Below are 57671 nucleotides of genomic sequence, written 5' to 3' on the forward strand. Positions count from 1 at the left end.
TAATGACGTAAAGTATCTTCTACTTCCATAGAAGTTTTTTCTAGAGAATTCAATGCCTGGTTTCTTGCATGCTGTCCACAGGACAGTGCAGCCAAACAAATAATAAATACGATCAGTTTATTCATCTTTATTTTAAAAATCTTATCTCGTCAATTGCAATTGATCGATTCTTATTTACAAATCTAATATTATATAAGAAATTACCATTTGTTTTTGGCAATAAAATCTCTTGCGTTTGCACATATGGTGTTTTAGTTTTTTTAGTAGAAAGTGCAACTTCTTTAATTAGCTTATTATTTTCATTATAAATCTGAATTAACGAAGGCAAATAAATTCGATGTTTTGTATCTCCTAAAAAACCTATTTCTAATTTTGTAATTTCTTTATTTACACACTTATGATTGTCTATGGTTAGTAAAAGCTCTTTTCCGCTATATATCAACCAGTTGTCATTATAATTATTAAAACCAAAAGACCCATCATTTAAAACACCAATATTGCTATAATCTTCATCTAACTTAGAAAATGTTCTAATATTATTTTTATAATAAGAATTATTTAAATAGATACGATTTAACAGTTGGTGCCACTGAGAGATATAATGTAAAAACTCGTCTTTCTTTTCGTTTATATTAAATAGGCCTGTTTTATTAACTAGTTCCTTAAGTTCATTTAGCTTGCTATTTATAAAAGGGTTTATTTTCATCGAGTTATTAGTCAACTCGATAAATCCATCTTTTTTCATGCTGTTAATACGCATCAACTCTAGCTCAAGATACAATAATCCTATTTTAACTTTGTTAATTCTAAAAGAATCGAACTTATTTATTTCTTTTAATAGTGACTTAATTTCAGCTAGCTCAAGATATCTATTTTTTGCTTGTTCTAAACCACTATATATATTTTGTTTTTTATTTAATCTAACTCCTCTATCTTCTATTGTGGTTAAATATTTAAACAAAATAGATTTTAACTCTGGATAATATCGCTCTACACCTTCTTTTATTAGCTTCTCTACAGAAGCATCTGGATTGTTTAACAAATTCGCCAACACATGGTATTTAACCTCCTCTAAAACAGAGTAGTCATAACCACTCCCATGTAAAAACAAACCGGTTACTCCATTTTCTGTATACGACTTAATATTTTGCTGGGTACTCTTGTAAATAGGATAAAAATCCATGTAATTGTCAAAATTAACGACATAATCCCATATGTAAATATTGCCTATTTTAGAATTCCAATCAGAAATTTGACTTAAAAACTTTCTACCTTTTGGTGTAGATTTTAAAGGCAATGCTTCTTGACAGTCTATAGTACTTAATAAAACTCCAACATTGTGTGGCAATTTAAAACTAGGTGGATTTTTAGTGGTAACATAGCCCAAAGACCAAAACGATAATTTAGGATACGTTTTAGCCAACTTTGTTAATAGTGAATAAACAGCAGGTGTGGCACTTTTCTTAGTATTCCCTTTGGCTTTACATAATGGACATTGACATACAATTGTATTGTCAAACGGTGCTATCATAAAACGTTTTAACGATGAATCGTTTATAATAGATTGTTTTATGTTTTTATGAATTAAGCTCTCTAACTCTGTACTAGAAAAACACAACTGTTCGTAATTTCTCTTTCCATTGTGCAGCGCAAAAGCCAAATCTGATGGCTTTTCCTTCTTTACCCATTTATGAATATTATGTCCCCATAATCCCCATTCTAATTCTAAGTAATTGGTATGATAAAAACTTCTGTTTGTCTCTTTAAAATTCTGAGAAAAATAAACCTCTTTGTATTCTAAAGACGATGTAATAATGGGCTTCTTTAGCATTTTCCTTTTGATAAGAATATCACCTGCTAAGGTTACAGAAAAATACTCATTCATTATATAATTTACAGCATCTACAAAACCTTTTTCATTACTAGCACTTATTTCTAAGTCATTTCCGTTTAAAACAACATTATATCTGCTTATAGATTCTGTTACTTTAAAAAGCACATTTACTCCTTTGCTTTGTTTTTTAGATGAAAAAGAAATTCTTAGACCAGATCTATTATAAATCTCTTTCTGAAAAAGACTCAAAGGCCTTGTTAAAACATTACTATATTTTGCTAAATAAATAACGGGTTTACTTATTCCTTTTTGGTAAAAGTAAATGTCCTTTTCTTGCGAAAAAGTTGCTAGGGTAAACAACATTAAAAATGCAAGAACAAACTTTTTCATATAATTTGGGGCTTAAAATTTAGTTTGTATGGTAAAATATAAATGGTATTGATCTACTCTTTTTAAGATACTCAGATTTCCAGTTCGTGTATTCGTATCATCAAACTCAGGCTCTGTGGTGATGACTTGAAAATTATACCAGTTTCCTTGAATTCCGTATCTGTATTTATGATTTTTATTCCACCAGTAACCTGCTCCTACCATAGAATTCGTATAGGTTAGCAAGGTATTTATTTGGAAATTGTCCTGAAATTCATCCTGCGGTGCATTCCCTACAGAGGCCATTGCCGTAAAGTAGTCACCATTTTCATTTATATTGTATTTTCCTTGAGCGAAGAAACTGTTATAAAATCTAAACTTACTTCCATCCACAAAAATGTTAAATTGTTCATCTGTGTTAAAAATAAATTGTTCCCCATAAAAGATATTAACTCTTGCAGTTACAAGGAAATCACCTAACTCTTTAGAAGCACCTCCTTGAATATTAAAGAAATCTCTTCCGTTTTGTAATCTGGTATATCCTAAACCTAAATTAGCCTCCCATGCATTGTCTAAAGACTTATAAGCATTTGCAACAATCTTTACTCTTGGGAAAAACTTAGAACCATAATACCCATCCAATTGAGCGTACAATTCTTTATCGAATTTATGTACCCAAGTACCTCTTAATTGAAGTCCAACTCCTGTAGCTCTAGAGGCATAGTACAACGCTCCACCATACTCGTTGTTTTCTAATCTTTTTAAATAATAGATACTAGCCAAGGCAGACGCAAAACTCTCCTCACCAGAATACACTCTTAAGTAAGAAACTCCTATATGATCTTTTAATGGCTTATAACTTAAGTAATTTAAATGATCTGTTAAGTCTACCTCTTTTGGTGCTAGACTCATTTTTTGATAATAGTAGGCATTGGAGTAATCCTGCATCATCTCAAACGCGACTCCTTTTTTATATAAAAAGAAACGTCTTTCTGGATTGGGTTCTATTTCCAATGCTTTGTTAATGTATATCATAGCATTGGACGTATCTTTTGCCTTTAAGGAAAGATTTACCAATCTTTGATATGCTGCTATATTTAAAGAATCGGATACCAATACTGAATTGTACAACGTATTTGCTCTAATTGTATCTCCTTTCTCTTCTGATAACACACCTAATTTAAATCTTTCTTCGGCTAAAATCCCAGAAAGTTTAATATCATCAGGATCTTCATCACTTAACTCTTCTAACAAAGCTGTAGCTCTATCATGTTCTTTTAATCCAGAAAGTGCCGCTATTTTTTTAATCTTAAAATCAATAACATCTGGATGATTGTATACAGCACTATCTGCATACGTTAACATTCTGTCATATTCCTTTAACGCATCAGCTGCATTTATTGCATAGGTATAAGACAATGTCGTTTTTCTATTAACTTCTAAACTTCTATCTGCAATTGGAAATGCCTTTTTAAACTGTTCCTCTAACAAAAGCTCTTGTAAATACAATTCTGAGTAGTATACAAATTGTTTCTGATACTTTTCTTCATCAGGAAACTCTTCCATTAAACTCTCTACAATTTCCATTGCTCCTCTATAATCTTTAGTATCGATTAATAACTGAGCCTTTTTTACCAAGTTAATTTTTTCACCTGGCTTACTTTCTACCATAGCATTAATCTGCGTTAATGCCTCTTCTGTATTATTTTGTAGTGCATATATTGCAAAAATATTACTGTTAGCAATTGCCGAATAATCTGGGTATTTTTTAAGAATAAAATAATTATCTAATGCCGCTTGGTATTGTTCCTGTAGCGTAAACTCCTTTGCTTCTTCTAATAAAACTAAAGCATATTCTTGATTTATATCGTAATCTCCAGGGTGTTTTTCTTTCAATTCGAACACAGATTTTCTATACCTTGGCGTGTCTTTTAATCTTTTGTAAACATACATTTGTTTTACCAAAAGCTCTTTGTTGTTAGGACTTCTTAACAACCCTTCAGAAATTAACAATAAAGCCTCGTTATAATGTCCTTTGTCTATAGACTTGTTTAACAGATATGTATATGAATCTTTGTTACCATCTAAACCATAAGACTTTCTATGCAATGAATATGGATCTGTATTCTCATAATACAAGGCCGCTTGGTGTGTTAAGTACTGTTCTGTTTCTCTTAAGAAAGGACTAGGAACTTCATTTCTTTTAGACTTTAGATAACTAATAGCAGCATCGTATCTCTCTAACTGCTCTAAACATCCAATTTTTTTACGGATCAAATCCAAATCGTTTGGATAATATATTAATGCACGTTCTGCGTAGCCTAACCCCTTCTCTATATTACCTGCAGAGTTTTCTAAGTTTATCAACCTTATTAAGGTCTCTTTATCGTCGGGACTTTCCTTTAAGACCTCTAAGTAGGTTTGTCTTGCTTTGTTAATATCTCCAGACTTGGCTCTTCTAAGTCCTTCTTGACTCATAATGTAATTATAATTCGCATCAACTACAGAATCGTTTGGAAATATTTGTCTTAATCGTGTAACAGCTCTCTTAACTTCTACATAATTTTCCATTTCGTTGTATATGGCTATCTTTCTTAGCCATAAACCTCTCCAATATGGTGTTTTCTCTAAAAGTTCGTTTACATAACAAATAGCACTAGAATATCTTTTTGTTTCATATTCTACTCTTACTAAGTAATGTCTTGCTGCAACATTATTATCGTCTTGTATTATTACTTTTTGAAGATAATAACGAGCACTATCCATCATCTTTAGATTCATATAACTTTTTCCTAAAAGTTGTTTTAAATCTATATCATATGGTGTTTTTCTTAATCCTTGAATACAAAGATCTGCTGCCCCTCTATAATTACCTGCTTTATCTGCTTTTAATCCTTCTTCTAAGTAAACATTCTCAACCAAAATTTCTTGTGAGAATAATTGGTTTACCCCTGTTAGTAAAAAGAAAATTATATTTAATCGTAAAATTAATTTCATAGTAAATAACTCTAATTAACCGCTTGCTCCTTTTCTTGTCATTGCTCCCCACTTTAATTCTTTTCCTACATAAAAGTTAAAATATCCTTTTAATGCAAACCATACAATTAAGGGGTGATAAATCAATGGTTCTATAAATCCCATCAGTATTAAACGTAACACTTCACTTATTTTCTTGTAATGTTTAAATATGATATGATCTTGAATAACAACTAAAGTGGTTATAAATATTGCAAACGTATATGAGTATAAAAAAATTATAAAAAACATATCCCAATTTACCTTGTTAACTAATACAAGATAGATAAAGAATAAAATTCCTACTCCTTCAATAATTGGAGCTAAGAACTCATAAATAAAAGTATATGGAAAGGCTACTAATCCTAATCGTTTAAATCTTCGGTTAAAAAGCACCTCACTATATACCCTAAAAATCTGAGCCAAACCAGAACTCCATCTTGTTCTTTGACGGTTTAATACCTGCACGTTATCAGGACCTTCGGTCCAACAACAAGAAATAGGAATATACTCCAATTTGTACTTCATGTTGTTGTTAATCATATAACGGGCCAACTTGGTTGCCATATCCATGTCCTCTGCATGTGAATCTCCCGCATATCCTCCTGCCTTAATCGCAATCTCTTTATCAAATAAACCTAATCCTCCAGATATATTTGGAACAGAGTTAATATAAGACCATCCCATTTTACCTAATAAATAAGCTCTAATATATTCTAGCTCTTGAAAACAAGGAATTAATCTCTTTGGTGGTTTTACACGTACTACCCTTCCGTCTTTTACTTCACATCCATTTAACATCCTTAGTGTAGATCCAACTCCCACTACCCTCTTTTTAGAGTTTAAGAAGGGCTTAATCATTTTTAAGAGTGTCTTTCTATTCAATACACAATCTACGTCTGTACTTAAATAATATGGAAAAACGGCTGCATTAATACCCGCATTAGAAGCATCGGCTTTGGTACCTCCATTTACTTTATCTACTACAGTTAAAATAGAATACTTAGGGTTGGTAGATTTTAACACCCTTTTAAAGGGTTTTGTTTTTAATTTCTCTACATACAAGAAATCCACTTCTACCAATTCAAATTCATCAATTAACTTTTCTAAAGTTTTATCCTTACTACCATCGTTCACAATAATCACCTCAAACAAAGGATACTCTAAGGTTAAAAGCGACTTTACATTTACAATAATAGTAACCTCTTCGTTATAGGCTGGGGCTACAATAGAAATTCCCGGAGTTAAAGGGGACTTCATTAATACCTCATCATCCTTATCTGAATTGTAACTTTTATATTTTATCAAATTAATCGACGAAAAAGCTGCTAAAAGCAAGTAACTGAAAATCATCGACGATGCATAATAAAATACAAACGTCTCATAAAAATCTGCAATATTTTCTAACATAATTTCTTACTACCTCTTATTTAAATAAAATTAAATCATTCTCTGCATGTTTAAACAAGAGGTTCTTGTATATAACCCCTACATCCATTAACATCTTATTATCTTTACTCTCTTTTTCTTCTTTTCGTAGCAATTCTGCCATTTCTTCTTTCATCTCAGAGAACATTTGCTTCCCTTCGTCTCCATAATCATACATTACCAATGCAATGTTTTTCTGCGCATCTAAATCTTTAGATTCATAAAAACTCGTTTTTAAAAAGTCTAAAGAGTTCCCTGTAGATAAGAAACCAACGGCCTTGATAATTGCTTCCTGACAGATATCAGGTTCGTTAAAATACAATCGCTTTAACTCATCCTCATAACCTTCGTCTCCTAGCTTTCCTAGAGCCAATATTGCTTCGGCTCTTAATTCGTGATTTTCATCCTGAACCTTAGTTCTAATTACCTCTGTCGCTTTTCTTTGATTAAAATAAGCTGCTGCTTTTAACAAGAAAATAACCAACGAATCGTTTGTAGAATAACCAATCCACTTACCAAAATTTGGAAGACCAACAGTATTGGATTGTTCTATTAAAAGGTTCATTAATTTTACCTGACTCCACTTTGTCATATCTCCTTTCAACTCGTCAAAGAAACGATATGGATCATTCTGACTTAAGTTTAAATAAGACAATCTAGCTTCTGTCTGTATCTCTTCGTTATTACTATATGTGTAAGTAAGAATGGTAGCATCTGAATTCCTAATACCTAAATCAGAAAAATATTCAATAGCTTTTTTCTTAGTACCAGATGAAGTAAATGAAAACTTAGAGTTTAGATACTTCTCTATTTTTAACGCACTAAATATCAAAGGAAGTCTTTTTGTATCTTCTATAGAATTTGCTTTTATACGGATAAGAGTATCAATTGCCAAATCCATTTCGTAAGAATTACTTACTTGCTTCTTCTTTCCAAAGCCTTTTCGTCTTCCTCTTTTATCCCCCTTCTTTATTGTTTTTTCAAACTCTTTTCTTATAGCTTCTTCATCCTCTCCCAAATAATCTTCAAACAATATTTTCTCAAAAAGTTCGTGTATTTTAGGTGCTACTTTGTTCTCTAATTTTTCTCTAATTGCATATACTCTTCTTAGTAGAGTTAAATACACTAAAAAAAACAGCGACATAAAAAGGCTCATGAAAATAAAAGCAATGGAGATCTGTATCACTAATGGATATGCTTTTATCTTAAACTGTAAGGAATATAACCAGTTTATAAATTCCATTCTTTACTAATTAAATACAACGTTAACACATTTACTTTTTTATACAAAAATGGGGTAAGTTGTTTTTTTGTATTCGATCTCACAGCAATTCCGAATTACAAAGATACCAGTAAATAACTAAAATAGATAGTATATTAGTTACAAATAAACACGCTAAAAGACTTTGTTAAAAAATACCATTTTAACACAAAATCATACAAAAAAAAACACATTTAACACCAAGTTAGCGAAAATACAACAAATAACTAAAAAAAAGAGCTAAAATCGATATTTAAAAAACATAAATAAATGTTAAAAAATAAAACTTTGCGAAAAATTTCACTAGTTTTTAAAGCAATGGTATAAAAACGTAATTTTGCAATCAATAATATTCTACGAATGAAAAGAACTGCTTTATATCAAAATCATATAGACTTAAATGCCAAAATAGTTCCTTTTGCAGGCTATGAAATGCCTGTACAATACGAAGGAGTTAAAATAGAACACCAAACAGTTAGAGAGTCTGTTGGTGTTTTCGATGTTTCTCACATGGGTGAATTTTTACTAGAAGGCCCTAAAGCTGTTGATTTAATTCAAAAAATCAGCTCTAATGATGTTCAGAAACTAGCTATTGGAGATGCACAGTATGCTTGTATGCCTAACAAAGCAAATGGTATTGTTGATGATTTAATTATTTACAAAATAAAAGATGAAACTTTTTTATTGGTTGTAAATGCTAGTAATATAGAAAAAGATTGGCAGTGGATTTCAGACCACAACACAGACAATGTTACAATGAGAAATCTATCTGACGACTATTCGCTGTTAGCCATACAAGGCCCTAAAACAAATCTTGCAATACAAAACCTTACGTCTGTTGATTTATCGGCTATTAAAAACTACAAATTTGTTGTAGGTGACTTTGCAGGAATTGAACACGTTATTATATCTGCTACTGGATATACTGGTGCAGGTGGATTTGAAATCTACTGTAAAAATTCTGAAGTGGAACAAATATGGTCTCAGGTTTTAGAGGCTGGTAAAGAATATGGAATTAAGCCTATTGGTTTGGCTGCAAGAGATACCCTTCGTTTAGAAATGGGATACTGTTTGTACGGAAACGATATTAACGACACCACCTCTCCTATTGAAGCTGGACTGGGATGGATTACAAAATTCAACAAAGACTTTGTTAATAAAGAAAATCTTGAACAACAAAAGAAAGAAGGTGTAGCTAAAAAATTAGTTGGTTTTGTGTTAACCGATAAAGGAGTTGCAAGAAAAGACTATCCTATTTTAGATGCTAACGGAAATACCATAGGAATTGTAACATCTGGAACCATGTCTCCTAGTTTAAACATAGCCATTGGTTTAGGTTATGTTGCTACAGAACACAGTACTTTTGAATCTGAACTTTATATTCAGGTAAGAAAAAAAGAGCTAAAAGCTAAAGTTGTTAAACTTCCTTTTTACAAAGGATAAATTGAGTTAAAAAGGATGGAAACTGTTTTTATATTTATTGGGATATTATCCGGAGGGCTAATAGGTTTTATTGTTGGTAAAAAAATTACCTCATTACAAGCTCAACAAGACTCGTCTACTCAAAATGAAGCTGTAAATATTGCTAATAAAGAGGTAGAGTATCAAAAACAAAAATTAGCAGATACTATAGACACCTATGAAAAACAACTTGCAGAAAGTAAGCAAACTCAAAAAGAAATTACCCAAAAAGCTCAGCTTGAAATAGAAAAGTTACGTTCTCAAAAGGAAGAACAGATTCAGGAACTATTTAAAGAAAAAGAAGTACTTGCTGTTACTTTAGAGAGAGCCAATGCTAAGGTAGAAGAACTCACAAACGATTTATCAGAAAACAAAGCTGAAATAGAAAAGTTGCAAGAAAAATTCACAAAAGAATTTGAAAATCTTGCCAATAAAATTCTGGAAGAAAAATCTAAAACTTTTTCTACTCAAAACCAGAAAAACATTTCTGACATTTTAAAACCTTTGCAAGAAAAAATCCAATCTTTTGAAAAAAAGGTAGAAGACACCAATAAAGAAGGAATTGAAAGAAACTCTAGACTAAGACAACAAATAGAGAGTTTAAAAGATTTAAATCAGCAAATGAGTAAAGATGCTGAAAACCTAACAAAAGCGCTTAAAGGAGATAGTAAAACTCAAGGAAATTGGGGAGAAATGATCTTAGAACGAGTTTTAGAAAAATCTGGTTTAGAAAAAGGAAGAGAATACGAATTAGAAAAGAGTTTTGATACCGATATGGAATCTAAATCTCGTTTAAGACCCGATGTTATTATCAACTTACCAGACAATCGTAAAATGATTGTGGATTCTAAAGTAAGTTTAACTGCTTATGAAAAAATTATTGCTGCAGAAAATGATAATGATAAGGAACTATATACAAAAGAACACTTATTATCCTTACACAGACATATAGAACAATTAAGTGCTAAAAAATATTCTGAACTATATCAAATTGAATCTCCAGACTTTGTATTGATGTTTATTCCTATTGAACCAGCTTTTGCACTTGCACTGGAAAAAGATACTGAGATATACAATAAAGCATTCACCAAAAATATTGTAATTGTTACACCAAGTACACTACTAGCTACATTACGTACCATAGAAAGTATGTGGAAAAACGAGAAACAACAACGTAATGCTTTAGAAATTGCAACGCAAGCTACTCGTTTATACGAACAATTTGTTTCCTTAACAGAAGAACTTATTAAATTAGGTAAACAATTAAAAACTGTAGAGGGTACTTACGACACTACCATGAAAAAGTTAACAGGAAGAGGTAACTTAATTGTAAAAGTAGAGAATTTAAAAAAGCTAGGTATTAAAACGAATAGCAAAGAATTTAATCAAAAACTACTAGAAAGAGCACAAGAAGACCATTAAGTCAGGGGGAATAAAGTCATAACAAACTGATTACAAAGCCCCTATTTGCAATGTAAAAAAAAGTTATTTTTTTCTTTTGCCATAACGCGAATATGACTTATATTTGCATCCGCAATGGCGAGGTAGCTCAGTTGGTTAGAGCGTCGGATTCATAACCCGGAGGTCACGAGTTCAACTCTCGTTCTCGCTACTAGTTCTTTTAAGATATAAATTACCAAATAAAATAATGCGAGAGTAGCTCAGTTGGTAGAGCGTCAGCCTTCCAAGCTGAATGTCGCCGGTTCGAACCCGGTCTCTCGCTCTAAGTTTTATTTAATAGATACAATCTATCAATGCGAGAGTAGCTCAGTTGGTAGAGCGTCAGCCTTCCAAGCTGAATGTCGCCGGTTCGAACCCGGTCTCTCGCTCTAATTTTTTTTGAATTAGACGATAAATTGTAACTATAGTATCTACCATGCGAGAGTAGCTCAGTTGGTAGAGCGTCAGCCTTCCAAGCTGAATGTCGCCGGTTCGAACCCGGTCTCTCGCTCTAAGACACCATTTATTTGGTGTTTTTTTTTTAGATGACTATTTCGCGGTGTAGCCTCTCGATAAACTCGAGACAAACTACACTTCGAGCACAGTACGGGGTGTAGCGTAGCCCGGTCATCGCGCCTCGTTTGGGACGAGGAGGTCGCAGGTTCGAATCCTGCCACCCCGACAAAACCTTGACTATTTTTAGTCAAGGTTTTTTATTTTCTTTTGTTCATCAGCTTTTTTCCAGTTTTATCATTCTTAAAATTACCCAACCACTTCCCTCTATTAGTTTTGGCTTAAATCTTAATCCATATACTAATGAACAAAACATTTTTTAACTTATTTTTTCTCTTAACTATAATAAGTTACGGTCAAAAAAAGTACACCCTAAGCGGCTTTGTAAAAGATAAAGCTACAGGAGAATCTCTATTAGGAGTTAATATTCTAGCCGAAAAACAAGGAACAGTTACCAACGATTATGGATTCTTCTCTATCACTTTACCTGCTGGTAATTATTCCATAACCATAGAGTACATGGGCTATAAAAAAATAACTAAAAAAGTAGCTCTTTTTAAACAACAACATTTAAAACTAGAACTTGAAGAAAACATTGCTCAATTAGATAAAGTAATTCTTAGTACAGGTAGCAAACAAACAGCATCTGTAACTTCTACAGAAATGAGCGTTGTTAAACTCTCCTCTAAAACCATAAAAAAACTTCCCAGTATTTTGGGAGAACCCGATTTAATAAAAACAATACAATTGCTTCCTGGTGTATCTAGTGTAAACGAAGCTTCTTCGGGGTTTAATGTAAGAGGTGGTTCGGCAGATCAGAATTTAATTCTATTAGACGATGCAACTCTTTACAACGCTTCTCACCTATTTGGGTTTTTCTCAATTTTTAATACAGATGCTGTTAAAGATTTAAAACTATACAAAGGTGGTATTCCCGCTATATACGGAGGAAGGCTCTCTTCTGTTTTAGATGTAAAACAAAAGGAAGGTAACACAAAGAAGTTTGGTGGAGAACTTGGTATTGGTTTAATATCTAGTAAAGCAATGATTGAAGGTCCTATAGCTAAAAAAAATGGAGAGAAAGCAAAAGGAAGTTTTATGCTAGCAGGAAGAAGGTCCTATGCAGATTTATTTACTTCACTCTCAAAAGATTTTAAAAACACTTCTATGTATTTTTACGATCTTAATCTAAAAGCCAACTACAATATAAACTCTAAAAACAAATTATTTTTATCGGGTTATTTTGGACAAGATAAATTTGAATTAGACAAATTACTAGGAACTGTTTGGGGGAACAGCTCAGGTACACTTAGATGGACAAGTTTGTTAAATGAAAAACTGTTCTTTCAAAATTCTTTCATCTTTAGTAACTATAATTACAATTTAGACAATTTAAGATCTGGGTCGGACTTTAGATGGAGTTCTAATATTATTAATTACAATATTAAACCTCGCTTAACATGGTTTATTAATGCTAAGAACACTTTAAAAACAGGGGTAGATTTTACTTATTACAACTTTCAACCCGGAGAAATTTCTCCTATTAATAATTCTGAAATAGAAACAGAAAAGTTTCAAGAAAAATATGGTAGAGAAACAGGGTTATACGTAGATTTTAAACAAAAAATATCTAAACAACTAAGTCTACAATACGGGCTAAGAATGTCAAATTTTCAAAGAATTGGAAAAGAAACTGTTCAACAATATGCAACTGGAAAACCATTAACCTATAATCCTGAATACGGTACATACTCAGAAAACGAAGTAATTAATCAAAAAGAATACGGTAAAGGAAAAACAATTAAAGATTTTTATGGATTTGAACCAAGGTTGTCTCTAAGGTATTTAATAAACAAACAACAATCTTTAAAGTTTAGTTACAATAGAATGTACCAGTACTTACATTTAATATCCAATACAACCTCTGCAACTCCCTTAGATATTTGGGCTCCTAGTGGTAACTATTTAAAACCTCAATATGCAGATCAAATTGCTTTAGGTTATTTTAAATCTATAGCCTCTGGTGCTTATGACTTTAATGTGGAAACATACTATAAAAGCATGAATGATATAACTGACTTTATTGATGGAGCAGATTTATTATTTACAGAAAATATTGAAACACAAATAGCGCAAGGTAAAGGAAGGGCCTATGGTTTGGAATTACAAATCAACAAGAACAGAGGAAGACTAACAGGGTGGTTAAGTTACACGTTAGCTAGAACAGAAAGAAAGGTATTGGGAATAAACAACAACAACTACTACGCAGCAAACAACGATCAATTGCACGAATTAAACCTAGTTGGTATGTTTAAATTAAACAACAGATGGGACTTTGGAGGAAACTTTGTATTTGGTTCTGGTAAACCTGTAACGTACCCTACAGGACAATACAGACAAAACGGTTTAGTAGTAGCAGATTATGATAAAAGAAATGGAGACAGACTTCCTGTATATCACAGATTAGATATATCTGCAACCTTAAATCCAAAACAAGGGAAAAAAGGAAAGTGGATTTTTAGTATAGCAAATCTTTACAACCGTTTAAATGCTGCCTCTATCTATTTTAGTGAATTAAACGAATTGAATGGTAAAGAGGTAGCTACTGGAAAAACACGTGCTACCAAACTATCTTACTTTGGAATCGTACCAAGTGTCATGTATCAATATAAATTTTAAAACAAAGCTTAAATTATTAATTATGAAAAAAATATTTTTTGCACTTTTAATTGTGTCAATATACTCTTGCGAAAAAGACGTTACAAACGACATTACACTCAGTAACTCTAAACCTAAACTTGTTATTAACGGAGGAATAGAAAGAAATACTACGTCTCCTGTACCAACTCAAAAAATAGAACTTAGTTCTACCATAGGTTTCTTAGATGAATCTCTCCCTAACACTGTAGAAAATGCAATAGTTAGTATTAGTGATGGTAGTGAAACCTACATATTTAATCATTCAGAAAACGGTATTTATACAAATAACACACTAGTTCCCAACATTAACACCACCTACACTATCACTATTAAGTGGAACAATGAAACATATATTGGAAAAGATGAAATGCAAGTAGCTCCTAGTTATGATAAAGTATATTCTGTATATGAGAAAGAAACCCTGTTTACAGATGCTGGTTATTTTGTAAAATTTGATAGTACAGACCCTAAAGACATAGACAATTATTACTATTATAAGGTATATAAAAATGATGTCTTTACAATTGTTCCAGACCCTGGAAATAGTGTAACTTTGGTAGAAGATGATCAATTTTTTGATGGTAAATCTAGAACAGGAATTAACCCTAACGAAGAAGTTATTTTTGAAATAGGAGATATCGCAAAGGTTCAACTATTAGGAGTGTCTAAAGAGTATTTTAAATATTTAGTTACTTTATTTGAACAAACGGGTAGTCAAGGAGTTTCGTTGGTTGGTAACCCTCCCCCAGCTTCTATTTTAAGCAACCTAATTAATATTGACAACCCAAAAAATAGAGCTTTGGGATATTTTTATACCGTTGATATAACAGAAGAAACATTAGAAATTATAGAATAGCCTATTTATGTTTAAGAAAGGACGAGTGTTTATGTACATTGCTTTGGCTTTGGTCTCCGTTATTTTTAATTTTTTATCCGAATTAAACCAGGATACTCTTGATGAAGCTTTTACAGAAACACTCATCATTTTCCCGATGGTTCTTTGTTTTGTGTTTTTTACCTACAAAACCAGATTACTAATTATTAACAGCAACGCATTAAAATTTATTTTTAGTAATAATTCTACAAAAAACTTTTTTTATATAGTATTAATTCTTTTAAAAGCATTGGTTGTTACGTTATTCTCTAAACTAATGGCACATCTATTTTTTATAGAAGATGAGCCAGATTCTACTTTTTTTGATATTGCTTTTTGGACCATTTTTGTAAGTGCTATTGTATTTGTTGGCTTTGTATACCTTTTTGAAAATTACATAGCCACTACAGAGCAAAACCATATTATAGAAATTCAATTAAATCAATACGAAAAAGAAAAGTCTACTTCAAAATACCTTTCATTAAAAAAACAATTGAACCCACATTTTCTCTTTAATAGTTTTAATAGTCTAATTAGCCTAATCTCTATAAATCCAATTATAGCAGAAAAATTTGTAGAAGAACTCTCTAATATTTATCGCTATAACCTATCTAAAAGTGACGATATAGTTGTTCCTCTTTCAAAAGAGCTTCAAATGATTAATTCTTATATTCATCTTCAAAAAATTAGATTTGGAGATGCCATTATCTACAACGAAAACATTCATCAAAACAAAGGAAAATTATTAATTCCCCCAATGACATTACAACTTTTGGTAGAAAATGCTATTAAACACAACATTGTTAACTCTAAAAGCCCTTTAGAAATAACCATTTCTAATATTGGTAACTACATTGTTGTAAAAAACAACCTACAACTAAAAGAAAAAAACAACCAACAGATTAACTCCTTAGGTATAGGCTTAAAAAATTTAGAAAATCAAATAAAATTAATATCCGATTTAAAAGTTATTATAGAACAAAACAAGGAACATTACACCGTTTTTGTACCTTTAATTTACAACGAGTTAGATGATTAAAGCACTAATAGTAGAAGATGAAGATCTTGCTGCACAAAGACTAAAAGCCATTATTGAAGAAGTAGCCCCTACTGTTTCCATAATTAGACGAACTACCTCTATTGCAGAAACACGAGATTTTTTAGCCTCAACAAATGTTGATTTAATGTTCTTAGACATTAACTTATCTGATGGTTTTTCATTTTCTATTTTTAACAACAAAGACTTTAAAACACCTCCTATTATATTTACAACTGCATACTCTGAATATGCAATAAAAGCCTTTGAATTAAACAGTATTTCTTATTTACTAAAACCTATAAAAAGAGAAGAACTAAAGAAAGCTATAGAGAAATACAACCATCATTTTTCTAAAACAGAAAACAACTTTCATCCTGAACAAATTTCCTATTTGAATGAAATTTTTAAGAAGTATAAACAAAAATTCTTAGTAAAAGTAAATAATAGATTAACCTCTGTAGACATTAAAAGTATAAACTATTTCTACACAGAGGACAAACTTACTTTTATAATGTTAGAGTCAGGAAAATCTTTGCCATATGAACAATCTTTAAAATCAATTGAACTAGAAATTAATCCCAATGATTTTTTTAGAATTAACAGAAAATATTTAATTCATCACCGTGCTATTAAAGAGATGTATTACTCTTCTAAATCTAAAATTAAAATAGAACTTACGCCTGCAAACAAACAAGACAACCAATTAAACTTTATCGCTATTGAAAAAATTGGACAGTTTAAAAAATGGTTATCTAAATAGCTCATAATTTTCTTCAATAACCCCATTATTAAAAGTTATAAACATCTCTGTTTCTAAGTGTATAAAATGATTTATTTTAGCGACAGAAAAGATGTCAAAACACAGATATTATGTCAGAAAATATTGAAAAAATAAAAACATTAATCATTGGTTCAGGACCAGCCGGATATACTGCTGCAATATATGCTTCTAGAGCAGATTTAAACCCTGTAATGTATACAGGAATGCAGATGGGTGGACAGTTAACTACAACTACAGAAGTAGATAACTTTCCTGGATATCCAAACGGTACAGATGGAACAGCAATGATGGAAGACCTAAAAAAACAAGCAGAACGTTTTGGAACAGAAGTTCGTTTTGGTTTAGCTACTGCTGTTGACTTTAGTGATGAAGTTGGTGGAATTCACAAAATTACCATTGATGGATCTAAGCAAATTGAGGCCGAAACTGTAATTATTACCACGGGTGCCACTGCTAAGTATTTAGGATTAGAGAGTGAAGAAAAACTTAAAGGAGGTGGAGTTTCTGCATGTGCTACTTGTGATGGTTTCTTTTACAGAAAACAAGATGTAATTGTGGTTGGAGCTGGTGATACTGCTGCAGAAGAAGCTACTTACTTGGCTAACATTTGTAACAAAGTAACTATGTTAGTTCGTAAAGACTACATGAGAGCTTCTAAAGCAATGGTTCACAGAGTAGAAAAAACTGAAAACATTGAGGTTTTATACAATTCTGAATTAGACGAAGTATTAGGAGATAATGTTGTAGAAGGTGTAAGAGTGGTTAACAATCAATCTGGAGACAAGCACGAAATTCCTGTTACAGGAGTATTTATTGCTATTGGTCATACTCCAAATACAGACATTTTTAAAGGTCAGTTAGAAATGGATAGTAGTGGATACTTAGTAACTCACGGAAAATCTACTAAAACCAACAAACCTGGAGTATTTGCTGCAGGAGATGTACAAGATCAGGAATACAGACAGGCAGTTACCGCTGCAGGTACAGGATGTATGGCTGCATTAGATGCAGAACGTTATTTAGGAAGCTTAGAATAAGCATTACGTTATACTATTATAAAAAGGATTGTACTCTAGAGTGCAATCCTTTTTTGTTTGATAAAATAAATCCTAAAAAATAGATAAGCTTTAAGATATTAAGTACCTTGTACATAAAGAAAAATAAATGATAACAAACCTAGCCGTATTAATAGATGCCGACAATATACCTTCATCACCTATAAAAGAAATGATGGAAGAAATTGCAAAATACGGAAACCCTACAATTAAAAGAATATACGGAGACTGGACCCAACCCAATTTAGGAAGTTGGAAAAATGTGTTATTGCAAAACGCAATTACTCCCATTCAACAATATGCATATACCCAAGGTAAAAACGCAACAGATTCTGCCATGATTATTGATGCAATGGACATATTGTACTCCAAGAAAGTAGACGGTTTCTGTTTGGTCTCTAGCGATAGTGATTTTACCAAACTTGCTACTCGTTTAAGAGAAGCAGGATTGCAAGTAATTGGAATTGGCGAAAAGAAAACCCCTACTCCATTTATTGTAGCATGCGATAAATTTATTTACATAGAAGTTTTAAGAAAAAAACAAGAAGCTAAGGAAAATATAAATCAGGAAAAAGTTAAAAAAGATAACGGACACGACACCATTACTCCAAAGATTATTAATTTAATCAAGGAAACTATTTCCGATGTTTCGGACGACGATGGTTGGGCTTTTTTAGGAGATGTAGGTAGTTTACTTCAAAAAAAGAGACCTAGCTTTGATTCTAGAAATTATGGTTTCGAAAAACTAACACCCATGATCAAATCCATCAATCAATTTGAACTAGAACAACGAGAAAATCCCAACAGAAGACACAAACTTATCTTTGTTAAAAACAAGTAAAATCATCAAATATCTTTTTTTTCAATAATAAATCTTTTTTTATGGTATCAACTACTTTATTTACACTACCTTGCGGACTTTAAAAATATATTTATTATTATGAGTAACGGTACAGTAAAATTTTTCAACGACTCTAAGGGGTATGGATTTATAACTCCTAAAGACGGAAGTAAAGATGTTTTTGTTCACATCAACGGTTTAGTTGACGAAATTAGAGAAGGTGACGAAGTTTCTTTTGAAGTTGAAGAAGGACGTAAAGGTTTAAATGCAGTAAACGTACAGGTTTTATAATCTGAGTTTTTAGTATAAAGTCTAGATGTAAAATCCCGTTCTGATAATCAGAACGGGATTTTCTTTTTAAACAAAACGGTATCTATTTAATTAAATACCAAACTCTTTTCTTACTTGAGTCACCCATTGCTCTATTCTTTCTTCATTTAAATCTGACTCATTATCATTATCTAAAGCCAAACCATAGAAATATTCTTCATCATTAGGAATAATTGCTTTAGACTCTGTGTGTCTATAATCTGCTACAGACCACTTACCAACTACCTCTCCTCCGTTATCTATAATAACTTCGGCCAACATCCCCACTCCATCTATAAAATATTCGGCATAACCAATTTGATCTCCCAAACCATAAAGGGCTACTTTTTTACCCGTAAAATCAATGGTTTTAAAATCATCGTAAAAATTTTCCCAATCACTTTGTAAATCTCCATCGTACCAAGTGGACAACCCTAACATAATACACTCGTAAGAATCAAAATCATTTACTTGTGCTTCAGAAATCTCTTTTACTTCAATAGACTCAAAAGCATCCACAATATCATGTGTTATCTCTTCTGTGATTCCAGTATCAGAACCAAAAAATAATCCAATTGTTTTTTCCATTTCTTATTATTTTAAGATTATCCACACAAAGGTAAAAACTTTATTTATTTAGAATAAATAAAAATTAAAATTCATTCTATTTTTTTCAGAAGCGTGATAAAAATCATATAATAAAACACTAAATAGTATTTTATTTGTAAGTGTAAAAACAATTTAAGATAACTTCTAAATACTTATATAGCATGAAAACAATAGACACAAAAACAGGTATTGACAAAAATGTCGTCAGCGTTAAGGAATTTGTTTATAAAAACATTACTCCTTACCTAGGAACAGATGCTTTTTTAGTAGGACCAAGTCTAAAAACTAAAAAGCTTTGGGAAATATGTAAAGCTGCTACCAAAGAGGAGAGACAAAACAATGGTGTTAGATCTATAGACACCACTACTGTTTCTGCTGTTGCAAGCTTTAAAGCTGGTTACATTGATAAAGAAAATGAAACTATTGTTGGTTTACAAACAGATGTTCTTTTAAAAAGAGCAATGAAACCGTTTGGTGGTTATAAAGTAGTAGTAAAAGCTTTACAAGAGCACGGATTAGAGCCAGATAAAGACATACAAAAAGCATTTGAGAAATATGTAAAAACACACAATGATGGTGTGTTTGATGCTTACAATACAGAAATTAAAAAATATAGATCGCTTGGTTTCTTAACAGGTTTACCAGACAACTATGCGCGTGGTAGAGTTATTGGAGACTATCGTAGGGTTGCTCTTTTTGGTATCAATCGTTTAATTGATGATAAAAAAGCAGACTTAGAAAATATTACAGGACCTATGTGCGATGCTACCATTCGCTTAAGAGAAGAAGTAGCAGAACAAATAAAAGCCTTAAAAGATATGATTGTAATGGGGAACTATTACGATTTGGATTTAAGTCGTCCTGCAGAAAATGCACAAGAAGCAGTACAATGGACCTATATGGCTTACTTAGCTGCTGTTAAAGAACAAGATGGTGCTGCTATGTCTTTAGGAAATGTATCTACATTCTTAGACATCTATATAGAAGAGGATTTAAAAAATGGAGTTATTACAGAAGAAGATGCACAAGAGTACATTGATCAGTTTGTAATGAAGTTAAGAATGGTTCGTCACCTTCGTATGGCTGCTTACGATGAGATATTTGCAGGAGATCCTACTTGGGTAACAGAAGCAATTGGAGGTATGCTAAACGATGGTCGTAGTAAAGTAACCAAAACTGCTTTCCGTTTCTTACATACATTGTACAATTTAGGACCTTCACCAGAACCAAACATTACCGTTCTATGGTCTCCTCTATTGCCTCAAAACTTTAAAAAGTTCTGTGCTAAGGTTTCTATAGACACTTCATCTATTCAGTTTGAAAACGATGATTTAATGCGTACCAATAGAGGATCGGATGATTATGGAATTGCTTGTTGTGTTTCTTATCAAGAAATAGGTAAACAAATTCAGTTCTTTGGGGCTAGAACCAATTTAGCTAAGACTTTATTATTGGCTATTAACGGAGGTAGATGTGAGAATACAGGAACCTTAATGGTAAAAGGAATTGAGGCTTGTACTTGTGAGTATTTAGATTTTGACAAAGTAATGTCAAACTTTAAGATTGCCATGAAACATGTAGCCGAAGTATATAACGATGCTATGAATATTATTCATTATATGCACGATAAATACTATTACGAAAAAGCACAAATGGCATTGATTGACACCAATCCACACGTAAATATTGCATACGGTATTGCAGGATTATCTATTGTTGCCGACTCTTTATCTGCTATTAAATATGCAAAAGTAAAACCAATTAGAAACGAAGAAGGGCTAACTGTAGATTTTGAAATAGAAGGAGAGTTTCCAAAATACGGAAATGATGATGACCGAGTAGATGTATTTGCTCATGATGCAGTAAGAGATTTTAACAATGAATTAAAGAAGTTACCAGTATATAAAAATGCTGAACCAACCATGTCTGTATTAACCATTACATCTAATGTGGTATATGGAAAGAAAACTGGAGCTACACCAGATGGTAGAGCTAAAGGAGTTCCTTTTGCACCTGGAGCAAATCCAATGCACGGACGTGATACTACTGGAGCAATTGCTTCTTTAAACTCTGTAGCTAAAATTGATTATAATGATTCACAAGATGGTATTTCTAACACCTTCTCTATCATTCCAAAATCATTAGGAGCTAACAAAGAAGAAAGAATAGATAACCTAGTTGCTGCATTAACAGGATATTTTACCAATGGAGCACAACATTTAAATGTGAATGTTCTAGATAAAGAAACATTATTAGATGCAATGGAACACCCAGAAAACCATCCGCAATTAACAATACGTGTTTCTGGTTACGCTGTAAACTTCATTAGATTAACCAAAGAGCAGCAATTAGAAGTAATAACTCGTTCGTTTCACGAGTCTATGTAACAAAACCATAAGTAGTATTAGTTGTTTTTTTAGGGGTTCAAAAAGTAAAACTGACTCTTTATTAGAGTCCACTTTTTAAACATAAAAAGTATCATTCAGTACTTTTTGAATCCCTTTTCTTTTTAATTTAAATCCCCCACCTTATCAAAACTACAAATCACACACTAAATATCCATTCTATTGAGTCCTTTGGAACTCATGATGGCCCTGGAATTAGGCTCGTAATTTTCTTACAAGGTTGTAAGTTAAAATGCTTGTATTGTCACAATCCAGATACTATAGATACACACGGAGGTACAGAAATAGAAATTGAAGAACTTGTACAACGTGCAATTAAAATGAAACCTTATTTTGGAGACAAAGGAGGAGTAACGGTATCGGGAGGAGAACCTATGTTACAAGCCAAAAACCTAATTACCTTTTTTAAACGACTTAAAGAAGAAGGAATTCACACCAATATAGACACCAATGGAAGGGTTCTAAATCATCCGGCAATAGAACTATTGGATGAATATGCAGACTTGGTAATGTTAGACATCAAACATATGACTGAGGAAGGCTATCAACATATTACAGGAGTAAAAAACAAAGAAACCACCTTTCACTTTGCAAATCATAGAGAACAGTCTGGTAAGAAAATGTGGCTACGTTATGTATTAATTCCAGAAATAACCAATACACCAGAACTATTGCATTCTTTAGGAGCCTATTTTAAAGACTATAAAACCATAGAAAAAATAGAATTACAACCGTATCACAAATTAGGTATTCATAAATGGGAAACATTGGGTTGGGAATATGAATTAAAAGATGCTCGAGAAAACACTGAAGAAGAACTAGAAACCGCTGCAAACATCTTGAGCAAATATTTTAAGAAAGTAAAAATAAATTAGTTAAAACTATAAATATATGAACTCACAAAAAATAAAAAATCGTTGGTTGATAGCTGCTTCAGCAGTAGGTATACACATATCCATTGGTTCTGTATATGCCTACTCGGTAATGACAAACCCCGTTAGAGATGTATTTGGAGTAGAAGGAAGTGTAATTAAATGGGCTTTTAAGATTGCCATTTTACTATTAGGACTGTCTGCTGCTTTTTTAGGAAGGTGGGTAGAAAAAGTGGGTCCTAAAATAAGTGGAACCACTGCAGGAATCTTTTACGGAATTGGAATTTTAGGATCTGGTTTGGCAGTACAACTAGAATCGCTAACCTTATTTTACATTTGCTACGGAGTTATTGGAGGTATTGGTCTAGGACTAGGATATATTACTCCCGTGAGTACATTGGTTAAATGGTTTCCAGACAGAAGAGGTTTGGCAACAGGAATGGCTATTATGGGCTTTGGTTTTGCCGCTTTAATTTTTGGACCTATCATGGCTAAATTGTTCGAAACCGTAGGTGTTTCCAACGCTTTTTATGTATTAGGGGTTATTTATATGATTTTAATTTTATCATCTGCTAGATACATAGAAAGACCTCCTGTTGGATATGTGCCCGAAGGATACAATCCAGGTGAAGGAAAAACAGTTAAAGAAGATATGGCTAATATTGATGCCAATGATGCATTAAAGACCTCTCGTTTTTACTACATATGGATTATGATGTTTATTAACATATCCTGTGGTATTGCAATTATATCGGCTGCAAGTCCAATGATGCAAGAAAAACTGAATTACACACCAATGCAAGCAGCTGCAATTGTTGGGTTTATTGGGGTATTTAATGGCTTAGGTAGAATTACCTGGTCTACTCTATCAGATTATTTAGGGAGAGCAAATACATTTATCATTTTCTTCGCCTTTCAAATACTAGCTTTCTATTTTTTACCTAAAATAGGAGTCGAGAGTGTCTTTTTAATCGTATTGTTCACTGTTATTACCATGTATGGTGGTGGTTTTTCTACCTTACCCGCATTTTTAGGTGATTTATTTGGAACCAAACAGTTAGGAGCTATACACGGAATGGTATTAGCTGCTTGGGGATTGGCAGGAGTGGTAGGACCAACCATCTATGACGTAGTAAAAGCTAAGACAGGCTCTTTAGATACTACTTTATTAATATTTGCTGGACTATTTATTGTAGCACTGTTCTTCTCAATCTTAATGAAACTACAAATCACAAAAGCTTATAAGAAACAACAGATAGCTTTAACATAGTTAAATAAATACAATAATATATATAAAGACTGTTTATTGTGTAAACAGTCTTTTTGTTTGGAATAAAAAAAAGGTTAAATTGGTGGTGCTATAACTCATAACTATTCACTGTGGAAAAGATAACCCCAAAAGTATTTGTAAAACAATTATTTGTAAAAGATTTATTTGGAAAAGACTCTCAAAGAGGAGTTAGTTTAACCTATGCCTGGCTGGCAAATCAATTGGGTCATTTTACCCTAGGCTTCTTTCCTAGTATTGTATTAAGTGTCCTCTATAGAGACTCACACCCTCCTGTTTTCTACAGCATCATTGTAGCTTCTGTTTGGGCTTACTTTGAATTTTTCAATTTAGTATTGCCCTTATTCTTTGCTAAAAAAGACCGCGTTTTTAAACCCGAATGGAATCACTTAATTTTTGATACCATAACAGACGTATTATACTTTGCATTAGGAGCCATGGTTTCTTGTACTGTAATTAATCCTTCTAACGTAAATATAAAGTGGGTTTCCATAGCCATTCTTATTGCTTTGTTTTATCCTTTTATATACTGGTACACCGTTCGTATTTATCAACAATACGCATATTTTCCATTTCAATACAGACTTTCTCAATGGAAAGGAGAATTCTTAGACGATGAAGAAAAGAATATTGTTGAAAATTACATCAAAAAAACGCCTAAATCTAAAGGAAATCATCTGTTGATATATGGTAGTGTAAACGAGGGAAAATCTAATTTAGGTGTGGCAATTGCTAATGAACTGGCCCTAAAAAAACAAGCTTGTACATATATTACCGCAACCAAACTCTTTACTTTATTTCACAATCCAGAGCAAATAAACAAAGAACTACTATGGACTTGGGACAATTGTAAATATTTAATTATTGATGATATCAACCCAGATAAGTTCAACGCTATATCTCACCAACAATTTTTAAAGTTAATGGATACTTTAACAAGTGAAAACGAAACTAAAAACAGAGATATTTTAAAAAATAAAAATGTGATATGGGTATTGGGAGTTAACAAAGAAGACGAACAAGAAGAGTGGTCTCAACTTCCAAAAGCAATAGGTGTGCCTAACGATAAAATAAGCATTGTAAATCTTTCTTGGTAAGAAGAAAGATTTACAATATATTGTTCTGATATGCAAACCCTATTAAGCGAGGTAAACTCTTAACATTAAACCTCTTATACAAAGGAATCAATCTTTTTTCTATTGCTGACTGAGACACCCCTAACTGATCTGCAATTTCTTTAAAAGCATAACCTCTTGCAGCTAGTTGCAACGCTTCTCTTTCTTTTTTAGAAATAGCATAATGCTGAAATAACTCCTTATTTAAAGCAGCTTCAAATTCATCAACTTTAGGGCCGTAAGCTGCATATTGCATTACATCTCCAAGTTTTAGAGTCTTTATAACCTCTGAATAACCTATTATTTCTTCTATTTGACCGTTGGTTGCTTTGTGTATACCCACTCTTGAAAACAAAGGAACAATGTTTCCATTTTTATGTACTTTCTCTAACTCTAAAGTAAAACTATACTCCTCCAAATCTTCTGTTTGAGAAGCCAAAAACATCATTGCTTTGTCATTTAATTCTGCAGAAAATTTTAAAAACCTAGGAGTTGTAATAGTTACAATGGTCATCATTGTGATTTCATTGTCTTTATAACCTAATATTTCTTCCCAACCTTCTGCATAGACCATTCTATTTTCCTTAAAAGAATAAATATATACCGCTTGATTAGGAAAAGAAGGAAGTGTATCTCTATAGTGCTTATACGTACTATGTAACTGATCTACAGGCACGTCTGTAATTAATGTTTTAGTATGAGCCCCTAAATTTTCTGTATCCATTTTCTATTTTTTTCAAAAACTGCGGAAAGACGCAGTTGTGTTTTTTCTCATTCTAGTCTACATTTGTAATGTAATCATTCCGTTGATGACAATCAAGACTTTAGACTTAACTTAGTTAGTAAACAAAGTTACCAATTTTATTTTTAAAGACTTGTTTTTTGGGGAGAATTTGCTATGAAAAAGAAATATTCACTACCCTCGTAAAAAAAGTGTTAGACGTTGTATCTAACACTTTTTTTATTAGATTTATTTTAGCCTATTATGGTACCAATCTAAAAAAGACTCTCGTTTTAACAGATTCACCTTCACCTATTTTATAGTCTTCAAAAGTATAATTCTTATTCTTTATTTCTTTACTTCCAATATTAGACAATAAAAGCTCTGAATTTATACCATTAACCTTTAAATGATTTAAAATAGATTTTGCTCTTTTTTGAGATAAAAACCTATTTGCTTTTTCTTTACCTTCGGAAATAGTCTCTGTTTTTATTTCAATTTTAACACCAGGATGATTTATTAACAAAGGCATTAATACTTGATCTATCTTATCTTGTGAACTTTGCAACAAACGAGCATTAGTAGACTCCCAAACCATGTCTAACTCCTTATACGTTACAAATTCGCATCCTATCTCTCTCCACTTAACTTCTCCTGCTTTTTCTACTAACACATCCTGTAAATAGTATTCGTAGATAGCAGGAATTTCTTCTTCCTCTACATAAGCATCTTTTACCAAAACCATTTTGGTAATTTTTTTATAAACCGCTGGAATCACTTCCTGTTCAATTCTTTCTTGCTCTACAATAACTTTTACTTCGTATATAGAAGTTGTCTCGGTTATTGGAGTAATTTCTGCTATAGCAGGAGTATCGGTAACTATAACCTCTTTTTTAAAAAATTTAGCTGGCTGAACTTTCTGAATCCAGGTCCTACAATTTTCGGACTCATTGGAAGTACAGTTGTACTTTTTATCTAAATTGTATTGCCATTTTGTAGATGACGGAGATGTTTCTAAGGTGATTACAGAATCTTTAAAAGCAACCTCTTCTAATTGAATTAAACTAGATTCTTCCTTTTTTACGTAAGAAATTTGTTCTACTCCCCAAACAGCAGGCATAATAACGCTTCTTGTTGTTTCGGGCTTAACAAGTACTTTTTCTTCTACGGTTTTGTATACTGCAGGATACTTCTTTAAAATTTTATAAGAAGGCTTTACCTCAACCTGAACATTTTGTTTTTCATACCTATCTTCTGTTAAATACCTTACGTAGCATTTCCCTTCTTCTGCATTTGGGGGTAAAATTTCTTGAGAATAAGATTTAAAAAAAGCTACACAAATGAATAGTATTAAAGTATGAGTCCTCATTTACAATATTTTAGAATAAGAGTCTATTATTAGGTAAATATAAATGAAAAATATCCGATTTTGTGTTAATTTTCCTTAAACAAAAAACTGTTTTATAACATTTATAGTTACATTAACTATCTGTTGGTATAACTAGAAAATTAAAAACTAACGGGGACAAGTTTTTAGACAAAACAGCAATTAAATCATCGCCTATAAGCTCATAAAATTCAGAAAAATTTGCCTGCCTTTCTTGTAGTGATTGATTTGGAAATAAACTTCTTTGAATGATCTCAGCTCTTGATACCACATCGTACATTTTTTTCTTCTCTGCTTTTAACAATCTCTTTTCTAAATTAGCCAAGCCCTTTAGCTGTTTAACTTCCTGTGCGTTCACCGCTCCAACAAAAGATTTGTCTGTTAATTTGGTAAGCTCTCTTAATTCAGAAAAAATAGTTTGCAGCTCTTTTCTTTTATCATTAAAGTTAAAATTAAGTTCTGAGTGTTTTTTAACAACGGCTTTGATTAAATCATTTGTAGGTAAAAACAACTCCTTTGTAGTTAGCCCCAACTTTTGAATCTTTTTTTGCTGCTTCTCATTCATCAATAAAGCAGAATTTCTTAACAGCAAAACAGGAAATGGTACATTAAAGTTATTAAATGTAGATTTTAATTGTAACCAATAAGCCAATTCTCCTCCTCCACCTATATAACATAAATTAGGCAATATTACCTCTTGATACAAAGGTCTTAATAAAGCATTTCCAGAAACAAACTCCAACTTATCTGTATTTGCAAACAATTCTTCTGCTGAATCAAAACTCAATTCTGTATTGTTTACCTTATAAGTTGTTCCCTCCTTAATGATTCTTTCTCTAAATCCATCACCTATATAAAATAGATTTATCTTTCTTGGATTCACTTGTATCTTATAACCTTCCTTATTCAATAATACATTTGTCTTAGATACATTTTGATAGGTAAGCTCTTCCTTTAACTCTTTTAATGCATAAGGCTTAAAAAGACTCTTTAAACTTTGATCATCACCATCAATTACCACCAAGCCTTTATCTCCAAATAAATGATTTACCAAATAACGAGAAGCAGCTCCCAAATTGTCGTGCTCTAAATACGCCTTTTTAAATAAACTTCTCAATGCATCTGCATTTGAGCCTGAATTTAACAAATTAGAGAATTCTTCAAATACCTTATCTAAACCTTCCGTAGACAATCTTCCAACAGCTCCACCCGATTCTCTTTCCCACTTTACTTTTTTCCCTTTAAAGTTAAAATACTGAATCTCTTCAAAATCATGATCCTCTGAAGCCATCCAATATACAGGTACAAAATTTTGTTTAGGATATGCCTGTTTTAATTCTTTACACAAATTCAATACTGATATGATTTTATATAAAAAATAAAGAGGCCCTGAAAACAAATTTAATTGATGTCCCGTAGTAATTGTAAAGGTATTTGGCAACACTAAATTATCAATATGCTCTTGCGTAAGGCTACTTACTTTTAATCCTTTATATTGCTTTTCTAAAGCTTCTACCAATACTTTTCTATGCTCTAAAGGAAATGAGTTTGATTTTTCTTGAATTTGACCTTCAAAATTCTCAATAGATGGAAAACGATTGTACAAAGAAGAAATCGTTTCTTTTTGATCTAAATAGTCTATAACTAGTTTAGAAAAAAAGCCCGTTTCTTTATAAGGTATCTCTGTATTTTCCATATATATCTATTGATGAATTGTAAGTCGAAAAAACAAATTTAGAATTACGGTTTCAGTAAATAAATTATTTTACGATAAAATTATGCCAAACTTCTAAGAGTCTTTAATCTATTCCATGCCTTTTTATTCCTAAGCTTATAAATCATAAAACAGCTAACGTCTAATAAAAAATAAAACAAACTAATTCCACTTGGCGGATTATTACTAGGTAAAAAAGGAAATATTCCAAAGGCTGTGTCGGGCCATTTCCAACAACCAAAAGCAGTTCCTCCTATTTCTAAAATAGCAACCAGAATATACATTGCATAGAAAAACAATTTATCGTTTGGCCTTTTACGCAACATTAGAAATACACAAATAGTCATTACAAAGCCAAATACATCTTTTAAAAAGAGTAGGTATACAATAGATAACGTAGCAATTACAAATGCAAAAATTTGCTCTATAGCTTCGTTGTTTCTCTTTACCACCGATGCTTTACTAAACATTAAAATTCTACCGTACAATGCTGCATGACCTAAAGGCACATAATGTGGAACATTTTCTAAGCGATAGGTATACATATCTAAGCCTCTAGAAAAAAAGTGTTCTCCTAAAAAACCTATAATCACAGCATAAATCATAGATTCTTTAACTCTAGGAGTAGAACGATAATACATTTTAAGGAAACCTAGAACCATTAAAATATTAATGGGAATTTGCGATGGAGTTACATGTTCTGCAAAATAAAGACTATCAAAAAACAAGACAAATACGAACAAAACAAAACGTCCTATTTCTCTATTAAAAACAGAAATCATCTTCTTTAATTCTGTTTTCTCTACGGATAAAATCTTTAACTCCATTACTTAATATTTTATTTTCCCGGAATTAAATCGCAATACCAAAAGCCAGTATCCCAATTTACATCTTCGTCTTTCTGATAGCAATTGTCATCATCACTGTTTGATGGTTGATAGGTTTTATGCACTTTCTCTCCTATTTCAAAAGCTACAGATTCTTTAAAAATAGGTCCATCAAAAACAAACGTATGAAACTCGCCATTCTCACCACAAACATCTACATTTTCTGGTAAATCCTCTATAAACTTTTCATCAATAACTCTCCCTACAAAACTTTTGTCTAAATATTTAGCATTTACACAAACGGTAATGGCTTTAAAGCCCAAAGCTAAAAATTCTGTTAGCAAAGCTTTGGTATCTTGTTTCCATAAAGGGTATACTCCCTGTATTCCTACTTCTGCTAACTTAGCATCTCTATAGGCTTTTAAATCTTCTAGAAAAATATCTCCAAAAAAACAATGCTCATAACCTTGTGCTGTAATTTCTTGCATGTGAGACCTCATCACCGCATCGTATTCGGACATAGAAACATTTCCCGAAAACTCAATTTTTCGCAAAGGGAGTCCAATTGCTTCTGCTTGTTTTTCTAACAACTCTTCTCTAAGACCATGCATAGAAACACGTCCGAATTCTTTGTTAATATTGGTCAACAAAAAATCAACCTGATAGTCAGATTGATTCAATGTTTTATACAAAGCTAGAGATGAGTCTTTACCCGAACTCCAGTTGAAATAGGATTTTTTCATTTGGATGTTGATTTGTTTAGTCGTGTATTCGTTAAATCGTCTAATACAACTTAACAAATAAACACATCAACGAATAAACGATTATTGATCGATTGATCCTAATACACGCTTCATAAAATTATTCAACGCTTCTTTTTGAGGCACTCCATTCTTTATTTCTTTGTCTACCTCTACAGCTCCGTATAGATTAGAAATAATTTCACCTAAAACATCTAATTCCTCATCTTTAAGAGACGAAACTTCTGTTAAAGCTTCTAATACCTCTAACGTTTCGTGTATATAATCTACGTCGTTCTCAGCTATAAACTGAGTCATTTGTTTAATTACTGGTAACTTCATCTATAAAAGTTTTTAAAACATCTGCTTTGTTGGTTTGTACTTGTTTTACAAACTCTCCACCTTTAAAAGCAGCAAAAGTTGGTAAGTTTGATACATCTGCTAATTTTCTAGACTCAGGATTCTTTTCAGCATCAACTACTAAAAACTCAGCTCCTTCTACATCATTAGAAAATTTCTTGAATTTTGGTTTCATTATTCTACAATTCCCACACCATCCTGCAGAATATTGAACAAAAACCAAATCGTTATTGTTTACTTCTTCTTGAAGCGTATCTGTTGTTAATTCTCTCATAATCAAATGATTTTTAAAAGTTAAACATTTCAATCTTAGGTACTAAAAAACCGGATGAAGCTTATAGCTATGAAAAACACCCGGCTTTTATGAGTTACGAATTCCAAATTTTTCAATTACGAATTGGTTCATTCGTAATTCGTAATTTCTAATTTGTAAATTAGTTCTTAGCTAAATACTCAGCAGTTCCTTTTGCGTTAGGAGCCATTGCTTCTTTACCTTCTTCCCAGTTCGCTGGACAAACTTCTCCATGAGACTGTACGTGTGCATAAGCATCAATCAATCTTAAGAATTCGTTTACGTTACGTCCAACAGGCATGTGGTTAACTCCTTCGTGGAATACAGTTCCTTCTTCATCAATTAAGTAAGTAGCTCTGTAAGTTACATCGTCTCCTTCTTTAGATAAAATTCCTGTTTCTTCATCAAATACTTCTTCAGAATCTAAAATTCCTAACACAGAAGATAAGTTACGGTTTGTATCTGCTAATAATGGGTAAGTAACTCCTTCGATACCTCCGTTATCTTTAGCTGTACTTAACCATGCAAAGTGAACCTCTGCTGAATCTACAGAAGCTCCAATAACTACTGTGTTTCTTTTGTCGAATTCTGGTAAAGCTGCTTGAAAAGCGTGTAATTCTGTAGGACATACAAAAGTAAAGTCTTTTGGATACCAGAATAACAATACTTTTTTCTTGTTGTTTACTGCTTCTTCTAATACATTGATTTGGAAAGTATCTCCCATTTCATTCATTGCATTAACCGATACGTTTGGAAATTTTTTCCCTACTGCTGTTGCCATAGTGTATTCTATTTTTAAAAGATTTGTTTTAATTATCTATGGCAAATTTAAGCCCAAAGTTGAATCCTACAAGAAGATTTCTATCTATTGTTTTTATCTCAACATTGATTTTGCTTATAGTGATTCATTCTACATAAGATTCTCTTATAGTTCGCGATAAATAGCACCTTGTTTTGTAATTTTAATTTTCGATTATCGACCTAAAGAAAAAACAAACATAATGAGGATCTTCTTTTTTACACTTTTACTTAGTACGGGATTATTTGCCCAGACCACCAAAATCCCTAACAACCCTAATTTAAAAGTTGCTTATTTTGCCAGCGGATGTTTTTGGTGTGTAGAAGCTATCTACGAAAGTATACCCGGAGTAGAAGAAGCTATTTCTGGTTATGCGGGAAGCCCAAAGAAAGATCCTACTTACAGAACCATTAAAAAAACAGGACATGCAGAAACCGTTGCTGTTTATTACAATCCTAAAAAAGTAAGTTTTAAAACGTTGGTAAATGCCTACTACTTATCTCAAAACCCAACAACTTTAGGTCAGAAACCTGATTTTGGACCCAACTACCGTTCTATTATTTTCTACAGCAATAAGGAAGAACAAGACTTAGCTTGGGATGCTTTTAAAATCATCAATAAAAAACACAATGGTAAAGCCGTAACGAGCATAGAGAAAATTGATAAATTTTACCCAGCGGAAGATTATCATCAAGATTTTGAAAAAAGAAACCCTAACCATCCTTATATAAAAGGAGTCTCTATTCCTAGACTGAATAGATTTAAAGAGCAGTTTTTTAAGAAATAGAAACACATAGAATTACGAATAAAAAAATCCAAGACAAGTAAACCTCTTATCTTGGATTTTTTATGTAATATCTGATAGAATTCGCAAATGAATATTCCCACCATTAGTTCTCGACACTTCGACTTTGCTCAGTGCAGGCTCCTCGAACACCGAAAACTTTTTTGCTAATTAGGTGTCATCGAGCGGAGGGATGTTAATCTCCCTGTAAGTTTTGTGCAATTTTAATCTAAAAAATAATTACTACTACTTTACAATAACCTCATCAATAGACCAAGTCCCTGTTTTAGCATTTGCTGCTGGCTGAATAGCCACTTGCATTAATCTCTTATTTAGATTTTTAAATTCAGACAAATCAACAGTGTACACTTTAAACTCCTGTTCATTTGCTGTTATAGGAATGGTTACCCATTGCAACTTATCCCAATTAGGAGGAGTAGTGTTGCTCCAAAAGTTTTTTCCTTTGGTACGAGTAAATAAAGCTATTTTTAATTCCGTAGCTTTTGAGTTATTCTTTATTTTGATTTCAATTTTACTACAAGGTTCCGTTTTTGTGTACAACCATGGAGCACTGGTTACCATAGCTCCTTTTTCTGTAACAGTCCCAGAAATAACTCCGTCTTTAAAACTTAAATCAGTTCCTCTAGCCCCTTTCCACCCCATGGTACTATTGATAAATTTAAAGGGTCTTCCTGGTGATGGATACATTCTATCTGTAGAAGGAATTTTAACAGTAGCATCCTCATTAAAGAATACAGGTTTTAAACTAGCACCTCTATAAAAGGCACTGATATCGTGATTTTCTTGCAATACATACAACTGATCATGCCATTCAAAAAAGCTGGTATGTCCTCCTTCTAAAAACGCTCCTTTAAAATCATAAGGCCCATATAAATTTTTAGACATACAGTACCTACTACCAAATACTAAGTAATACCAATCATTTCTTTTAAACAACGTTGGTTTATCTTCTGTTCTTATAATACTCCCATCAGGATTGTATATTTTAATTGGTTTGGGCTCAGTTGTTAAAGACTTCATATCTTCTGCCAAAGTAGCCATATAATACGTTCCCGCCCCAAAACAAATGGTATATACATCATTCTCAATATAAATTTCTGGGTCGTAAGGATTCTCAGGAATTATATCTGCTGGCAACAAAGGTTTCCCTAAAATATCTTTATACTCTCCTGTAATCTCATCTGCCTCCATTACCCCAGTATCAATGTATCTGTTAGAGAAAAACCAATAGTATTTTCCATTTCTTTCGCAAACATCTCCTGCCCAACAATTGGGTTGATCTCCAATATAAGTCTGAGAGGGTAGAATATTTCTACGATGTGTCCAATTCTTTAAATCTGGTGTAGACCATACTTCCCAACGATCCATTCTAAAAGAACCTTTTCCTTCCCAAGACTCATCATGACCACAAATAATATACAAGGTGTCCTTTTCTACCCACGCATGCGGATCTGCCATACCATGTTCCGGAACAATTACGTCGGTACTTACAATTTCATGTTTCACATTTTCGTTTGCTGCAACCTTATTTTGCTTTTCGTTTTTACAACTAAACAAAGACACTAACAAAACACCTAGTGTTACTAATTTAAAATCTCTCATTACTATTTCTAATTAAATCTTTTATTTTCCTATTATTTTACAACAACCACTCCTTTAGTTCTAATATCTTGAGAAGAAGCACCAATCCAAATATTAAATTTCCCTGCTTCTAACTTCCACTGATTTTCTTTTTCACTAAAAAACGAAAATGCATCCTTGTTTAAAACAAACGAAACTACCTTGGTCTCCCCAGGATTTAACGTCACCTTTTTAAAAGCTTTCAATTCTTTTAAAGGTCTATGTTCACTACTTTCAGGATCATTTACATACAACTGTATTACTTCTTTCCCTTTTATTGTACCTGTATTGGTAACAGCAACCTTTACTTCTACTTGGGCTCCAGATTTCACTTTGTCTGATACCATTACTTTTCCGTAAGAAAACTGAGTATAACTTAACCCATGCCCAAAAGCATATGCTGGTGATAGGTTATGCTTGTCAAAATAACGGTACCCTACATAAATCCCCTCTTTGTATTTAATTTCATTGGTATAAGAGTAAAAATCTTTAGGGAATTGACTCATAGATTTAGGAATAGAAACCGTCAACTTCCCCGATGGATTTATATCACCAAAAACAATACTTCCCAAGGCATTTCCTCCTTCTTGCCCAGGAAAACCTCCATAAATAATAGATGAAACATCGTTTTTCCAAGCCTCCATTACCACACCTGCCGTAAACGTAACTACCGCTACATTTTTATTTACTTTGGCTATTTCTTTAATTAAATTCTCTTGTGTTGTAGACAATGTTAAGCTCTCTTTTTTATTTAGCTTATTGTCTCTATCCACACTTTCTCTCTCTTCATTTCCAGATGTACCCACAGGCATAATAACCACATCTGCTGTTTTGGCTAGTGCAATTGCTTTTTCTAAATAAACATCGTTCCCATAATCCCACAATAACTTTAACTGATTTCTTCTTGTAGATTTTTGATATTCAACTTTAATATCGTGTTTCCCTTTTTCTAAAAAAATAGAAGACATTGCATAACAATCCGATTGAAAAGGTCTATTCTTATTTACAACCATTTTTCCATCTATATACAGCCTTGCCACTCCTCGCACCTCCAATTCAAACACATACATTCTACTTTTAGGAGCTATTAAACTTCCTATCCACCTTGCCGAGAACTCTTTATTAGACCCTCCTTGATTTGCATTTCCTTGCTCTATAATCTCTGGTGTTTTATGCCATGTAAAGGATACTTTTTTATCTACTTTTTTAACTCCTTTTCCTTTTAAATCATTATTCGCAAAATACAGTGCATCCAGTCCTTCTTTTCCATCTTTCGTTTTTAAAAACTCCGTTTCAATTACCGTAGTTCCATGTTCTGCAAAACAACCTGGTTCATATATTACTTCTACAAACTTCCCTGCTTGATTTTTAATTCCTTTAAAAGGTGTAATCATTTTATAAGTAGGTGGCACTATAGAAGCACTTCCTCCTCCTTGCAGTAACTGATAACTTTTATTACCATTTCTAAAATGCATTCCAAAATCTCCGTTAGGCCCTATAACAGCCACTCTTTTTACTTTATTTCGATAAATAGGTAACAAATCCCACTCATTTTTTAACAACACAAAACTCTCCTCCGCCACTTCTCTTGCAACAGCAACGCTTTCTTTACTTGCAATTCCATCTTCATCAATTTTAACAGCTTTGTCCATCACTCCAGTGTAAAAAGTCACGTACAACACCCTTCTTAACATATTATCAATCTCTACTTCTGTAATATTTCCATTCTCTAAGGCCTTTAATACTTTTTCCTTTTTAAATACACTTGGTCTTGGCATTTCAAAATCCAACCCCGCCTTAACCATAGAGGTGACCGTTTTTCCAGAACCAGCCCAATCGGTCATTACCACTCCTTTAAACCCCCATTCATCTTTTAAAATATCTTTTATAATATGCTTGTTATCACAAGTTGTATACCCATTAACCGAGTTATAACCTGTCATTACTCCCAATACATTGGCTTCTTTAACAGCAGTTTTAAAACCTGGCAAATAAATTTCTCGCAATGCTCTTTCTCCAACTTTTACATTGATGGTATTTCTATCTCTTTCTTGATTGTTACACACATAATGTTTCATGATAGCTAAATGCCCCTGTGACTGAATTCCTTTTACAAAAGCAGCTCCCATTTTTCCATTTAAATAAGGATCTTCGGTAAAATACTCTGAACTTCTTCCACCTCTTAAATCTCTAATAATATTCATAGCAGGTCCAGCATTGGATTGTCCTCCAGCTGCGGTTAACTCTTTCCCTAAAGAGACTTGCGATTTCTGAACCAAATCTGGGTTCCAAGTAGTCCCCATATTTATAGTTGCAGGGTAATATGTTCCTTTGGTTTTAGCGTAATGACGTGGGTTAATTCCATAAGGCCCGTGGTATATTCTAAAAGGTTGTATTCCCAAACGCTTATTCCCTATAGTACCATCCCAAGTTCCTTTTCTATGTCCACCTGAGCGCATACCACTCATAAATTCAATTTTCTCCTCCAATGTCATTCTAGACAACAAATCCTCTACACGTTCTTCAATAGATTCGTTAACATCTTTATATTTTGGCATCTGCCCAAAAACACAAACACTTAACAACATTACCATACGTAACACAAAACACTGCTTTCTCTTCATTTAAAATGATTTTATGATTAACTCAGATCGATTTTAAAAATCTAGCACAAGAAAGAGGTTTTTACTAATAATTTGATTTTTTGAAACATAGAATTATATTAACATCTTATATTTATCATCTAAAATAATATTAACAATAGAAGATAAGACACACTTATTTCTCTGTAAAACAAATTGTTTTATCTAAATCTTATATAACAGTGCCAATTAGCAAAAAAATATTCTTATACCTTCTCATAAACATTCCTGTCATATTGTTTTCTCAAGAAAATGAACCCAAGCCCCCTCTACCTTCTTCAGAAATAAGCCCTTTTTCTGGTAGTGAAAAGAAAGTACAGTATATAGAGAAACTAACAAATCAGCATAAAAAAGCAGGAGACTCAATTGCCTATTTAAAATCTAAACTACAACTCATTGCCACTTATGCAAATACAGGGAAATACCACAAAGCTTACGATTTAGCTTGGAAAATGCATGCCGACATTCGTAAAAACATTCCTATTGATGTAAAAGCAGACATTTTAATTCGCTTAACTCGGCTATACATTCTTTTTGAACAAAAGGAAAAAGCCAACCAAACGTTTTACACTCACTACAAAGACTTAAAAAAGCTCATCAAAACTCACAAAGACAGTCTATACCTAGATAGAACTTTAGATATTATGAGAGCCAATCTTGAATACGAACTCAACAAAAATTACCCTTTAGCAGAAACCATCCTTTTAAACAATATTCAACAAGGATTGCACAAGAATACCGAAAACATAGGGTATTATTATTCTCAATGGCAACTATCCAAACTGTACTTAATTACCTACAGAATAGAAGAAGCTAGAGAATTATTATTCAAACTTAAAAACGAATTCTCCAGCCAAAAAAAACACATCAACATCTTAATCTATTACCAACTAGGCGATTTGTTCCGTATTCAAAAAAACAACAAAAAGGCGATTGCTCATTACGAGAAAAGCTTGGAGTTAATGAACCAAAGAGAGCTACACGCAGATTTTAAATTAGACATTTTAGATCGTTTATCTGATTTGTATTTTCAAGAAAAAAAGACCAACAAAGCCTATACCTACCTATTAAAATCTAAAAGACTTGGAACGCAATTGTTTGGTAGTAAAAGCAACCAAAACAAAACCTTATTTGAACTCAACAACAAGTTTGAAGAAAAGTTTAACCGACAACAACTCTTGGTTTTACAGCAAGAAAAAAGAATTTTAAACCTTAAAATTACTATTTACACTTGCGGATTTTTAGTCATCATTCTTTTTCTTGTTATCTATTTTGTAAAAAAGAGCAAACACAACAAACAAATACAACAACAACTAAAGCTTGAACAAGCAAAAAAAACAAGAGAAAACGAAATTGCTTTAGAGTCTAAAAACAAAGAATTACTCTCCTCTGCCATGCAATTGATAGAACGAGACGGAATGTTAGAAGATCTTAAAAAACAACTAAACACCCTCCATTTTAACGAAGAGAACAAACCCATTATCCAAAAAATTCTAAAGTCCCTAAAAATAAATCGTTCTCAGAAATGGAAAGAGTTTGATGCGCATTTCACCAATTTAAACAGTTCTTTTTTTGACAACTTAAAAGTACAATTCCCTCAACTTACCAAGACAGATTTAAAAATTTGTGCATTTATTAATTTGGGATTCTCTAGCAAAGATATTTCTCAGATTATGGGAATAGGTGTAGAAAGTCTAAACGTATCCAGAAGCAGGTTGCGTAAAAAAATGAACTTAAACAGAGATGTGAATCTAAATACTTTTTTAGAACAATTCTCTAGTTAAAATAAAACTCACAACCAGAGACAAAACAAATAATCTCTGTAATAGAAAGCAACTTAGCACGACTCTTAGAAACATGGCAAACAACATTATAATTATAGGTGCTGGACTCTCGGGGCTACACACAGCGTACCAACTACAAAAAAAAGGTTTCAAGGTTACAGTACTCGAGGCAAAATCAAAACCAGGAGGAAGAATTTATACTAAATACAATAACAACCAAGCTCCAATAGAATTAGGTGCTACATGGATTCATCACAACCACACAGAACTTTTAACATTAATTAAAGAGTTAAACCTTGAGGTTTTTGAGCAAATTTTAGGAGATAGAGCTATATACCATCCTATGTCCACAGCTCCTCATCAAATTGTTGAATTACCCAAAAACCAAGAAGCTAGCTACCGTGTACAAGGAGGTACCGAAAGTATTATTAAAGCACTAGTCAATCAACTAGATGAACAATCTTTATTGCTGAATCAACAAATAAATTTGATTGAAAAGCAAGAAGACATGCTTATTGTTCATACTCAAGACCAACAATTTTATGCAGACATAGTAATTTCTACATTGCCTCCTAATTTGTTTTCTCAAACCATAAAAACAACCCCAGAACTTCCTCTTAAATTGAAAAAAATTGCGGAAGAGACACATACATGGATGGGAGAATCTATTAAAATAGGATTTACTTTTGATGAGCCTTTTTGGAGAACCAATAATTTAAGCGGAACCTTATTTAGCAATATCGGTGTTGTTTCTGAATTGTACGATCACTCTAACGCAGAAGACAATTTATACGCACTCAAAGGTTTCTTTAACGGAGCTTATTACAAACACACCAAAGAAGAAAGAAAACAATTAGTACTAGAACAGCTAGAGAACTACTATGGAAAAGAAATACACAACTACCTAACATATGAAGAATATGTATGGAAAAAAGATGAATTTGTTTTCTCCGAATATTCAGACTTAGTGTATCCGCATCAAAACAACGGACACTCCGTATACCAAAACTCTTATTTAGACAACTCTTTGTTTTTGGCAGGAACAGAAACCAATGCAGACTTTTCGGGTTATATGGAAGGAGCTGTTAGAAGTGCCAATGACATAATCAACAAAATAGCCTTTGAAAATTAATCAAAGGCTATTTTAATTGATATGTCAACCCCTATTTTTCTAAAAACACAGGAGATGACATTTCTTTAAAAATTTCTCCATTATTTAACTTGTAGATTATCTCAAATGAATGTTTTTGTTCTGTATTTGTAGGTGCTTCTGTTAATTTTAAATCAAAATATTCACTCAAAACCTTCTCTTTGTTTTCTTGAATATAATTTGAAATAGGCATAGAGCTTTCTTCATCTGTATTGTTATAATAATAGTAACTCCAATTAACGACTCCTACAATTTCATTAATTGTATCTCCAGCCTTATAACTTTCATTATAATCTGAAGTAGTCCTTATAAATAACGTATCTATCCCTATTTCACCGCCTTTATAACCAGGCCCTATACAGGAAAGAGCCATTAAGGATCCATTGGTGTTGATCATTTTTCTTTTGGCAATATATTCTGTCTCCAAATGATATTTTAAAGCATATTTATCCCACAGAACCGAAACATCCCCCTCAAGATTGCTTAAGCGAGTATATTTATTCGTTACAAACTTTGCATTTTGTGACTTTATTCCATTTATTTTAAAATGAGGTAATACACTCGGACACTCTCCCCAATCATAATCTTCCGAATCACCATTTTGACAAGAAAAAATGAGTCCTCCAAAAAAACACAAACTAAATAGCAGATAAGTTTTAATCTTCATAGTTCTGATTAATTATTCACTAACTAGATGCCAACTTCTTAAAAAGGTTGCGCAACAACTACAACATCCCTAAAAAATCGAACTTCTAGTTTTTTTCGCAAGCCGTTACGAGAAGTTTTTATGGTACTCACCTCACCCCCTCTTAAATTAGCAATCACAAAACACAAAAAGGTCGTTTAGAACTAATTCACTAAACGACCTTTCCTTTTGTTAAAATTACTGTTTTACTTATTTAACCACAATCTTTTGTATCACATTTCGTTTTTCCGTTTGTATTTCCATTAAATAAATACCTGCATTTAAACTACGTATATCCATAACCTTTTTATTCTTAAAATTGTTTAAATCAATACTCATTACCATTTGACCTTGTAAATTTATAATGTTTGCTCTTAACAATTCTTCTGTTCCTGAATAACGCAACGTAATTTGATTTGAAGCTGGGTTAGGATACAAGCGAAGCATATTCGATGCAGTTTCATTCTCGTTTATTGATAAAGTAGTATCATCTTCTGTTGTAAAACTATAGGTTGTATTGTTATAAATTCCATCAAAAGAATTTCCACTAGAGTCATCAACAGCAGTTGCGTCAATGTGTATAGCATATTCAACACCTTTTGCCAAATTATTAGTCGGATTGATGTATACTTTATCACCAGAAATACCTAGACCTCCAGCACTTGGGTCATTGGTGCCAGAATTGTTTGTACCTACATCAAAAACTTCAAAATCCACACCATTCGTTATATCATAAATGGTAATACTACCTCTACTAAAAGCGATATCTTCACTAAATGCCATTACAATATTGTCTGTTACAGAAAAATCGATTCCGTTATGGTTTGGTGAAGAACTAGCACTATCAAAAGTTGGCTCTGTAAAATCTGTTGTATGCGTGTAATCGCCATTTTTAGCTTCCAGACCAAAATTTCCTACATTATCAACTATATCTGTGTTAGCCTTTAAATCTAAACGTAAAGAACCATCTCCAGTGATATTTGTAATTGGAATCTCCCAAACTATATTATTTACTGTTGTTGGTGTACCGATTTTAGCATTTCTATAGGTAAGATTAAAATCATCAGCACTAACCAAAGTTACAGCTTCACTAAAAATAGCGGTATAGGTAATTGAAGTAGCGTTACCCAAAGGCGAATTACTTACTGATAACGAATTCAGTACTGGAGAGTCTGTATCTACCGTGTGCGTTTCATCACCAATTTTTCCTGAAGTAGCATTACCAGCGATATCTTTAATATTTGTATTATCATTTAAGTCTAAACGCAACGTACCTGTACCCGAAATAGAAAGTATGGTCACACCCCATGTAGTACCACTACCTCCAAGGTTAATTACAGATGTTACAAGACCGTCTGCAGTACCTGTTTTGGTTAAGGTGAAATCATCTACACTTACGAAACTTACAACTTCATTAAAAACAGCTATGTAAGCAACAGTGTTTGAATTAGCTGGAGTATTACCAGATGGAGGTTGTAAAATAGTTAACGTATTTAAAATAGGTTCACTAACGTCTAGTGTAGTAACTTCTACTAAAGTAGCTTTTGTTTGTACATTTGTTGTGCTTTCATCATCTTCTGCTACCACATACACATCGTAAGCAGTTTCTGAGCTAAGACCAGTAATGTTAATGGTAGAAGTAAAATCTCCAGAATTTACACTTGTATGACCACTTGTAATAGCAGTTGTACCTGTTTTTACTTCTGCTGCAGTAGGTGCTGCAACTCCATCTGCAAGTACTACATAATACACAGTCCCTGCTTCGTCTATGTCAGTTTCTAAAGTAAAAGCTGTACCAGTAATGCTAGAAACAATTGGGGTACTGTTTTCAAAAACAGGAGCAGTAACGTCTAGCGTAGTTAATTCCACTAAAGTAGCGCTAGCTTGCACATTTGGTGTGCTTTCATCATCTTCTGCTACCACATACACATCGTAAGCAGTTTCTGAACTAAGACCAGTAATGTTAATGTTAGAAGTAAAATCTCCGGAATTTACAGTTGTATGACCACTTGTAATAGCAGCTGTACCTGCTTTTACATCTGCAGCAGTAGGTGCTATAGCTCCATCTGCGAGTACTACATAATACACAGTTCCTGCTTCGTCTATGTCAGTTTCTAAAGTAAAAGCTGTACCAGTAATGTTAGAAACAATTGGGGTACTGTTTTCAAAAATAGGAGCAGTAACGTCTACTGTAGTAACTTCTACTAAAGTAGCGCTGGCTTGCACATTTGGTGTGCTTTCATCATCTTCTGCTACCACATACACATCGTAAGCAGTTTCTGAGCTAAGACCAGTAATACTAAAACTTTTTGTATAGTCTGCATTATTTACAACTGCGCTAGCACTTTTAATAGGTGTTGCTCCACTATTACCTGTACCTGCTTTTACATCTGCAGCAGTAGGTATTGTAGCTCCATCTGCGAGTACTACATAATACACAGTTCCTGCTTCGTCTATATCAGTTTCTAAAGTAAAAGCTGTACCAGTAATGTTAGAAGCAATTGGGGTGCTGTTTTCAAAAACAGGAGGAGTAAATTCGCCAGTTTTAAAATTATAAGTTTCGTAATCTAGAATTTCGGCTAAAGGATTATATCTAAAATCTATGATAACATAGCCATGAAACGTAACAGCATAATTTGTGTTTGGTTCTAAATCTAAAGTTGGGTTTATATAAAGTTTATTTCCAATAATACCTACTTCTCCTTTATCTAGATTACTTTCATCACTTAACCAATCATGAAAATTAAACGATTCAACAACGGTAGTAACCTCATCAATTTTCGATAATCTAATTTCATCGCCCTCTCTTATAAAACTGAATCGAATTTCTTCATCAAAAGCAATTTCTATATTGTTGGTTGTAGATACATTTATTGCATTGTCTTTTGGTATTGAATTTTGCGTATCTATGGTAGGAGGAATAGTATCGAAAACACCAACCGTAAAGTTATAGGTTGTATCATTGTTGATATCTGCCATCGAATGATTTCGATAATCTTTAATAATTCCATTTTCAAACCTAATGGAATATTTTGTATTGTCTTCTAGATCTGAACCTGGATTGATGTATAGTTTATTACCTACAATATAATATTTACCTGGACTTGGACCATTTATTGAATACTCCATCTCATCTTCTTTTCTAAAATATCTCTCATCGTTTGTATCCCAAAGATTTTTTATATAAAAAAGACCATTAATAGCCTCATAATCGGTTTGAATATCTTCACTAAAAGTAATTACAATATTATCTGAAGTAGATACATTAGTTGCATTGTCTGCAGGTATTGAGTTTTCACCATCTATGGCTGGTGGAGTAGTATCTGGTATACCAACACTAAAAGTATAGGTTGTATCATCATCATCTGCTATTCCAAACGAAATATTATAACTATAATCTGTTATAAATCCCCAACTAAAACTGATAGCATATCTTGTGTTATCTGCTAAAGGATTACTAGGATTAATGTATAATTTATTTCCTTCAATACTAAATTTACCAGCACTTGGACCATTGCTTGAATACTCTTCTTCATCTTCATCTTTATAAAAAGTTTCTACCTCAGAATTCCAAATACTTTTTATGCTTATTGTTGTACCATTATATGCAGTTTTAATATCTTCAGTAAAAGCAATTACTATGTTATCTGTTGCAGATACATTTATTGCGTTGTTTGCTGGTATTGATTTTTCACCATCAATAGCAGGTCTAGTTCCATCTTCTGCACCTACAATAAAATTATAGCTATCATGTTTAATAGCAGAACTTAGGTTTCCACTTAAATCTGTTATAGCATTATATGATGAACTTAAACTATAATTAATATTGTTTTCTAAAGTAGCATTTATGTGTAGTTTATTTCCTTCAATACTAAATTTACCAGCACTTGGACCGTTGATTGAATACTCTTCTTCATCTTCTTTATAAAAGTTAAAACTTGTGTCACCATAAAGGTTACGATAACTAATAAAAAAACTACCACCTTCATTAAATACAATATCTTCATTAAAAACGAGAACAATATTGTCTGATACAGAAAAACCATCTTGACCATTTTGTGGTATTGAGTTTTCCATATCTAAAACAGGACCCGTAACGTCTAGCGTAGTAAATTCCGCTAAAGTTGCGCTAGCTTGCACATTTGGTGCGCTTTCATCATCTTCTGCTACCACATACACATCGTAAGCAGTTTCTGAGCTAAGACCAGTAATACTAAAACTATTTGTAAAGTCTACATTATTTACAACTGCGCTAGCACTTTTAATAGGTGTTGCTCCACTATTACCTGTACCTGCTTTTACATCTGCAGCAGTAGGTGCTGTAACTCCATCTGCAAGCACTACATAATACACAGTTCCTGCTTCGTCTATATCAGTTTCTAAAGTAAAAGCTGTACCAGTAATGTTAGAAACAATTGGGGTACTGTTTTCAAAAATAGGAGCAGTAACGTCTAGCGTAGTAACTTCTACTAAAGTAGCACTAGCTTGCATATTTGGTGTGCTTTCATCATCTTCTGCTACCACATACACATCGTAAGCAGTTTCTGAACTAAGACCAGTAATGTTAATGTTAGAAGTAAAATCTCCAGAATTTACAGTTGTATGACCACTTGTAATAGCAGTTGTACCTGCTTTTACTTCTGCAGCAGTAGGTATTGTAGCTCCATCTGCGAGTACTACATAATACACAGTACCTACTTCGTCTATGTCAGTTTCTAAAGTAAAAGCTGTACCTGTAATGTTAGAAGCAATTGGGGTGCTGTTTTCAAAAATAGGAGCAGTAACGTCTAGCGTAGTTAATTCCACTAAAGTAGCACTAGCTTGCACATTTGGAGTGCTTTCATCATCTTCTGCTACCACATACACATAGTAAGTGGTTTCTGAACTAAGACCAGTGATACTAAAACTATTTGTAAAGTCTGCATTATCTACAACTGCGCTAGCACTTTTAATAGGTGTTGCTTCATTATTACCTGTACCTGCTTTTACCTCTGTTGCAGTTGGTATTGTAGCTCCATCTGCGAGTACTACATAATACACAGTTCCTGCTTCGTCTATGTCAGTTTCTAAAGTAATAGTTGTACCTGTAATGTTAGAAGCAATTGGGGTGCTGTTTTCAAAAACAGGAGGAGTAAATTCGCCAGTGGTAAAATGATAAGACATTTCATTAGTAATACCTGCAAATACAGCCTCATTTTCATCTGTTATAGCACTTGGTGAAATAATAATAAAGTAAGCATTATTTTCATTAAAGCTATTGGTTGGGTTTACATATAAAAAATTATTTTCTATACCTATTTTACCTTCTGATGGATTGTTGGTTGTACCATCACTATCTGTTTCTACATTGAAAACTTCAAAAACTTCACCATTATTATCTGCATCTCTGATGTAAATGTTTTGTGTTCCTAAAACAATATTTTTGCTAAACGCAATTTTTAGGTTACCTGTTGTAGATACATCTATTGCATTATTTGTTGGTACAGAATTAGCTGCATCAAATTCTATAGTAGGTATGGTAGGATAAGTAGAAAAATTAAAAGTACTTATATCTTGTATATCTCCAAATCTATTACCAGAGAGATCTTGTATTCCTGAGAATAATATAATAAAATACCCTTCATTTGCATCGAAATTATTGATTGGGTTGATATACAATGTATTGTCAACAACACCAACACCTCCAGAACCTGGATTGTTTGTATTTCCTTTAAAATCTCGACCTAAAATAAAAACTTCGACAGGATCTTCATCTCCATAGTCATCAAAGTTTTCTAACTCATCATTCACTTTAAAAATAAGAAGTGCTCCCCCAAACCTTTCAATATCAATATTATTGTTAAAAGTAATTTCTAGGTTGTCAGACAAAGAAGCATCTGCTGTATTGTCTGCAGGTAGTGTATTTTTTATATAAAAGGGAACATTACCTGCAGAACCAGTTGTGAAATTAAAGGTTGTTTTATTGGTAATTCCTGCAAAGCTATTTGGAGTTAAAAAAGTGTCATCTATTGCTGTTTCGTCTATATACACATAATAATTGGTATTTTCTTCAAAGTTTAAAGTAGGGTTAATTATTAAAGTATTACCTTCTACTATACCAATTTTACCATTAATCGAGATATCTGTAACTACATTAAACTCTTCATAAAAATCGGCACCATCTGTAATGGTAATATTTCCAGTACCAAATGCTATGTTTTTACTAAATTCAACGACAATATTATCTGTTAAATTTACATCTATAGCATTATTTGCTGGTAACGTTTCTACAATTTCTGGAGGGGTGGTATTGGTAATATAAAAATAATAGGACTCATCTAAACCTTCAAAGAATTTACCACTGTTATCTTGTATTGCATCATCTACTATCTCAATAGAATACTCGTTGCCTTCTGTAAAGTTAACGGTAGGGTTTATGTATAATACATTGTTTACAATACTAATGTTCCCCTCGTCTGGTGTTGTAGTTTCTGGCTGGTAATTTAAACTGTTAAATTCTTCAGAATTGAGATCATTATTTGTATTAACAATAGCCATGAAGTTATAACTAGAATCATAATCAGGGTTAAGAAGAATGTTTTCACTAAAAGCAATAGAAATAATATTGGTACCAACAAAATTGTCTGATTCGTGTTTTGGATAAGAATCGCTAATAACAATTGTTGGAGGTGTAATGTCTTCGGTAGTAAAATTATATGTAGTAGTATTGAAAATACCTGGAAATAGGTTGCTATTTTCACTCCTATCAATAATTGCTGCTGCATCAATCTGAATGGCATACGTTGTATTTTCTTCTAAATCTAGGGTTGGATTAATGTATAGTTTATAGCTTGCAACTGATATTTTACCACCATTATCAATTTCATCATCTCCTCCATCTCTTTCATTTCCATTTAATAAATCTTCAATAACTATATAATCACTTTCTACGTTAAACTGTTCTACAATCGTATTAGAATTGACATCTATTAAATGGATATTTCCTGTTCCTAAATCTATATTTTCATTGAATTGAAGAATAATATTATCGGTCATTGAAACTCCTGTGTCTTCATGCTTAGGTGTAGATTCAGAACCAACTAAAATTGGTGCTGTAAAATCTCCAGTGGTAAAATTGTAAGTTTGCCCATTATCGCTTTCTAGACCTGCAAAATAATTATTATTTATATCAGTAATTACATCATCGTCTATTAAAATTTCGATTTCAACATTTTCAACTAAGTTTGAGGTTGGGTTTATGTAAATTTTATTTTCTAAAACACCAATTTTCCCTTCACTTGGAGTGGTAGCTTTGTCAGCATCTTCTTCCAAATCATCTTCTACATCAAATTTTTCATATTTAGAATTAGAGTTTTTTCTTTTTATCGTTATGGTTCCTGAATCTAGAAGAATAGCTTCATTAAAGACAAGAATAATATCGTTTGATGTAGAAACGTTTGTAGCATTATGTACAGGTGTAGATTCGGACTCACTAAATATAGGTTCAGAAGTGTCTACAGTATGTATATCATCTCCTATTTTGGCTGCTGGGTTTGTGTTTTCTGATAAATCTTTAATGTCTGTATCTTCTTTTAAATCTAATCGTAACGTACCATCACCAGAAATATCTGTAATAACTATTTGCCAAGAATTTAAACCATTACTAGATGTGTTTACTATAGTACCAACAACATTACCTGTTGTAGTTAAGATAAAGTCGTCGGGACTTACTGAACTAACCTCTTCACTAAACACTGCTGTATAGTAAATATAGTCTTGGTTAATACTTGGTGAATTATTAATAGATAAGCTGTTTAGTACAGGTAAGGTATTGTCTACCGTATATGTTCTCTCTCCAATTTTTGCTTCGATGCCAACATTATTTGCGTTGTCTTCAATATCCGTACCCGTATTTAAATCTAGTCGTAAAGTACCATCTCCAGTTATATTGTTAATTGTTATAAACCAATCAATATTGTTTTCTGTTGTTATTGTGGCAATTGTACCATTGGCAGTATTGGTTGTGCTTAATGTAAAATCGTCTGCACTTACTAATCTTACTTCTTCTGTAAATTCTGCAATAAAAGTTATTGAAGTTGCATTACCATATGGCTTACCCTCAAAATATAATCTGTCAAGTTCTGGTAGATCTAAATCTACGTTATGAGTATCGTCTCCAGTTTTTGCACTTGGGTTAGTATTCTCAAAATTATCTTTTATATCTGTACCCACATTTAAATCTAAACGTAAGCTACCTGTACCAGTAATATTACTAATAGGTATAAACCAGGTAATGTTGTCTGTTGTTGTAGGCACACCTATGGTACCAATGGCAGTGTCTGTTTGGGTTAATGTAAAATCGTCTGCACTTACTAAAAATGCTTTTTCGTTAAATACGGCCGTATATGTTATTGAAGCTGCATTTGCAACTGGCGTACCAGATAACGTTAAACTGTTTAAAATGGGTGCATTGGCATCTACCAAAACATTTGAGGTTTCTGCAACTGAGTTTAAAGTTAAATCTGCATTATTCCCTGCACTATCTTTTAATGAATTTTCATTTGTTGTTTGTAAAGTACCTATTACAATTCCGTTATTGTCTTCATCACCAGATAACACAGTATAAGTAAACACTAAATTTGTAGTACCTGTTCCACTTTGGTAGGTAGCTTGTTTGGTAGTTTCTCCTATGGTTATTTCTAATTGTGGTGTGCCCTCTACAATTACACTTTCATCAAAAGTGATGGTAAAATCTAAACTTTCGTCAACGCTATAGGTTTTATTTTCTGGCACAGAAACAGTAAAAATACTTGGTATGTTACCATCTACTACTATATTACTAGTTACTTTAGTAAAGGTTAAATCGGCTGTATTTCCTGCTTCATCGTTTATTGTTGCGTTATTCACATTTAATTCATCAATGGTAATTCCATTTACATCTAAATCCCCCTCTAGAATGGTATAACTAAACGTTAATTTATTGGTATTTGTACCTGATTGATAGGTTGCCTTTTTAGCATCTTCTCCTATAGTAAGACTTAATTGCGGTGTGTTTTCACTGATATCTACAACTACTATTTCACTAAATACAACTGTAAAATCTAGAGATGTACCTATACCATAAGTGCCATCTGTAGGTACAGTAATACTACTTACCCTTGGTTTAATTCCATCTATTTGTACCTCTGGAAGACTAATAGTGTTAAAAGTTATATCGGCAAGATTGCTAGCAGTATCTTGTATGTTATTGTTACTTAAGCTAACAACATCTATATTCGTAGCTTCGTCATTTGATTGAATATTGTATATGAAAATCAACTCGTTAGACACTTGACCAGTATTAGCATACTCTGCTTGACGAGTACTCTCATTCATTGTAAAGTTTAACTTTGGTGTATCTCCATCAACTAATGAAACTTCTTCGTTAAAAACCACTGTAAATTCTAAAATATCACCTTCTTTATAAATACTAGATGGTGATGTAATATTTGATACTGTAGGAATAACTCCGTCTACTTTTATGTCTGTATTTACCTCATCAAAAGTTAGGATTGCTAAATTGTCTACAATATCTTTTATACTACCTTCATTACTATCTAATGTACTAATAGTAACACCATCTGTATCTATATCATTTGATTGAACAGTATAGCTAAAGACTAAATTTGTAGTACCTGTTCCGCTTTGGTATGTAGCTTGTTGTGTTACCGCTCCTATAGTCATATTTAGTTTTGGTGAACCTTCTACATTAACTTCTTCAGAAAAATTGAGGGTAAATAGTAACTCATCTCCTAATTTGTAGTTGTCATTAGTAGGTACTATAATATTAGTTATTGCAGGAGCAGTGTTATCTAATTCATAGATTTCATCTGTGGCAGGTTCTGTAGTAACTAATGTAAGATTAGCCAAATCCTTTATATTATGGTTACTTAATAAATTTAGCCCAACAGTTCCATTATAATTAGCTATGTCTCCACCAGATATCAAAACATCGTAGCTAGAAGGTGAATTTTTGGTTATACCAATTGTAGCTCCTGTTACTCCACTAATTTCAAAGTCAGTTGCATCTACATTTACAACATCTTCTGTAAATGTGACTAAAAATGTGAGTGTATCATCAGTACTTAATTCTTCTTCAGGGATTTTTCTTGTAAAACTGATGATTTCTGGAGCAGTTATATCTAGTGTTCTAATTTCTACTAAAGTGGCATCTTGTTGCAAATTTGGAGTATCTGAATCATCTTCAGCTACTACATAAATATCATAATCTGTTTCTGAAGTCAGCCCAGCTACATTTAAGATATTCGTAAAGTCTCCTGAATTTACAGTAGTATTACCACTTGTAATAGATATTGCTCCTTCATTTCCAATACCTGCTTTTACTTCAGTAGCAGTGGGTGCAGCAGCATCATCTGAAAGTACCACATAATAGATAGTACCTGCCTCGTTAATATCTGTTTCTAGATTGAAAGCTGTTCCTGTAATACTATTCGCACTTGGTGTACTGTTTTCAAAGGTAGGAGGTGTAATATCATCTGTGGTAACTTCTACTAAATTTACGTTAGTTTGGTTTGGTGTATTTGCGTCATCTTCAGCTAATACATAAACATCGTAGCTCGTATCTGAGACAAGCGCTGTTATGTTAAAAGAATATGTAAAATCTCCAGAATTTACAGTAGCATTGCCACTTGTAATAGGTGTTGCTTCTCCATTTCCAGTACCCGATTTTACTTCTGCTGCTGTGGGTTCTGTAGCTCCATCAGCAAGAACTACATAATAAATAACTCCAGATTCGTCTATATCAGTTTCTAGGTTAAAACTTGTTTCAGTAATACTAGTAGCATTTGGTGTACTGTTTTCAAAAGTAGGTGCTGTAAAGTCTCCCGTTTCAAATTGGTAATTAAATGTATTTGTATAGAAACCTGAAAAAGAATTTCCAGAAGTATCTCTTATAGCATCTTGGTCTATAGCCACTTCATATAATGTGGACTCATCTAAATTGCCTAATGGGTCTATATAAAGTTTATCGTTAAAAATTCCTATTTTTCCGTTTCCAGGCTTATTAGTATTAGAAACTCCACTTGAAACATTAAAAGTTTGTGTTTTATCATCATTCAGATGGTTTTTAAGTGTAATATTTCCTGAACCAAAAGCAATGTCTTCATTAAAGTCTAACACTATTGTAGTATTAACTGCTACACCTTTTGCAAAGTTTTTAGGCACTGAATTACTACGTTTGAAAGATGGGGCTGTAAGATCTAAAGTTGTAACCTGTATAACAGTGGCACTATCTTGTATATTTGGATCATCTGAATCATCTTCTGCAATAATATATACATCGTAATTAGTTTTAGACTGAAGTCCTGAAATACTAAAATAGAATGAAAAACTTGCATCATCCGTAGTAGAATTTCCACTTGAAATAGCAGACGCTCCATTATAACCTGTACCTGCCTTTATATCTAAAGTACTTGGAGCAGTTGCTTCTCCAGTAAGAACTACATAGTAGATAGTCCCTTTTTCGTCTAGACTGGTTTCTAAAGTAAACGTTTTTTCTGTTAAATTACTTATAACAGGAGTATCATTATCAAAAGTTGGTGCAGTTATATCTAGTGTTCTAATTTCTACTAAAGTTGGTTCTGATTGTAAGTTTGAAGTAACTGAATCATCTTCGGCTACCACATAAATATCATAATCTGTTTCAGAAGTCAACCCAGATAATACATTAAAGGTATTTGTAAAATCTCCTGAATTTACAGTAGCATTACCACTTATAATAGACGTTGCTCCTCCATTTCCTGTGCCTGCTTTTACTTCTGCTGCTGTGGGTGCAGTTGCTCTATGTTCCAATACAACATAATAGATAGTTCCTGCTTCGTTAATATCTGTTTCTAGGTCAAAAGTTGTTCCTGTAATACTATTCGCACTTGGTGTACTGTTTTCAAAAGTAGGAGGTGTAATATCATTTGTGGTAATTTCTACTAATTTTACGTTAGTTTGGTTGGGTGTAATTGCGTCATCTTCGGCTAATACATAAACATCGTAGCTCGTATCTGAGTCAAGCTCTGTTATGTTAAAAGAATATGTAAAATCACCAGAATTTACGGTAGCATTGCCACTTGTAATAGGTGTTGCTCCTTCATTTCCAGTACCTGATTTTACTTCTGCTGCTGTGGGTTCTGTAGCTCCATCAGCAAGAACTACATAATAAATAATTCCAGATTCGTCTATATCAGTTTCTAGGTTAAAAGTTGTTCCTGTAATACTATTCGCACTTGGTGTACTGTTTTCAAAAGTTGGGGCAGTAAAATCTCCAGTAGTAAAGTTAATTTTTATTTCTCCAATAAGGAAGTTTCCAGCCAAATCAGCAATAGATGCTGATGGAATATATATACTAGATACAGTATTTTCCTCTAATTCAACTCCATTTAGATTAAATGTCAATACATTGTTAATATTACTAACTTCAATTAGACTGTAATCATCATCTCCTTGTTGGAGGGTTACATTACCATTAAATGATATATCTTCACTGAATGTAAATACAAAATCTCCATCATCTGCTACATTAGTTGCATTATCTAGAGGGGATGTAGAAAGAATACTAGGAGCAATACCATCTATCCAAACATTACTACTATCTTCAATCGCATTCAACGTCAAATCAGCACTGTTACCATCATTGTCTTTTAAAGTACCATCATTAGCATCTAAAGTACCTATTTCAATTCCATTATCATCTTCATCACCCGACTGAACTGTATAGCTAAATACTAAATCTGTAGTACCTGTTCCATTTTGGTAGATGGCATGCTTAATAATTTCTCCAATTGTAATTTCTAATTGTGGCGTGCCCTCTACAATTACATTGTCATCAAAAGTTATCGTAAAATCTAAAGAATTACCTACAGCATAGGTACTATCTGTTGGTACTGTTACACTAGTTACTTTAGGAATTATTTCTGCGTTTTCATACCACGTAATTTCATCATCGTTTTGCAATGCAGCAATGACATCTAAATCCCCATCATTGTCTAAATCAGATGCATAGATTCCTGTTACAGAACCTTCTGCTTGGGTAGTTATAATTTGTGCTGTAGCAAAAGTACCTGTACCATTGTTTTGATGCCAAGAAACAGTATTGTCTGATGGAGAAGTAGAAATGACATCCATATTGCCATCACCATTGATATCTGCGGCATGTACCCATCTTGTACCGTTTGCAGCATTGGTAATGATTTGTTGTGACCCAAAAGTACCATCGCCATTGTTAGCATACCAAGCCACACGATTGTTATTTTGGGAAGCAGAAAGCACATCTATATACCCATCTCCATTAAAATCTGCGGCATAAACACATCTGGCAGCATCTACATCTGTGCCCACTGCAATGATTTGTTGCGTTCCAAAAGTACCTGTACCATCGTTTTCATACCACGCAATTTTATCATCGGAAGCAGAAGCAGACAATATATCTAAATCGCCATCGTTGTCTATATCTGCAGCATATACACTATAGGCTCCATTAGTTAATGTACTAATGTTTTTTGCTGTACTAAAAGTACCATTTCCAATGTTTTGATACCAATCAATAGTATCACCTCCAGCAGCAGCAGATAATACATCTAAATACCCATCTCCATTTAAATCTGCAGCATAAACACTTACAGCAGAACCTGCACTGTTGTTAATTACTTTTTGTGCTCCAAAATTTCCTTTACCGTCATTTTCATACCAAGCAATTTTATCATCTTCGGTAGAGGCAGACAATACATCTAAATCGCCATCATTGTCTAAATCAGCAGCATAGACGCCAATTGGTCTATTCGCATCCCCATTATTGGTAATAATTTTTTCTGTACTAAAAGTTCCAGTACCATCATTTTGGTACCAAGCAACTTTATCGTCTCTAAATGCGGTAGCCAGAATGTCTAAATCGCCATCTCCATCTAAATCTGCTGAGTATACTCCATAGGCACCATCAGCTGAATTTGATACAATATTTTGTCCAAATGAAAAATTAGCAGGGCTGTCTGCACTTACTCCTGCAGTAAATTGACTGATAAAAGGTTTTGCTAAAGGAGCTCCAGAAGTATGTTGGATACCTGTAGTGGCAATTGTAGTTACAATTTCTCCTGCAAAATAATTTCTTGTTGGATTTATGACTGCCTCTTTGTTATTAGAAAAAGAGGTTGTAAAGTCTAAACGTGTTCCATTGCTACCTTGCACTACCACGTTGCTATTGGTTAGTGTGCTTTGTGCTACATCTCCATTAAACATTAAGGTAACATTTGTGTCAACAGCTATGTTTTTTGCGTTCTGAGATGGAGTTATATTTGTAACGGCAAGTTCTTCTGTATTTTCATACCATGCAATTTCATCATCTTTTTGCGATGCTGCAACAATATCCATATCTCCATCGCCATCTAAATCGGCTGCATACACAATATTTACCGCATTATTTTGAGTGCTAATTACTTGTTGCGCTCCAAAAACTCCTGATCCTTGGTTTTCGTACCAAGCAACCTTATCATCTTCTTGAGATCCTGAAATAACATCTAAGTCTCCATCGCCATCTAAATCTACTGCATGCACACTTCTTGTTTCGTCCGCTAAAGTTGTAATTACTTGCTGCGAACCAAAATTACCTTTACCATCATTTTCATACCAAGCGATTTTGTCGTCATTTAATGAGCCAGATAACACATCCAAATCTCCATCGCCATCCAAATCGGCTGCATACACTTTTCTTGCTCCGTCGGTTAACGTTGTAATTACTTGCTGCGCTCCAAAATTACCATTACCGTCGTTTTCATACCAAGCAATTTTATCGTCAGAAGAAGAAGCCGATAATACATCCAAATCGCCATCATTATCCATGTCTGCTGCGTATACGCTAAAAGCTCCGTTTGTTAAGTTAGAAATTACTTGTTGCGCTCCAAAATTACCAGCCCCTTCATTTACATACCAAGAAACTGTATCACCAATTCCAGCTGTGGTCAGTACATCCAAATCGCCGTCGCCATCCAAATCGGCTGCAAATACACTAGAGGCTCCATCTTCTGTAACTCCTGAGCCTATGATTTGTTGCGCTCCAAAGTTCCCTGAACCATCATTTTTATACCAAGCTATTTTATCATCATCGTAAGAGGCTGACAACACATCTAAATTGCCATCGCCATCCAAATCGGCTGCATACACAATCAAAGCTCTGTCCGCGTTGGTCGTAATTACTTTTTCGGCACTAAAATTTCCTGAACCATCATTGGCATACCAAGCGATTTTATTATCTCCAAAAGATGCAGAAAGCAAATCTAAATGGCCATCATTATTTAAGTCTGCTGCATAGACTCCATATGCACCATCTGCATTGGTGGTTACTCTATTTTGTCCAAATGGAAAATTAGCAGGGCTATCTGCACTTACTCCTGTAGTAAATTGATGGATATATGGAGTTAAATTGCTACCATCTGTAGCTTCTACAGCATTTGTAAATGTGGTGGTAATAATTTCTCCAGGGAAATAATTTCTAGTAAAGTCAAAGGTCACATTCGCATTGTTTACCGTTGGGGTTGCAAAACTTAATGGAAGTCCATTGGAACCATAAGTTTTTATGGAACTTCCAGTTAGTCTACCTGCATCAATACTCTTGCTAAATGTTATGCCTACATTGGCTGTGGTGTCAACTGCAATTGCATTCTGAGTGGGTGTACTGGCCGATACTACAATACTTTCTTCTGTGGTAAAATTAACGCTAATCCCCGCAAAGTCATTACCCGAGGTATCTTCGATGGCTGTCGAAGCAATTTGAATAGAGTATGTTATTCCATGCGCCAATTCATTGGTTGGATTGATATAGAGTTTGTCATCAGAGATTCCTATATGACCTGCACTAGGGTTATCACTACCCATATTGTTTGTAGTGACATCAAACACTTCAAAATTGGAAGCATTGGCAACATCTACTATGGTAATGTTTCCAGTGCCAAAGGCTATATTTTCACTGAAAGCCAAGACAATATCGTCATTGGGTGTAGAATTGACACTTACAAAAGTAGGTGCTGTAATATCATTTACCGTAATAGTAAAACTCTGCGTACTTATCCCTCCACTGCCATCATTGGCTTCCAATACCACAGGATGATCACCAGCATTCCCTGAACTATCTCCTGCAAGCTCGTAATTGGAAATTGTCTCTATTTTACGAATTTTATGATTGCTTTGATCGGCGACATAAATGTTGCCAAAAGCATCTATAGCCACTCCTCTAGGATTGTTAAAACTCGTGTTCGTCCCAGTTCCATTCGTACTTCCAATACTTCCTGTTCCTGCTAAAGTGGTCACATTTCCAGCCGTGTCTATTTTACGGATTTGATGGTTGCTCATATCGGCGACATAGATATTTCCAAAAGCATCTACAGCCAGCCCTCTAGGGGAGTTAAAACTTGCAGCAATACCCTTTCCATTTGCATTTCCAACACTTCCTGTTCCTGCTAAGGTGGTTACATTACCTGCCGTATCTATTTTACGAATATTATGGCTGTTTGCATCTGCTACATAAATGTTACCTGTAGCATCAATAGCAAGTGCTACGGGAGAATTAAAACTTGCATTTGTACCATTTCCATTCGCATTTCCAGCACTTCCTGTTCCTGCTAGAGTAGTCACCACTCCAGCAGGTGTTATTTTACGAATGCTATGGTTCCCTGTATCTGCTACATACACATTTCCTGCAGCATCTACAGCCACCCCATTAGGTCCCTTAAAACGAGCAGCAGTACCCGTACCATTTATATTTCCTGAGATCTCTAATCCTGCTAGAGTAGTCACCACTCCTGCGGGTGTTATTTTACAGATTCTATGATTACTTCTGTCTGCTACATAGATATTTCCTGCAGCATCTGCAGCCACCCCATAAGGATTGTTAAAATAAGCCTCAGCTCCTGTACCATTTGAA

Annotated in this window: 34 protein-coding genes and 5 tRNA genes (2 of these 39 only partly in view); 21 read left to right on the forward strand and 18 right to left on the reverse strand. The window is 33.1% G+C overall.

Annotation, left to right across the window (positions count from 1 at the left end; genetic code table 11):
- The 5 genes in view from ACXHHC_RS04920 to ACXHHC_RS04940 are tightly spaced (at most 16 nt apart) and all read right to left on the reverse strand, a layout consistent with a single transcriptional unit that may run on beyond the window.
- Positions 1-125, reverse strand: the beginning of a protein-coding gene (locus ACXHHC_RS04920) for a DUF1573 domain-containing protein (RefSeq protein WP_458228538.1). It extends 418 nt beyond the left edge of the window; 125 of the gene's 543 nt are visible here — the first part of the coding sequence; its start codon is at positions 123-125; the stop codon falls past the left edge of the window.
- Positions 126-127: 2 nt separating this feature from the next.
- Positions 128-2224 carry a DUF4838 domain-containing protein gene (locus tag ACXHHC_RS04925; RefSeq protein WP_458228539.1) on the reverse strand — a complete coding sequence of 699 codons (2097 nt, stop codon included), beginning with the start codon at positions 2222-2224 and terminating at the stop codon, positions 128-130.
- Between the two features lie 12 nt (positions 2225-2236).
- Entirely contained in the window at positions 2237-5200 is a 2964-nt protein-coding gene (locus ACXHHC_RS04930) for a hypothetical protein (RefSeq protein ID WP_458228540.1), read from the reverse strand.
- 15 nt (positions 5201-5215) lie between these two features.
- Complete coding sequence (locus tag ACXHHC_RS04935) at positions 5216-6628, reverse strand: glycosyltransferase family 2 protein (protein WP_458228541.1); 1413 nt, start codon at positions 6626-6628, stop codon at positions 5216-5218.
- Positions 6629-6644: 16 nt separating this feature from the next.
- Entirely contained in the window at positions 6645-7889 is a 1245-nt protein-coding gene (locus ACXHHC_RS04940) for a HEAT repeat domain-containing protein (RefSeq protein WP_458228542.1), read from the reverse strand.
- Between the two features lie 378 nt (positions 7890-8267).
- Here ACXHHC_RS04940 and gcvT point away from each other — a divergent pair, with 378 nt between their 5' ends.
- The 14 genes from gcvT (at position 8268) to ACXHHC_RS05010 (ending at position 18902) form a co-directional block, all read left to right on the forward strand.
- On the forward strand, positions 8268-9350 hold the full coding sequence (gene gcvT / locus ACXHHC_RS04945) for a glycine cleavage system aminomethyltransferase GcvT (RefSeq protein ID WP_458228543.1): 1083 nt from the start codon (positions 8268-8270) through the stop codon (positions 9348-9350).
- A gap of 15 nt (positions 9351-9365) precedes the next feature.
- Entirely contained in the window at positions 9366-10790 is a 1425-nt protein-coding gene (rmuC, locus tag ACXHHC_RS04950) for a DNA recombination protein RmuC (RefSeq protein WP_458228544.1), read from the forward strand.
- Positions 10791-10906: 116 nt separating this feature from the next.
- Positions 10907-10980, forward strand: a tRNA-Met gene (locus tag ACXHHC_RS04955).
- Between the two features lie 38 nt (positions 10981-11018).
- A tRNA-Gly gene (locus ACXHHC_RS04960) sits at positions 11019-11091 on the forward strand.
- Positions 11092-11124: 33 nt separating this feature from the next.
- Positions 11125-11197 (forward strand) — tRNA-Gly (locus tag ACXHHC_RS04965).
- A 49-nt stretch (positions 11198-11246) separates the two neighbouring features.
- Positions 11247-11319 (forward strand) — tRNA-Gly (locus ACXHHC_RS04970).
- 96 nt (positions 11320-11415) lie between these two features.
- Positions 11416-11490 (forward strand) — tRNA-Pro (locus ACXHHC_RS04975).
- Between the two features lie 134 nt (positions 11491-11624).
- Positions 11625-14000, forward strand: a complete 2376-nt coding sequence (locus tag ACXHHC_RS04980) for a TonB-dependent receptor (protein WP_458228545.1) — start codon at positions 11625-11627, stop codon at positions 13998-14000.
- A gap of 22 nt (positions 14001-14022) precedes the next feature.
- Positions 14023-14877 carry a DUF4249 family protein gene (locus ACXHHC_RS04985; protein WP_458228546.1) on the forward strand — a complete coding sequence of 285 codons (855 nt, stop codon included), beginning with the start codon at positions 14023-14025 and terminating at the stop codon, positions 14875-14877.
- 7 nt (positions 14878-14884) lie between these two features.
- On the forward strand, positions 14885-15934 hold the full coding sequence (locus tag ACXHHC_RS04990) for a sensor histidine kinase (RefSeq protein WP_458228547.1): 1050 nt from the start codon (positions 14885-14887) through the stop codon (positions 15932-15934).
- Entirely contained in the window at positions 15927-16694 is a 768-nt protein-coding gene (locus tag ACXHHC_RS04995) for a LytR/AlgR family response regulator transcription factor (RefSeq protein WP_458228548.1), read from the forward strand. Before ACXHHC_RS04990 ends, ACXHHC_RS04995 begins: the two co-directional genes overlap by 8 nt.
- 110 nt (positions 16695-16804) lie before the next feature.
- Positions 16805-17752: a thioredoxin-disulfide reductase gene (trxB, locus tag ACXHHC_RS05000; RefSeq protein ID WP_458228549.1), complete on the forward strand. Its 948-nt coding sequence runs from the start codon at positions 16805-16807 to the stop codon at positions 17750-17752.
- 127 nt (positions 17753-17879) lie between these two features.
- The gene (locus tag ACXHHC_RS05005; RefSeq protein WP_458228550.1) at positions 17880-18611 is read left to right on the forward strand and encodes an NYN domain-containing protein; all 732 of its coding nucleotides are present in this window, start codon (positions 17880-17882) and stop codon (positions 18609-18611) included.
- Between the two features lie 99 nt (positions 18612-18710).
- On the forward strand, positions 18711-18902 hold the full coding sequence (locus tag ACXHHC_RS05010) for a cold-shock protein (protein WP_458228551.1): 192 nt from the start codon (positions 18711-18713) through the stop codon (positions 18900-18902).
- A gap of 90 nt (positions 18903-18992) precedes the next feature.
- Here ACXHHC_RS05010 and ACXHHC_RS05015 read toward each other — a convergent pair whose 3' ends face one another.
- Positions 18993-19508: a flavodoxin gene (locus ACXHHC_RS05015; RefSeq protein WP_458228552.1), complete on the reverse strand. Its 516-nt coding sequence runs from the start codon at positions 19506-19508 to the stop codon at positions 18993-18995.
- Positions 19509-19690: 182 nt separating this feature from the next.
- Here ACXHHC_RS05015 and pflB point away from each other — a divergent pair, with 182 nt between their 5' ends.
- The 4 genes from pflB (at position 19691) to ACXHHC_RS05035 (ending at position 25191) form a co-directional block, all read left to right on the forward strand.
- Entirely contained in the window at positions 19691-21916 is a 2226-nt protein-coding gene (pflB, locus tag ACXHHC_RS05020; RefSeq protein ID WP_458228553.1) for a formate C-acetyltransferase, read from the forward strand.
- 179 nt (positions 21917-22095) lie between these two features.
- Positions 22096-22809: a pyruvate formate-lyase-activating protein gene (gene pflA, locus ACXHHC_RS05025; protein ID WP_458229226.1), complete on the forward strand. Its 714-nt coding sequence runs from the start codon at positions 22096-22098 to the stop codon at positions 22807-22809.
- Between the two features lie 16 nt (positions 22810-22825).
- Positions 22826-24076, forward strand: coding sequence for an L-lactate MFS transporter (locus ACXHHC_RS05030; RefSeq protein WP_458228554.1), 1251 nt, complete (start codon positions 22826-22828; stop codon positions 24074-24076).
- A gap of 110 nt (positions 24077-24186) precedes the next feature.
- The gene (locus tag ACXHHC_RS05035; RefSeq protein ID WP_458228555.1) at positions 24187-25191 is read left to right on the forward strand and encodes a hypothetical protein; all 1005 of its coding nucleotides are present in this window, start codon (positions 24187-24189) and stop codon (positions 25189-25191) included.
- A gap of 10 nt (positions 25192-25201) precedes the next feature.
- Here the strand turns inward: ACXHHC_RS05035 and ACXHHC_RS05040 are convergent, their stop codons facing one another.
- The 8 genes from ACXHHC_RS05040 to ACXHHC_RS05075 form a co-directional block, all read right to left on the reverse strand.
- Entirely contained in the window at positions 25202-25933 is a 732-nt protein-coding gene (locus ACXHHC_RS05040; RefSeq protein ID WP_458228556.1) for a helix-turn-helix transcriptional regulator, read from the reverse strand.
- Positions 25934-26192: 259 nt separating this feature from the next.
- A complete protein-coding gene (locus ACXHHC_RS05045; RefSeq protein ID WP_458228557.1) occupies positions 26193-27299 on the reverse strand; it encodes an OmpA family protein in 1107 nt (368 codons plus the stop codon).
- Between the two features lie 112 nt (positions 27300-27411).
- Positions 27412-29013, reverse strand: coding sequence for a bacillithiol biosynthesis cysteine-adding enzyme BshC (gene bshC, locus ACXHHC_RS05050; RefSeq protein WP_458228558.1), 1602 nt, complete (start codon positions 29011-29013; stop codon positions 27412-27414).
- An 80-nt stretch (positions 29014-29093) separates the two neighbouring features.
- Positions 29094-29858, reverse strand: a complete 765-nt coding sequence (locus ACXHHC_RS05055) for a hypothetical protein (RefSeq protein ID WP_458228559.1) — start codon at positions 29856-29858, stop codon at positions 29094-29096.
- A gap of 11 nt (positions 29859-29869) precedes the next feature.
- A complete protein-coding gene (locus ACXHHC_RS05060) occupies positions 29870-30601 on the reverse strand; it encodes a Dph6-related ATP pyrophosphatase (protein WP_458228560.1) in 732 nt (243 codons plus the stop codon).
- An 81-nt stretch (positions 30602-30682) separates the two neighbouring features.
- Positions 30683-30940 carry a DUF6952 family protein gene (locus tag ACXHHC_RS05065; protein ID WP_458228561.1) on the reverse strand — a complete coding sequence of 86 codons (258 nt, stop codon included), beginning with the start codon at positions 30938-30940 and terminating at the stop codon, positions 30683-30685.
- On the reverse strand, positions 30921-31232 hold the full coding sequence (locus ACXHHC_RS05070; RefSeq protein WP_458228562.1) for a thioredoxin family protein: 312 nt from the start codon (positions 31230-31232) through the stop codon (positions 30921-30923). Before ACXHHC_RS05070 ends, ACXHHC_RS05065 begins: the two co-directional genes overlap by 20 nt.
- A 160-nt stretch (positions 31233-31392) precedes the next feature.
- Complete coding sequence (locus ACXHHC_RS05075; protein ID WP_458228563.1) at positions 31393-32031, reverse strand: redoxin domain-containing protein; 639 nt, start codon at positions 32029-32031, stop codon at positions 31393-31395.
- A 220-nt stretch (positions 32032-32251) separates the two neighbouring features.
- Here ACXHHC_RS05075 and msrA point away from each other — a divergent pair, with 220 nt between their 5' ends.
- Positions 32252-32836, forward strand: a complete 585-nt coding sequence (gene msrA / locus ACXHHC_RS05080) for a peptide-methionine (S)-S-oxide reductase MsrA (protein WP_458228564.1) — start codon at positions 32252-32254, stop codon at positions 32834-32836.
- Between the two features lie 243 nt (positions 32837-33079).
- Here msrA and ACXHHC_RS05085 read toward each other — a convergent pair whose 3' ends face one another.
- Positions 33080-34456: a family 43 glycosylhydrolase gene (locus ACXHHC_RS05085; RefSeq protein WP_458228565.1), complete on the reverse strand. Its 1377-nt coding sequence runs from the start codon at positions 34454-34456 to the stop codon at positions 33080-33082.
- 32 nt (positions 34457-34488) lie between these two features.
- Positions 34489-37098 carry a glycoside hydrolase family 3 protein gene (locus ACXHHC_RS05090; protein ID WP_458228566.1) on the reverse strand — a complete coding sequence of 870 codons (2610 nt, stop codon included), beginning with the start codon at positions 37096-37098 and terminating at the stop codon, positions 34489-34491.
- 254 nt (positions 37099-37352) lie between these two features.
- On the opposite strand from ACXHHC_RS05090, the gene ACXHHC_RS05095 reads away from it, so the two are divergent.
- Both ACXHHC_RS05095 and ACXHHC_RS05100 read left to right on the forward strand, forming a co-directional pair.
- A complete protein-coding gene (locus tag ACXHHC_RS05095; RefSeq protein WP_458228567.1) occupies positions 37353-38900 on the forward strand; it encodes a tetratricopeptide repeat protein in 1548 nt (515 codons plus the stop codon).
- Between the two features lies 1 nt (position 38901).
- The gene (locus tag ACXHHC_RS05100) at positions 38902-40032 is read left to right on the forward strand and encodes a flavin monoamine oxidase family protein (RefSeq protein ID WP_458229227.1); all 1131 of its coding nucleotides are present in this window, start codon (positions 38902-38904) and stop codon (positions 40030-40032) included.
- Positions 40033-40063: 31 nt separating this feature from the next.
- Here ACXHHC_RS05100 and ACXHHC_RS05105 read toward each other — a convergent pair whose 3' ends face one another.
- Positions 40064-40717, reverse strand: a complete 654-nt coding sequence (locus ACXHHC_RS05105) for a hypothetical protein (RefSeq protein WP_458228568.1) — start codon at positions 40715-40717, stop codon at positions 40064-40066.
- Between the two features lie 228 nt (positions 40718-40945).
- A protein-coding gene (locus tag ACXHHC_RS05110) for an Ig-like domain-containing protein (RefSeq protein WP_458228569.1) crosses the window boundary here: on the reverse strand, positions 40946-57671 show its 3' portion. The gene runs 2561 nt beyond the window's last position; the window shows 16726 of its 19287 coding nt (coding positions 2562-19287); its start codon lies beyond the right edge, outside the window; the stop codon is at positions 40946-40948.

It is taken from the genome of Wenyingzhuangia sp. IMCC45574 (assembly GCF_054182685.1).

What these genes read in the sequence shown, in the direction of transcription:
- ACXHHC_RS04925 (WP_458228539.1), bottom strand. Translation starts at nt 2,224, where the DNA reads ATGAAAAAGTTTGTTCTTGCATTTTTAATGTTGTTTACCCTAGCAACT.
- ACXHHC_RS04930 (WP_458228540.1), bottom strand. Translation starts at nt 5,200, where the DNA reads ATGAAATTAATTTTACGATTAAATATAATTTTCTTTTTACTAACAGGG.
- ACXHHC_RS04935 (WP_458228541.1), bottom strand. Translation starts at nt 6,628, where the DNA reads ATGTTAGAAAATATTGCAGATTTTTATGAGACGTTTGTATTTTATTAT.
- ACXHHC_RS04940 (WP_458228542.1), bottom strand. Translation starts at nt 7,889, where the DNA reads ATGGAATTTATAAACTGGTTATATTCCTTACAGTTTAAGATAAAAGCA.
- gcvT (WP_458228543.1), top strand. Translation starts at nt 8,268, where the DNA reads ATGAAAAGAACTGCTTTATATCAAAATCATATAGACTTAAATGCCAAA.
- rmuC (WP_458228544.1), top strand. Translation starts at nt 9,366, where the DNA reads ATGGAAACTGTTTTTATATTTATTGGGATATTATCCGGAGGGCTAATA.
- ACXHHC_RS04980 (WP_458228545.1), top strand. Translation starts at nt 11,625, where the DNA reads ATGAACAAAACATTTTTTAACTTATTTTTTCTCTTAACTATAATAAGT.
- ACXHHC_RS04985 (WP_458228546.1), top strand. Translation starts at nt 14,023, where the DNA reads ATGAAAAAAATATTTTTTGCACTTTTAATTGTGTCAATATACTCTTGC.
- ACXHHC_RS04990 (WP_458228547.1), top strand. Translation starts at nt 14,885, where the DNA reads ATGTTTAAGAAAGGACGAGTGTTTATGTACATTGCTTTGGCTTTGGTC.
- ACXHHC_RS04995 (WP_458228548.1), top strand. Translation starts at nt 15,927, where the DNA reads ATGATTAAAGCACTAATAGTAGAAGATGAAGATCTTGCTGCACAAAGA.
- trxB (WP_458228549.1), top strand. Translation starts at nt 16,805, where the DNA reads ATGTCAGAAAATATTGAAAAAATAAAAACATTAATCATTGGTTCAGGA.
- ACXHHC_RS05005 (WP_458228550.1), top strand. Translation starts at nt 17,880, where the DNA reads ATGATAACAAACCTAGCCGTATTAATAGATGCCGACAATATACCTTCA.
- ACXHHC_RS05010 (WP_458228551.1), top strand. Translation starts at nt 18,711, where the DNA reads ATGAGTAACGGTACAGTAAAATTTTTCAACGACTCTAAGGGGTATGGA.
- ACXHHC_RS05015 (WP_458228552.1), bottom strand. Translation starts at nt 19,508, where the DNA reads ATGGAAAAAACAATTGGATTATTTTTTGGTTCTGATACTGGAATCACA.
- pflB (WP_458228553.1), top strand. Translation starts at nt 19,691, where the DNA reads ATGAAAACAATAGACACAAAAACAGGTATTGACAAAAATGTCGTCAGC.
- ACXHHC_RS05030 (WP_458228554.1), top strand. Translation starts at nt 22,826, where the DNA reads ATGAACTCACAAAAAATAAAAAATCGTTGGTTGATAGCTGCTTCAGCA.
- ACXHHC_RS05040 (WP_458228556.1), bottom strand. Translation starts at nt 25,933, where the DNA reads ATGGATACAGAAAATTTAGGGGCTCATACTAAAACATTAATTACAGAC.
- ACXHHC_RS05045 (WP_458228557.1), bottom strand. Translation starts at nt 27,299, where the DNA reads ATGAGGACTCATACTTTAATACTATTCATTTGTGTAGCTTTTTTTAAA.
- bshC (WP_458228558.1), bottom strand. Translation starts at nt 29,013, where the DNA reads ATGGAAAATACAGAGATACCTTATAAAGAAACGGGCTTTTTTTCTAAA.
- ACXHHC_RS05055 (WP_458228559.1), bottom strand. Translation starts at nt 29,858, where the DNA reads ATGGAGTTAAAGATTTTATCCGTAGAGAAAACAGAATTAAAGAAGATG.
- ACXHHC_RS05060 (WP_458228560.1), bottom strand. Translation starts at nt 30,601, where the DNA reads ATGAAAAAATCCTATTTCAACTGGAGTTCGGGTAAAGACTCATCTCTA.
- ACXHHC_RS05065 (WP_458228561.1), bottom strand. Translation starts at nt 30,940, where the DNA reads ATGAAGTTACCAGTAATTAAACAAATGACTCAGTTTATAGCTGAGAAC.
- ACXHHC_RS05070 (WP_458228562.1), bottom strand. Translation starts at nt 31,232, where the DNA reads ATGAGAGAATTAACAACAGATACGCTTCAAGAAGAAGTAAACAATAAC.
- ACXHHC_RS05075 (WP_458228563.1), bottom strand. Translation starts at nt 32,031, where the DNA reads ATGGCAACAGCAGTAGGGAAAAAATTTCCAAACGTATCGGTTAATGCA.
- msrA (WP_458228564.1), top strand. Translation starts at nt 32,252, where the DNA reads ATGAGGATCTTCTTTTTTACACTTTTACTTAGTACGGGATTATTTGCC.
- ACXHHC_RS05085 (WP_458228565.1), bottom strand. Translation starts at nt 34,456, where the DNA reads ATGAGAGATTTTAAATTAGTAACACTAGGTGTTTTGTTAGTGTCTTTG.
- ACXHHC_RS05090 (WP_458228566.1), bottom strand. Translation starts at nt 37,098, where the DNA reads ATGAAGAGAAAGCAGTGTTTTGTGTTACGTATGGTAATGTTGTTAAGT.
- ACXHHC_RS05105 (WP_458228568.1), bottom strand. Translation starts at nt 40,717, where the DNA reads ATGAAGATTAAAACTTATCTGCTATTTAGTTTGTGTTTTTTTGGAGGA.